The organism is Methylobacterium gregans, from assembly GCF_022179245.1.
Lineage (GTDB): Bacteria > Pseudomonadota > Alphaproteobacteria > Rhizobiales > Beijerinckiaceae > Methylobacterium > Methylobacterium gregans.
Map to the genome: position 1 here is coordinate 1 of NZ_BPQM01000047.1, position 57,097 is coordinate 57,097.

The 57,097-nt window shown below is 69.3% G+C and carries 46 protein-coding genes and 2 pseudogenes (1 of these 48 cut by a window edge); 27 read left to right on the forward strand and 21 right to left on the reverse strand.

The window, feature by feature from the left end:
- Positions 1-670: 670 nt before the first annotated feature.
- Complete coding sequence (locus MFF54_RS10625; protein WP_238302724.1) at positions 671-3,136, reverse strand: PAS domain-containing protein; 2,466 nt, start codon at positions 3,134-3,136, stop codon at positions 671-673.
- A 351-nt stretch (positions 3,137-3,487) separates the two neighbouring features.
- Here MFF54_RS10625 and MFF54_RS10630 point away from each other — a divergent pair, with 351 nt between their 5' ends.
- Together MFF54_RS10630 and MFF54_RS27720 are read left to right on the forward strand one after the other, a co-directional pair.
- Positions 3,488-4,663, forward strand: coding sequence for a YihY/virulence factor BrkB family protein (locus MFF54_RS10630; RefSeq protein ID WP_192284130.1), 1,176 nt, complete (start codon positions 3,488-3,490; stop codon positions 4,661-4,663).
- Between the two features lie 287 nt (positions 4,664-4,950).
- On the forward strand, positions 4,951-8,892 hold the full coding sequence (locus MFF54_RS27720; RefSeq protein WP_306423955.1) for a PAS domain S-box protein: 3,942 nt from the start codon (positions 4,951-4,953) through the stop codon (positions 8,890-8,892).
- Between the two features lie 145 nt (positions 8,893-9,037).
- Here the strand turns inward: MFF54_RS27720 and MFF54_RS10645 are convergent, their stop codons facing one another.
- Entirely contained in the window at positions 9,038-11,779 is a 2,742-nt protein-coding gene (locus MFF54_RS10645; RefSeq protein ID WP_238302725.1) for a PAS domain-containing hybrid sensor histidine kinase/response regulator family protein, read from the reverse strand.
- Positions 11,780-12,415: 636 nt separating this feature from the next.
- On the opposite strand from MFF54_RS10645, the gene MFF54_RS10650 reads away from it, so the two are divergent.
- Positions 12,416-15,808, forward strand: a complete 3,393-nt coding sequence (locus MFF54_RS10650) for a bifunctional diguanylate cyclase/phosphodiesterase (RefSeq protein ID WP_192284128.1) — start codon at positions 12,416-12,418, stop codon at positions 15,806-15,808.
- Here MFF54_RS10650 and gntA read toward each other — a convergent pair.
- Together gntA and MFF54_RS10660 are read right to left on the reverse strand one after the other, a co-directional pair.
- On the reverse strand, positions 15,794-16,501 hold the full coding sequence (gene gntA / locus MFF54_RS10655; RefSeq protein ID WP_192284127.1) for a guanitoxin biosynthesis heme-dependent pre-guanitoxin N-hydroxylase GntA: 708 nt from the start codon (positions 16,499-16,501) through the stop codon (positions 15,794-15,796). The genes MFF54_RS10650 and gntA overlap by 15 nt on opposite strands.
- Before the next feature lie 155 nt (positions 16,502-16,656).
- A complete protein-coding gene (locus tag MFF54_RS10660) occupies positions 16,657-16,794 on the reverse strand; it encodes a hypothetical protein (RefSeq protein ID WP_192284126.1) in 138 nt (45 codons plus the stop codon).
- Positions 16,795-17,032: 238 nt separating this feature from the next.
- Between MFF54_RS10660 and MFF54_RS10665 the strand changes: the two genes are divergently transcribed.
- On the forward strand, positions 17,033-18,034 hold the full coding sequence (locus MFF54_RS10665) for an HWE histidine kinase domain-containing protein (RefSeq protein ID WP_238302726.1): 1,002 nt from the start codon (positions 17,033-17,035) through the stop codon (positions 18,032-18,034).
- Between the two features lie 27 nt (positions 18,035-18,061).
- Here MFF54_RS10665 and MFF54_RS10670 read toward each other — a convergent pair whose 3' ends face one another.
- From MFF54_RS10670 to MFF54_RS10680, 3 genes are all read right to left on the reverse strand, one after another.
- Positions 18,062-18,307, reverse strand: coding sequence for a hypothetical protein (locus MFF54_RS10670; protein WP_192284124.1), 246 nt, complete (start codon positions 18,305-18,307; stop codon positions 18,062-18,064).
- 137 nt (positions 18,308-18,444) lie between these two features.
- Positions 18,445-18,918, reverse strand: coding sequence for a DUF3597 domain-containing protein (locus MFF54_RS10675; protein ID WP_009866544.1), 474 nt, complete (start codon positions 18,916-18,918; stop codon positions 18,445-18,447).
- 146 nt (positions 18,919-19,064) lie between these two features.
- Complete coding sequence (locus tag MFF54_RS10680; protein WP_192284123.1) at positions 19,065-19,559, reverse strand: YciE/YciF ferroxidase family protein; 495 nt, start codon at positions 19,557-19,559, stop codon at positions 19,065-19,067.
- A gap of 197 nt (positions 19,560-19,756) precedes the next feature.
- Between MFF54_RS10680 and MFF54_RS10685 the strand changes: the two genes are divergently transcribed.
- Positions 19,757-19,933 carry a hypothetical protein gene (locus tag MFF54_RS10685; RefSeq protein ID WP_009866542.1) on the forward strand — a complete coding sequence of 59 codons (177 nt, stop codon included), beginning with the start codon at positions 19,757-19,759 and terminating at the stop codon, positions 19,931-19,933.
- Positions 19,934-19,976: 43 nt separating this feature from the next.
- Here the strand turns inward: MFF54_RS10685 and MFF54_RS10690 are convergent, their stop codons facing one another.
- The 3 genes from MFF54_RS10690 to MFF54_RS10700 all read right to left on the reverse strand — a co-directional run bounded on the left by MFF54_RS10690 (position 19,977) and on the right by MFF54_RS10700 (position 25,839).
- The gene (locus tag MFF54_RS10690) at positions 19,977-22,202 is read right to left on the reverse strand and encodes a CHASE3 domain-containing protein (RefSeq protein ID WP_238302727.1); all 2,226 of its coding nucleotides are present in this window, start codon (positions 22,200-22,202) and stop codon (positions 19,977-19,979) included.
- Positions 22,203-22,338: 136 nt separating this feature from the next.
- Positions 22,339-24,996 (reverse strand): PAS domain-containing protein, encoded by a 2,658-nt coding sequence (locus MFF54_RS10695; protein ID WP_238302728.1) that lies wholly within the window; start codon positions 24,994-24,996, stop codon positions 22,339-22,341.
- Positions 24,997-25,047: 51 nt separating this feature from the next.
- Positions 25,048-25,839 (reverse strand): Crp/Fnr family transcriptional regulator, encoded by a 792-nt coding sequence (locus MFF54_RS10700; RefSeq protein ID WP_238302729.1) that lies wholly within the window; start codon positions 25,837-25,839, stop codon positions 25,048-25,050.
- Between the two features lie 217 nt (positions 25,840-26,056).
- Between MFF54_RS10700 and MFF54_RS10705 the strand changes: the two genes are divergently transcribed.
- The gene (locus MFF54_RS10705) at positions 26,057-26,308 is read left to right on the forward strand and encodes a DUF6894 family protein (protein WP_009862553.1); all 252 of its coding nucleotides are present in this window, start codon (positions 26,057-26,059) and stop codon (positions 26,306-26,308) included.
- Between the two features lie 31 nt (positions 26,309-26,339).
- Here the strand turns inward: MFF54_RS10705 and MFF54_RS10710 are convergent, their stop codons facing one another.
- From MFF54_RS10710 to MFF54_RS10720, 3 genes are all read right to left on the reverse strand, one after another.
- Positions 26,340-27,860, reverse strand: a complete 1,521-nt coding sequence (locus tag MFF54_RS10710; protein ID WP_238302730.1) for a sensor domain-containing diguanylate cyclase — start codon at positions 27,858-27,860, stop codon at positions 26,340-26,342.
- Positions 27,861-28,076: 216 nt separating this feature from the next.
- On the reverse strand, positions 28,077-28,493 hold the full coding sequence (locus tag MFF54_RS10715; protein WP_238302731.1) for a response regulator: 417 nt from the start codon (positions 28,491-28,493) through the stop codon (positions 28,077-28,079).
- Positions 28,493-28,684 carry a hypothetical protein gene (locus MFF54_RS10720; protein ID WP_192284118.1) on the reverse strand — a complete coding sequence of 64 codons (192 nt, stop codon included), beginning with the start codon at positions 28,682-28,684 and terminating at the stop codon, positions 28,493-28,495. The genes MFF54_RS10715 and MFF54_RS10720 overlap by 1 nt, the downstream gene beginning before the upstream one ends.
- Positions 28,685-28,945: 261 nt before the next feature.
- Here MFF54_RS10720 and MFF54_RS10725 point away from each other — a divergent pair, with 261 nt between their 5' ends.
- Entirely contained in the window at positions 28,946-29,191 is a 246-nt protein-coding gene (locus MFF54_RS10725) for a hypothetical protein (protein WP_192284117.1), read from the forward strand.
- A 279-nt stretch (positions 29,192-29,470) separates the two neighbouring features.
- Here MFF54_RS10725 and MFF54_RS10730 read toward each other — a convergent pair whose 3' ends face one another.
- The gene (locus tag MFF54_RS10730; RefSeq protein WP_192284116.1) at positions 29,471-29,707 is read right to left on the reverse strand and encodes a DUF6894 family protein; all 237 of its coding nucleotides are present in this window, start codon (positions 29,705-29,707) and stop codon (positions 29,471-29,473) included.
- Between the two features lie 263 nt (positions 29,708-29,970).
- Here MFF54_RS10730 and MFF54_RS10735 point away from each other — a divergent pair, with 263 nt between their 5' ends.
- The 6 genes and pseudogenes from MFF54_RS10735 to MFF54_RS10760 all read left to right on the forward strand — a co-directional run.
- The gene (locus MFF54_RS10735; protein ID WP_192284115.1) at positions 29,971-30,288 is read left to right on the forward strand and encodes a hypothetical protein; all 318 of its coding nucleotides are present in this window, start codon (positions 29,971-29,973) and stop codon (positions 30,286-30,288) included.
- A gap of 163 nt (positions 30,289-30,451) precedes the next feature.
- Positions 30,452-31,003, forward strand: a complete 552-nt coding sequence (locus MFF54_RS10740) for an inorganic diphosphatase (RefSeq protein ID WP_192284114.1) — start codon at positions 30,452-30,454, stop codon at positions 31,001-31,003.
- Positions 31,004-31,444: 441 nt separating this feature from the next.
- The gene (locus MFF54_RS10745) at positions 31,445-32,746 is read left to right on the forward strand and encodes a cation:proton antiporter (protein ID WP_238302732.1); all 1,302 of its coding nucleotides are present in this window, start codon (positions 31,445-31,447) and stop codon (positions 32,744-32,746) included.
- Between the two features lie 536 nt (positions 32,747-33,282).
- Positions 33,283-33,681 (forward strand): BA14K family protein, encoded by a 399-nt coding sequence (locus MFF54_RS10750; protein ID WP_238302733.1) that lies wholly within the window; start codon positions 33,283-33,285, stop codon positions 33,679-33,681.
- 87 nt (positions 33,682-33,768) lie between these two features.
- Positions 33,769-33,960, forward strand: coding sequence for a hypothetical protein (locus MFF54_RS10755; RefSeq protein WP_238302734.1), 192 nt, complete (start codon positions 33,769-33,771; stop codon positions 33,958-33,960).
- A 572-nt stretch (positions 33,961-34,532) separates the two neighbouring features.
- Positions 34,533-35,086: pseudogene (locus MFF54_RS10760) on the forward strand (IS630 family transposase); the annotation flags it as partial.
- Between the two features lie 233 nt (positions 35,087-35,319).
- On the opposite strand, the gene MFF54_RS10765 reads toward MFF54_RS10760, so the two are convergent.
- Positions 35,320-36,345 carry an IS110 family RNA-guided transposase gene (locus MFF54_RS10765; RefSeq protein WP_238302735.1) on the reverse strand — a complete coding sequence of 342 codons (1,026 nt, stop codon included), beginning with the start codon at positions 36,343-36,345 and terminating at the stop codon, positions 35,320-35,322.
- Between the two features lie 45 nt (positions 36,346-36,390).
- Between MFF54_RS10765 and MFF54_RS10770 the strand changes: the two are divergent.
- The 9 genes and pseudogenes from MFF54_RS10770 to MFF54_RS10810 all read left to right on the forward strand — a co-directional run.
- Positions 36,391-36,837, forward strand: a pseudogene (locus MFF54_RS10770) (IS630 family transposase); the annotation flags it as partial.
- A 685-nt stretch (positions 36,838-37,522) separates the two neighbouring features.
- Complete coding sequence (locus MFF54_RS10775) at positions 37,523-37,981, forward strand: hypothetical protein (RefSeq protein WP_238302736.1); 459 nt, start codon at positions 37,523-37,525, stop codon at positions 37,979-37,981.
- 181 nt (positions 37,982-38,162) lie between these two features.
- Positions 38,163-38,684, forward strand: coding sequence for a PRC-barrel domain-containing protein (locus tag MFF54_RS10780; RefSeq protein WP_238302737.1), 522 nt, complete (start codon positions 38,163-38,165; stop codon positions 38,682-38,684).
- Positions 38,685-38,932: 248 nt separating this feature from the next.
- Positions 38,933-39,163: a ribosome modulation factor gene (locus tag MFF54_RS10785; RefSeq protein WP_306423956.1), complete on the forward strand. Its 231-nt coding sequence runs from the start codon at positions 38,933-38,935 to the stop codon at positions 39,161-39,163.
- A gap of 121 nt (positions 39,164-39,284) precedes the next feature.
- Complete coding sequence (locus tag MFF54_RS10790; protein ID WP_238302739.1) at positions 39,285-39,515, forward strand: hypothetical protein; 231 nt, start codon at positions 39,285-39,287, stop codon at positions 39,513-39,515.
- Positions 39,516-39,655: 140 nt separating this feature from the next.
- A complete protein-coding gene (locus MFF54_RS10795) occupies positions 39,656-41,728 on the forward strand; it encodes a sensor histidine kinase (protein ID WP_238302740.1) in 2,073 nt (690 codons plus the stop codon).
- Between the two features lie 20 nt (positions 41,729-41,748).
- Positions 41,749-42,411: a response regulator transcription factor gene (locus tag MFF54_RS10800; RefSeq protein WP_238302741.1), complete on the forward strand. Its 663-nt coding sequence runs from the start codon at positions 41,749-41,751 to the stop codon at positions 42,409-42,411.
- Between the two features lie 162 nt (positions 42,412-42,573).
- Positions 42,574-42,753 carry a hypothetical protein gene (locus tag MFF54_RS10805; protein ID WP_238302742.1) on the forward strand — a complete coding sequence of 60 codons (180 nt, stop codon included), beginning with the start codon at positions 42,574-42,576 and terminating at the stop codon, positions 42,751-42,753.
- A 170-nt stretch (positions 42,754-42,923) separates the two neighbouring features.
- Positions 42,924-43,681 (forward strand): IS5 family transposase gene (locus tag MFF54_RS10810; RefSeq protein WP_238302743.1). Its coding sequence is split into 2 segments (ribosomal slippage): positions 42,924-43,254 and positions 43,254-43,681, totalling 759 coding nucleotides; the frame shifts between segments, so codons are not numbered across the junction.
- Between the two features lie 288 nt (positions 43,682-43,969).
- Here the strand turns inward: MFF54_RS10810 and MFF54_RS10815 are convergent.
- The 4 genes from MFF54_RS10815 to nhaA form a co-directional block, all read right to left on the reverse strand.
- Positions 43,970-45,277, reverse strand: coding sequence for a DUF2254 domain-containing protein (locus tag MFF54_RS10815; RefSeq protein ID WP_238302744.1), 1,308 nt, complete (start codon positions 45,275-45,277; stop codon positions 43,970-43,972).
- 394 nt (positions 45,278-45,671) lie between these two features.
- Entirely contained in the window at positions 45,672-46,196 is a 525-nt protein-coding gene (locus tag MFF54_RS10820; protein WP_238302745.1) for a DUF421 domain-containing protein, read from the reverse strand.
- A 107-nt stretch (positions 46,197-46,303) separates the two neighbouring features.
- Positions 46,304-46,504, reverse strand: coding sequence for a hypothetical protein (locus tag MFF54_RS10825; RefSeq protein WP_238302746.1), 201 nt, complete (start codon positions 46,502-46,504; stop codon positions 46,304-46,306).
- Between the two features lie 54 nt (positions 46,505-46,558).
- Complete coding sequence (gene nhaA / locus MFF54_RS10830; RefSeq protein ID WP_238302747.1) at positions 46,559-47,773, reverse strand: Na+/H+ antiporter NhaA; 1,215 nt, start codon at positions 47,771-47,773, stop codon at positions 46,559-46,561.
- Between the two features lie 225 nt (positions 47,774-47,998).
- Between nhaA and MFF54_RS10835 the strand changes: the two genes are divergently transcribed.
- The 3 genes from MFF54_RS10835 (at position 47,999) to MFF54_RS10845 (ending at position 51,738) form a co-directional block, all read left to right on the forward strand.
- Positions 47,999-48,775, forward strand: a complete 777-nt coding sequence (locus MFF54_RS10835) for a potassium channel family protein (RefSeq protein ID WP_238302748.1) — start codon at positions 47,999-48,001, stop codon at positions 48,773-48,775.
- A 317-nt stretch (positions 48,776-49,092) separates the two neighbouring features.
- Complete coding sequence (locus MFF54_RS10840) at positions 49,093-50,373, forward strand: cation:proton antiporter (RefSeq protein WP_238302749.1); 1,281 nt, start codon at positions 49,093-49,095, stop codon at positions 50,371-50,373.
- Positions 50,374-50,931: 558 nt separating this feature from the next.
- Positions 50,932-51,738 carry a Crp/Fnr family transcriptional regulator gene (locus tag MFF54_RS10845; protein ID WP_238302750.1) on the forward strand — a complete coding sequence of 269 codons (807 nt, stop codon included), beginning with the start codon at positions 50,932-50,934 and terminating at the stop codon, positions 51,736-51,738.
- Between the two features lie 10 nt (positions 51,739-51,748).
- Here MFF54_RS10845 and MFF54_RS10850 read toward each other — a convergent pair whose 3' ends face one another.
- The gene (locus tag MFF54_RS10850; RefSeq protein WP_238302751.1) at positions 51,749-53,800 is read right to left on the reverse strand and encodes an ATP-binding protein; all 2,052 of its coding nucleotides are present in this window, start codon (positions 53,798-53,800) and stop codon (positions 51,749-51,751) included.
- Complete coding sequence (locus tag MFF54_RS10855) at positions 53,797-55,308, reverse strand: ATPase domain-containing protein (RefSeq protein WP_111474358.1); 1,512 nt, start codon at positions 55,306-55,308, stop codon at positions 53,797-53,799. The genes MFF54_RS10850 and MFF54_RS10855 overlap by 4 nt, the downstream gene beginning before the upstream one ends.
- 106 nt (positions 55,309-55,414) lie before the next feature.
- Here MFF54_RS10855 and MFF54_RS10860 point away from each other — a divergent pair, with 106 nt between their 5' ends.
- Both MFF54_RS10860 and MFF54_RS10865 read left to right on the forward strand, forming a co-directional pair.
- Positions 55,415-55,615, forward strand: a complete 201-nt coding sequence (locus MFF54_RS10860) for a hypothetical protein (protein WP_238302752.1) — start codon at positions 55,415-55,417, stop codon at positions 55,613-55,615.
- Between the two features lie 348 nt (positions 55,616-55,963).
- On the forward strand, positions 55,964-57,097 hold the beginning of the coding sequence (locus MFF54_RS10865) for a bifunctional diguanylate cyclase/phosphodiesterase (RefSeq protein ID WP_238302753.1). It continues 1,254 nt past the right edge of the window; only the first 1,134 of its 2,388 coding nucleotides appear in the window; its start codon is at positions 55,964-55,966; its stop codon lies off the right edge, out of view.

Consider the following 57,097-nt stretch of genomic DNA (forward strand, 5'->3'; position numbering starts at 1 on the left):
CGCGCGCGCGCGAAGGCGCAGAAATCCTTCGAGGGGATCTCCTACGACCTCGCGCGTGTCCTCGGGCAGGCCATGGAAGAACTCGTCGAGCGCCGCGGCGTGAAGTTGCCCCAGGCCAAGAAGGCGCTTATGGCCCGCCTCGGGCTGACCCGGCAGTCCTGAAAGGCCGCTAGCGCGGCCTGGGCGAGCACCAGCCACCCGGGGTGGCATGTATTGGCCGATGCACAGGGCTTTCTGTTGGTCGAGGGCGGCATCCACCAGGGCCGCGCCCCAGTTTGAGGTCACTTCCGTCGCAGAAAGGCGCATAATCCTAGGTCTCTTTACGCCGTAGGCAACTGTTGGCTCATCCCGAAGGTCCTGCCGTGGCGTCAGTCCGAATTGGCAAAACGCTTACATCTGGCGCCCATCCGAACGGAAGGCCTGCGAACTCTTGACCCCTTGCAGACTTTCGAGCCTGCCGGTCCAGATGTCCGCTCCATAGGCTGAAGTGGACCTGTAGGCGGCCACGAACCCAGAAAGTACGGCCACGGTGGCGACCACATGCAATGGAGGCTGCCGGGAGGAAGCGACGTCCATCCATGCCGATCAATCCCTGTGATCAAGCTTGCTCATGGCCCCGCCGGCTATCTTAGGACCGAGGGTGTGCTTGAAGGCGACGGCGCCGGGTAGCTTACGCCCGCGCGGACGCTCTGCCCCTCCCGGCGACGACCGTCCTTAACGCGCGCGCCACCTCCTCGGCCGAGTAGGGCTTGCGCACGAGCTCGAACCCGTGGGCGTCGTCGCGGGCCAGCACGTCGCTGTAGCCGGTCGTCAGGACCACCGGCAGCTTCGGGTGGTCCGTCCGGAGCCGGCGAGCGAGTTCGACGCCCCCGATGCCGGGCATGACCACGTCCGAGAACACCGCGTCGAAGCGGAACGGCACCCGCTCCATCTCCGCGAGCGCAGCCTCCGCGTTGTGCGCCCAGATCGTGGAGTGGCCGAGATCCTCAAGGAGCTGGGTGCAGAAGCGCCCGACGTCGAGGTTGTCCTCCACGACCAGCACGCACAGGGCGCGGTCCGCGTCCTGCATGGCGGGCTCCTCCTCGCCGGTCTCCGCGCTGTCCGGGGGCGGGTCGACGTGGGGCAGGTACAGCGAGAAAGTCGTGCCGCGCCCCACCTCGCTCGCCACGTCCACGTCGCCGCCCGACTGCTTGGCGAAGCCGACGACCTGACTCAAGCCCAACCCGGTGCCCTTGCCGATTTCCTTCGTCGTGAAGAACGGCTCGAAGACCTTCGCGAGCAGGTCTGGCGCGATGCCGACGCCCTCGTCGGAGACCGACACCACCGCGAAGGGCCCGGGCGCGCCGGCATGCCCGCGGATCGTGGGCAGCGCCTCGCCGCAGGTGAGCCGGAGCGTCAGCGTGCCCTCCCCGTCCATGGCGTCGCGGGCGTTCACGGCGAGGTTCACCAGCGCCGTCTCGAACTGGCTCGTATCGGCCCGCACGTGGCAGGGCCCGTCCGTCACCTCGGTCTTGATGCGGATGCGCGCGCCGGTCACCGCGTTGAGCATCTCCGAGGTGCCCCGCACGCGGTCCCGCAGGTCGAACACCTCGGGCTTGAGCGCCTGCCGCCGCGCGAAGGACAGGAGCTGGCTCGTCAGCTTAGCGGCCCGGTCGACCGTGTCCGCCACCGCCTCAAGGTAGCGGGTACGACGCTCCTCCGGCAGGTTCGGCCGGCGCAGGAACTCGACAGATGAGCGGATGATGGTGAGCAGGTTGTTGAAGTCATGCGCCACGCCGCCGGTGAGCTGGCCGACCGCCTCCATCTTCTGCGCGTGGCGCAAGGCCTCCTCGGCCCGGGCGAGCTGCTCCTGGCCGCGCAGCCGCTCGGTTGCGTCGGTGCCGTACTGGAAGGCACCGATCCTCCCGCCCGCGCCGTCCCGCAGCGTGGTGAACCTCAGCTCGTAGCAGCGCCGCCTGCGGGCCGGGTCGCCGAACTCGCCGACGAGCGTGAACTCCTCCCCTGACAGGGCGCGCGCCCATACCTCGCGGGACGCGGCCTGGTGCTCGGGCTTGTCCGCAAGCAGGTCGATCAGGTTGTCGCCCGCTCGTGGCCGGACCCCGTAGATCGCCTCGAACTCGTCCGCGCAGGCGCGATTGATGGCCAGCACCCGGAAGTCTGGGTCGAGGGCGTTAACCAGGGCGTCGGTCGTCTCGAACACGTCCGCCCAGAGCTTGCGCTGGGCGAGCGCCTCGGTGACGCGTTGCTCCAGCGTCTCGTTCACCTCGCGCAAGCGCTCCTCTGCGAGCCTGCGGTCGTGGATGTCCTCGACGACGCCGTACCAACGGACGATGCCGCCGCCCTCGTTCCGGCGCGGACGCGCGCGGGCACGCATCCAGCGGTACTCGCCGGTGGCCGCCACGCGGATGCGGTAGTCGACGTCCACCGGATCGCCGGACGTCAGAGCCGCCGAGAAGGCCGTCATGGTCCAAGGCACGTCGTCGGGGTGCAGCGCCTTGGCCCAGCCGGAGCCGTCCGGCTCACCCGGAGCCTGCCCCGTCAGTTCGAGCCAGCGGTTCGAGTAAGAGGTGATGTTGCCGTCGGGGTCGCAGGTCCAGGGCACCTGCGGGTTGAGCTCGACCGCGTGGCGGAAATGGTCCTCGCTCTCGCGGAGGCGCGCCTCGCCAAGCACCCGCGACGTGGTCTCCGCGGTGACGCAGAACAGCCCGTTGACGGCGCCGGCATCGTCCAGCACAGGCGAGTAGGAGAAGGACCACCAGCTCCGCTCCGGCACTCCCTGTCGCGAGAGGTCCAGCATGACGTCGGTGAGCGCCTGGCTCTCGCCCGACAGAGTGGCGTCGACCAGCGGGCCGATCTCGTCCCAGATGCTGGCCCAGACCTCGCGGAAGGGACGAGCCAGCGCGGTGTCCAGCCGGTAGCCGAGAATCGGGCGGTAGGCGTCGTTGTAGAAGCAAAGCAGGTCAGGCCCCCAGGCCAGGAACATCGCCGTGGGGCAGGACAGCATCAAGGACAGGGCATTGCGCAGGGCCGGCGGCCATTCCTCGGGCGGGCCGAGCGAGGTTTCCGACCAGTCGCGGGCGCGGATCTCCGAACCCGTCGTACCCCCGGACGGCAGGAACGAGAAGGCGTCAACCATGCCGTGCGCGGTCCCGCATCCCATCGGGCGCCCGCCGGCCGCCCGGTCGGCGCGAGCGCGCATCGCTCGGGGCATGCGAACGGCCCGAAGCCGCCGACGGCGTCACGCAACGGGAAGTCTCGCCGGGCATCGCGGTTGCATCCCCCTAGGTACGGTGCGGGCAGACGCCTCACCCTGCCACGCTTGATCGGTCCTGGCCCTAGATAGTGCGGGAGCGTGCAAACGACCGCTCCGCGGCGAGGGGTCGCGCGGTCGATCCGTGGCATCAACGGCTCGACGGCACCAAAGCGTGTCCATTGCCGTTGTGACAGTGCCCCAGGGCTAAGCGTGAGCCCTGCGTTCCGGTGAGCCATGACGGACCAGCCTACCCCACCGCCTCCCTCCACCGCCCCCGCACAGGCCGCCTCGACCCTATGGACGGCTTTCCTGGGCGTGGCTCTCGTCGGCCTGGTCGCCCTGCCAAGGCGGCGCGCAGGTCCCTCGCCCGTCGCGAGCGGTTCCGGGAAGGACGAACGGAAGCTCGGGACCGAGGATGGTCCCGCCTCGCATGAGGGCGCCGCGGCCGCGCACCTTGCCGAAGCCGAACCGGAGCGGGGGCGCCAGGCGGACACGCCGTCCGAGATCTCGGCCAAGGGCTGGAAGGACATCGCGCTCCGCCTCTACCAGGAGTTCGGCAACGACCGCATCCTGCTGGTCGCGGCCGGCGTCACCTTCTACGCCATCCTGGCGCTGTTCCCGGCCGTGGCGGCGCTCGTCTCCATCTACGGCGCGGTCGCGGACCCGAGCACGATCAACACGCACCTCAACGAGTTGCGCGGCATCCTGCCGGACGGCGCCATCGACATCGTCGGCGGGCAGGTGCAGCGGTTGACCGCGACCGGCGACACCGCCCTCGGCCTCACCGCCATCTTCAGCATCCTGCTCTCGCTCTGGAGCGCCAACGGCGGGATGAAGGCCATCTTCGACGCCCTCAACATCGCTTACGAGGAGGAGGAGAAGCGCTCCTTCGTCATGCTCAACCTGCAGTCGCTCGCCTTCACGGCAGGTGCGCTGCTGTTCGTGGTGCTAGCGCTGACCGGCATCGTGGTGGTGCCGGCTGCGCTGCAGGTGCTCGGGCTCGACCAGAAGGCCTGGTACATCGCGCTCCTGCGCTTCCCGGCCCTGCTGGTCCTCGTCATCGGCACCCTGGCGGTGCTGTACCGCTACGGTCCGAGCCGCAGGAAGCCGAAGTGGCGCTGGGTGACCTGGGGAAGCGCGGTGGCCGGCACCCTGTGGCTCGTCGCGTCGGGACTGTTCTCCTGGTACGTGGCCAACTTCGGCAGCTACAACGAGACCTACGGCTCGCTGGGCGCCGCCATCGGCTTCATGACCTGGATCTGGCTGTCCACGACGGTGGTGCTGCTCGGGGCCGAGCTCAACGCCGAGATGGAGCATCAGACCGCGCGCGACACAACGGTCGGGGGCGGCAAGCCGCTCGGCGCCCGCCAGGCCCGCATGGCCGATACGGTGGCGGCTTCCTCAACCTGACAGGCCACTCGCACGAGCGGCTCGCGTGCGGGCGATTGCGTAGCCACATGCCTCGGCCTACGCCTGGCCTGCCTCATCGGACACGAGCGGTTATCCTCGCACGTGTCCGACCTGACCCCGATTCGCCTACTCCCGGCGCCGAAGCATCCCTACCGACGCATGCCCGAGATCCAATTGGCCGCTTCCCGAACCGCCCGGCTGCGGGTGCCTCCGATGCCGAACCGTGATGGCGGAGGAGCGCGGTGAACGGCATCGGGAGCGGGTGCCCGCAGGATCGGTCACGCCTGATGGACCCGGTGCCCTACCAGGCGATCTTCGAGAGCGCCGTCGACTTTGCCATCGTCACCACCGACCATGAGGGGCGCGTCACCGCCTGGAACCCGGGCGCGGAGCGCATCCTGGGGTGGTCCGCCGAGGAGATGGTCGGGCATTCGGCGGAGAACTTCTTCACCCCCGAGGACCGAGCCGCGGGGCGGCCAGAGACGGAGATGCGGTGCGCCGCCGAGACGGGACGTGCGGCCGACGAGCGCTGGCACCTGCGCAAGGACGGCTCTCGGTTCTGGGCCAGCGGCGAGATGATGCCCTTGCGCTCGCCCGCGGGCGCCGACCTGGGCTTTCTCAAGATCCTGCGCGACCGCACCGAGGCGACGGCGAGCGAGGGCGAGACCCGCCGCAGCCGGGACGAACTCCAGGTCGTCACCGATGCGCTGCCGGTCCTCATCAGCTTCATCGACAAGGACCACGTCTACCGCTTCGCGAACCGGCATTACGAGACCTGGTTCGGCCGGCCCGCGAGTGAGATCCTGGACCGACACGTGCGCGAGGTCGTCGGCGAGGAAGTCTACCAGGAACGGCTCCCCTTCATGGCGCGGGCGCTCGCCGGCAAGGACATCACCTTCGACGCGCTGATGCCGTACCGTGACGGCGCGTCTCGGCAATCGGAGATCCGCTACATCCCCCGCCGGACGGAGGGCGGTGTCGTCGACGGCATCTTCGTCATGGTCACCGACATCGCCGAGCGCCATCGCGCCAGGGCCGACCTGCAGGAGGCCGAGGACCGCCTCAGGCTGGCCCTGGAGGGTGCCGGCACCGGCATCTACGACTACGACCTCGTCACCGGCGCGCTCACCTGGGACGCTCGCACCCGTGCCCTATTCGGGCTCTCCGACGACGACCCGGTCTCATACGAGGAAGCCTTCCTGCCCGGCGTGCACCCGGACGACCGCGAGCGGGCGGACCGCACCGTCCAAGCCGCCATCGGCTCGCGCGAGGGCTTTGGCATCGAGTACCGCGTCATAGGCCGACGCGATGCGGTCGAACGCACGCTCGCCGCCAAGGGCAACACCGTGTTCCGGGACGGAAGGCCCGTACGCTTCGTGGGTACGGTCCGCGACATCACGGAGGCCCGGGCAGCCGAGGCGCAGGCGCAACGGCTGGCGGCGCTCGTCGAGCAGTCGAGCGACTTCATCGGCGTCGCGGACCTCGACGGCAACGCCGAGTTCGTCAACGAGGGCGGTCGCCGGCTGGTCGGGCTCGCGAGCCTGGAGGAAGCTCGCCGTTACGACGTGGTGGACTTCTTCGAGCCCGGCGATAGGGCGACGGTGTTGGACGTGGCGCTTCCGGCGGCGCGCGAGCGTGGCTTCTGGGAAGGCGACCTCGCGTTCCGCAACTTCTCGACCGGCGCCGCCGTCCCGGTCCACTATACCCTCTTCCCGGTCCGCGACGCGCACGGCGCCGTCACCGGCTACGGCACCGTCACCCGCGACCTCACCGAGCGCCGGCGTCAGGAATCCTTCAGGGACGCGCTGATCGCGTTCGGCGACAGGCTCCAGGCGTGCCGCGACACCGCCGAGATGGCGGCCGTCGGGGCCGAGATCATGGCGCGCACGCTGGGCCTGGACCGGGCAGGCTACGGCACGGTCGACGAGGCGCTGGAACTCATCGAGATTGAGCGGGACTGGACCGCGCCGGGCGTGCCGAGCATCGCCGGCCGCCACCGCTTCGACGAGTACGGCGATGTCCGGGCGGGCCTGGCGCAAGGACGCGAGGTCGTGATCCAGGACGTGACGACCGACCCGCGGACCGCGGGCAACCCGGGCCCGCTCCTGGCCATCGGCGTCCGCGCCCTGATCAACGTGCCGGTGGTGGAGCAGGACCGGCTCGTGGCCCTGTTCTTCCTGCACGACCGGCAGGTTCGCGACTGGCGGACCGACAAGCTCGCCTTCGTCCGAGACATCGCCGAGCGCACCCGGGCGGCCATCGAGCGCTTCCGCGCCGAGGCGAGCCGGCGCGAGAGCGAGGAGCAGTTCCGGGTCTTCGCCCAGGCCATACCGAACCAGGTCTGGGCCGCGCGTCCGGACGGCGCGCTGTACTGGTTCAACGACCAGTTCTACGCCTATTGCGGCGAGCCGCCGGGGAGCCTGCTCGGTCCCGATGCCTGGGCCCGTATCGTCCACCCGGATGACGTCGGTCCGGTCGCAACGGCATGGGACCGAGCCCGCGGAACCGGGGGCGTCTACGAGGCCGAGTACCGGCTGCGGCGCGCGGACGGTGCGTACCGCTGGTTCCTGGTCCGGGGCGAAGCGGTTCGGGATGCCGCTGGCCGCATCACGCGCTGGGTCGGCACCACCACCGACATCGACGACCAGAAGCGGGCGGCGGCCGAGCTGAGCCGCCTCGCCGGCAGCCTGGAGCGGCAAGTCGAGGAGCGAACGCGCGACCGCGACCGCATGTGGCTGCTCTCGACCGACGTGATGCTCGTCGCCGACTTCAAGGCCCGCATCGAGGCCGTGAACCCGGCGTGGACCACGCTGTTTGGCTGGAGCGAGGCCGAGCTGCTCGGGGGCGACTTCATGAGCCTCGTCCATCCGGACGACGTGACGGCGACGCTCGCCGAGGTCGGCAAGCTGGCGCAGGGCGTCAGGACACTACGCTTCGAGAACCGCTACCGGCACAAGGATGGCAGCTATCGCTGGCTGTCCTGGACGGCGGTACCGGACGAGGCGTTCATCCATGCTGTCGGACGCGACGTCTCGGCCGAGAGGGAGGCGGCCGAGGCGCTTACGCGGACCGAGGAGGCGCTCCGGCAGTCGCAGAAGATGGAGGCGGTCGGCCAGCTGACGGGTGGCCTCGCCCATGACTTCAACAACCTGCTCACGGGGATCTCGGGCAGCCTGGAACTCCTGCAGACCCGGATGAGCCAGGGCCGGCTGACTGACCTCGACCGCTACATCAATGCCGCGCAGGGCGCCTCGAAGCGGGCGGCGGCCCTGACCCACCGTCTGCTCGCGTTCTCGCGCCGGCAGACGCTCGACCCGAAGCCGACCGACGTGAACGCGCTCATCCACGGCATGGAGGAACTCATCCGCCGGACGGTGGGCCCGGCCACCCACATCGAGGTGGTCGGCGCCGCCGGTCTCTGGCCGGCGCTCGTCGACCCGCCGCAGCTTGAGAACGCGCTTCTGAACCTGTGCATCAACGCGCGGGACGCCATGCCGGACGGGGGCCGCATCACCATCGAGACGGCCAACAAGTGGCTCGACGACCGAACGGCGAGGGAGCGCGAACTGCCGCCCGGGCAGTACCTGTCCCTGTGCGTGACCGACACCGGCACGGGCATGACGCTGGACGTCATCGCCCGCGCATTCGACCCGTTCTTCACGACGAAGCCGACCGGCCAAGGGACTGGCCTCGGCCTGTCGATGATCTACGGCTTTGCCAGGCAGTCCGGCGGACAGGTGCGCATCTACTCGGAGGTGGGACAGGGCACGACCATGTGCATCTACCTGCCGCGCCACTACGGCGACGCGGAGGGCGCCGAGAGCCTGCCGGACCTGGCTTCGGCCCCGCGCGCCGAGCAGGGCGAGACGGTGCTCATCGTCGACGACGAGCCGAGCATCCGCATGCTGGTCACCGAGGTGCTGGAGGATCTCGGCTACACGGCCATCGAGGCGGCCGACGCGGCCTCCGGGCTGAAGGTGCTACAGTCGGACGTGCGCATCGACCTGCTCGTCACGGACGTCGGCCTGCCGGGCGGGATGAACGGGCGCCAGATGGCGGATGCCGGCCGCGTGAACCGCCAGGGCCTGAAGGTGCTGTTCATCACGGGCTACGCCGAGAACGCGGCGGTCGGCAACGGCCACTTGGAGCCTGGCATGGCGGTGCTGACGAAGCCCTTCGTGATGGAGGTGCTCGCCTCCCGCATCAAGGAGCTCATCGCGGCGCCCTGAAGGATCGTGCCGGCGCGCCCGCGGATTCCTCGTCATCTCGGCGGCCCGCACGGGCGCAAGCTGCGCGCCCATTTCGCGCCATTGGGGCCGGACCCATGCGTTGCCCGACCTCCGTGCGGCAGTCTGGGTGCCGGTCCGGTGGGGGTCAAGCCTGCCGCGGGGGCAGACGCCGGAGGATGCGAGAGAGTTGCCCGGCCGAGTAGGGCTTGTGCAGGAGTTCGAAACCGTGGTCTCCCTCCTGCGCCAGCACGTGGCTGTAGCCGGATGTCAGGACCACCGGTAGGCTCGGGAAGCGGCGCCGGATCTCGCGCGCGAGCTCGACCCCGTTCATGCCCGGCATCACCACGTCCGAGAACACCGCGTCGAACCCCGCGCAGTCCGGGCCGAGCAGCGCCAGCGCCTCCCCCGCGTTCGCGGCCCACGTCGTCTCGTAACCGAGGTCCTCCAGGATCTGGGTTGCGAAACGCCCCACCTCCACGTTGTCCTCGACGACAAGCACGCGCTGGCCCGCGCCGCCGTCCGCGGCGTCCCGCTCCACGGTCCGCGTCTCCTCGCCCCCGGCGGGCTCGACCTGCGGCAGGTAGAGGGTGAAGGTCGAGCCGCGCCCGGGCGCGCTTATGACGTCGACGTCGCCGCCCGACTGCTTGGCGAAGCCGAACACCTGGCTGAGGCCAAGGCCGGTTCCCTTGCCGATCTCCTTCGTGGTGAAGAACGGCTCGAAGATGCGCCCGACCACGTCGGCCGGGATGCCGGAGCCGGTGTCGGCGAGGGATACGGCAGCGAAGGGGCCCGGTGCCGCTGCGTGCCCGCGGATGGCGGGCTTGGCCAAGCCGCAGGCCAGACGCAGGGTCAGCGTGCCCTCGCCGTCCATCGCGTCGCGGGCGTTCACCGCCATGTTGACGAGCGCGGTCTCGAACTGGCTGCGGTCGGCCCGCACGAAGCAGGGCGCATCCGGCAGTTCGGTGACGACCCGGATGCGCGCGCCCGTGACCGTGTCGAGCATCTCCGCCACGCCGTTTAGGGCGGCGACGAGGTCGAACGCCTCCGCCTTCAGCGCCTGCCGCCGCGCGAAGGCAAGGAGTTGCCCCGTCAGCTTGGCGGCCCGGTCCACCGTCTCCGAGACTGCATCGAGGTAGCGGGCCTTGCGCGCCTCGGCCAGGTCCGGCCGGCGCAAGAAGTCGACGGAGGAGCGGATGATGGTCAGCAGGTTGTTGAAGTCGTGCGCCACGCCCCCGGTCAATTGCCCGATGGCCTCCAGCTTCTGCGACTGGCGCAGCGCCTCCTCCGCCTCGTGCAGGGCGACCGCGCGCTCCTTCTCGGCGGTGACGTCGCGTCCGTAGGCGTAGACGATGTCGCCCTCGGTCGCCGTGTGCCAGGAGATCCAGCGCGGCGTGCCGTCCCTGTGGCGGTATCGGTTCTCGAAGGCGGTCAGGTCCTCGTCTAAAGCCGCGTAGGACAGCGCCGTGCGCGTGACGACGCGGTCCTCGGGCCAGATGAACTCCAGGAAGCTCCGACCCACCACTTCCGCAGGGTCGTGGCCGAGGATAGCCTTCCAGGCCGGGTTCACGGCCCGGAAGACTCCGTCGACGCCGACCACGACAAGCAGGTCGCGCGAGTTGCGCCAGACCCAGTCGTGCTCGGCCGTGCGCTCGGCGATGCGCCGCTCCAACGCCTCGTTGAAGCGGACGAGGTCGGCCATGACGCATTTGCGGTCGTCGATGTCGGTGCAGGTCCCGACCCACCGCGTGAGGGCGCCGTCTCGGCTGCGCACCGGCTTGCCGCGCGTCAGGAACCAGCGGTAGGCGCCGTCCGCGCGGCGGATGCGAAACTCGGCCTCGTAGTCCTCGCCCGTTGCGAGCGACAACCGCCATGCCTTGTCGACCCCGCTCCGGTCGTCCGGATGGACGATGCCGGTCCAGGCGGAGCCGTCGAGCGTCCCGGCGGCCGCGCCGCTGTAGGCGTAGACCTGCTCGTTGAACCAGTAGAGTTGGCCATTGGGGCGTGCCGCCCAGACGTGGCTCGGCATGGCCTGGGCGAAGACGCGGAACTGCTCCTCGCTCGCGCGGAGCGCCTCCTCCCGGACGTGCTCGGCGGTGACGTCCTGCGCGACGCCACCGATGCGCCGGAGGCGGCCCTCGCCGTCGCGGATCGGGAAGCCGGTGTCCCGGATGTGCCGGACGCCCCCGTCCGGGCGCACGATGCGGTACTCGACCGTGAGCGTCTCGCCTGCGAGGAGGCGCGGCATGGCGGCGTAGGCGCGCTCGCGGTCCTCCGGGTGCACCAGCGCGGCCCACCGCCCGAGGTCGTCCAAGACGAGTTCGCGCCGGTCGCCCCAGACGCGCTCGTAGGCCGGGCTCAGGTACTCCAGGCGGTTGCCCGCAGGGTCGGCGATCCAGAGAACGTCGGCGGAGTTCTCGGCGAAGCTCCTGAAGCGCTCCTCGCTGGCGGCCAGCCCCGCCGCGGCGCGGAACCGGGCGGTCGTCTCCTGCGCCACGTTGAAGACGCCGGCGACGGTGCCGTCCGGGGCGAGTACCGGGTTGAGGCTGTAGGTGAAGAAGACCTCCTCGGGCGTGCCGGCCCGGTCGAGAAGCAGGCGCTGGTCCTGCACCTCGACGGCGCCCTCGCCGGAGAGCACCCGGGCGAACATGGGCCCGAGCTCGTCCCAAGCCTCGGGGAACACCTCGCGTGCCGGGCGCCCCATGGCACCCGGATGCTTGCCGCCGACCAGCGCCCCCCAGGCATCGTTGTAGAGGATGGCGAGATCCGTTCCCCAGTACACCGCTATCGGAGTGGCGGCCTGGAGCACGATCCCCGTCGCGAGGATGAGCGTGTCCGGCCAAGATTCCGGAGGCCCCAGCGCAGTCGCCGACCAGTCGAACGCCCGCATGCGGCCGCCCATTTCGCCGCCGCCAGGGAATACGTTCGAGGATGTCGTGATCGCGCCTACCATCCCGCAACTGGGTCCGATTTATCAGGACCTTCCTTGTGGCTGAAACGCCACAATCGATTCAAGCCCGCTCTCGGCTTGTCGGACAGAGGGGCGGCGCCGCGGCGAACTAGCGCGACGCGTCCGGAGTGCACCTTCAAGCGGCGCGGACACGGCGGCGGCATTTGGAACCCCGTGGTCGGAATCCGACGCTCGGTCCTCACCATTGAACGTCCGAGAAGGCGGGGAAGCAGCGGTTCAGCCGACGGGTATTGAACATTAGGAGCGCGCCGTCTGCCCATCGCTACCCTCGCGCGGTTGCGGGTTCGCAGTGGATGCGTGAGCAGGCCCGGACGCGACGGCGCGGCTTCCATGGGTTCGAGCTCACGGATCGGCGCTGGTCCGGCGGCGGGTTTAGCGACTTGGAGGAAGCCACTTGTCGGTTCCGCTCGGCTCGGGTCGAGGCAGTGTCAGCATGTGGAGGAGGCGGCCAAGGTGTACCCCGGCCAAGGCCTTGCCGGCAGTAACAAAAGAGTGCCGCGTAACGAAGCCTTAGCGCGCACCTGCTGATGCTGACATCCATCAGAAACGGATGTCATGTTCAGCCCGACCATGCCCAGTGTCATCGAAGAGGAGCGCATCGCTTCGATTAAGGAGCTTGGCGCCGACGCGATGGGGCCGTCCCCCTCTCTCGACCGCATCTGCGACCTGGCTCGGCACATCTTCGCCGTTCCCATCGCGTACGTGTCCGTCCTCGACGGCGAGACGCAGTGGCTGAAAGCGCAATGCGGCGTGTCGCTGGGTGACATGCCGCGGGGGCAGGCGCTCTGCGACCATACCATTGGCGCCGACGACGTGTTGGTCGTTCCCGACACCTTGGAGGATGAGCGCTTCGCGACGAATGCCCTCGTTACCGCTGGGCCTGGCATCCGGTTCTACGCGGGCGCGCCTCTGCTGCTGGAGCCGGGCATACGGCTGGGTGCGCTCTGCGTCGCCGACACCGCGCCGCGCGTGTTCCGTTCGGACCAAGCCGTGATCCTCGCCAAGCTCGCCGAGGTGGCGATGGCGGAGTTGATCCGCCATCGCGCCGACGTCAAGGCGGTGGCGGACCGCGACGAACTGGCTCGGGTTGCGCAACAGAAGGCCGAGCGGGACGAGGAAGTGCTGAAGCAGCGTACTCTCCTCTCGCAGGCCGAGAGCGTCAGCGCCTCGGGAAGCTGGGAGGTCGACCTCACGACGGGAGAGCTGACCTGGTCGGACGGGCTCTACCGCCTCCTCGGCGTCGAACCCGATGCCGGGCACGATGCGGCGAGCTTGTTCCGACGGAGCGTCCATCCCGAAGATCTCCATCTCCTGGATGAAGCGATCCGAGCGGTCGAGGGGGCCCGATCCTTCGCCATCGAGATCCGCATCGTCGACGCCGCAGGTAGGACGCGCCACCTGTCGAGCCGCGGTGGCCCCATGGAAGCCATCGCCGGGAGGCCGCCGCGCATGGTCGGCATCCTGTGCGACGTCTCCGAGGCCAAGGCCGTGGAGGCAAGGCTCCGCGAGAGCGAGGATCACCATCGCCATGCCGTGGAATTGAGTCCACAGATTCCCTGGACGGCGGACGCGCACGGAGGCATCACCGAGGCGGGTCCACGCTGGCTTGAACTCACCGGGATGACCGCGGCCCAGACCCTGGGCCACGGCTGGACCTCGGCCGTTCATCCCGACGACCTTCCGCCGACGACCGCGAAGTGGGCCTACGCCCTGGACCAGCGCTGTCCACTCGACACCGAGTACCGGGTCATGCTGCGCTCGGGTACGTACCGCTGGTTCCGCGCCTATGCGGCTCCGCGCCTCGCGTCCGATGGGTCGGTGCTGCGCTGGTACGGCACGCTCGAAGACATCCACGACCGCAAGCTCGCGGAAGCGGGGCTCCGCCAGAGCGTGGCCTTCGCGCGTAGCATCCTCGATGGCAGCCCCGACTTCGTCACGGTTCTCGACCTCGATGGGCGCGTGCGCTCGCTTGGTCGAAAGGCAATGGAGCGACTAAGCCAGGACGTGGCGAACCGGATCGTCGGACGTTCATGGGCAGACACCTGGCCAAAGGCGCACCGTGCTGCCGTCAAGCAAGCCGTGGCTCACGCCCGCGCTGGTACCGGACACCGCTTCTCCTGCATCTGCCCGGACAGGGTGGGCGCGGATACGTCGTGGGATATCACGGTCGACCCCGTCAGGGACGCCGACGGCACCATCACGCACATCCTCGTCATCTCCCGCGACGTGTCGGAGCAGGAGCGGATGCGGCGGGAGGTCAATGCCGCGCGCGCCCAGGTGGCCGAGGTGCTGGAGAGCACCACGGATTGCGTCATCGTCGTCGACCGTGACTCCCGCGTCACCTACATGAATCCGCACGCCAGGACCTTTGTCGGCAGAACCAGCGCACTCAAGGTCGGGGAGGTCTTCTGGGATGCCTACCCCGAGTACCTCACGACTGACCTGAAGCGGCGTTTCGAGCCCGTTCATGCCCGTGGCGAGGCGGTCAAGTTCGAGATGTTCGCCCAGAGAGCTGACATCTGGCTTGAGATCCATGCCTTCCCGAACGGGAGCGATGGCATGTCCATATTCTTTCGAGACGTGACGGAAGCGCGCCGCGCCCGCGAGGAGATCGTCCACCTTGCCCACCACGATCCGCTGACGGGCCTCTTGAACCGAACGAGCTTCAACAAGGTACTGGAGGAAGCGCTTGAACGCGGCGGCGAGGAAGTCGCCGTTCTCCTGCTCGATCTCGACCTGTTCAAGGAGGTGAACGACACCATGGGCCATCCGGTCGGCGACGCCTTGCTCCGCGCGGTCGCGCGCCGGCTTCGCGAGACGGTAGGGGATGGAAGCCGAATGGCCCGCCTCGGCGGCGACGAGTTCGCCGTGGTCCACATCGGGGATGTGGGCTCTGCGTCGGCGTTCGCCGGGAGGATGACCGCTTGCCTGCGGCCGCCGTTCGAGATCGACGGCAACGTCATCCATCTCGGAGCAAGCGTAGGCCTGGCCCGGGTCGCGGACGGTCGCAGGTCCACGGACGAACTCTTTAAGGCCGCCGACATCGCACTCTACCGCGCAAAGGCGGACGGAGGCGGCACCGTACGGCTGTTCGAGGACGGTATGCTGGAGCGTATCCGCGTCCGCCAGTTCATGAAGCAGGAACTCGGCGGTGCGTTGGAACGCGAGGAGCTGCACCTCGCCTACCAGCCGCTGCTGGACCTCCGTTCCGGCACGGTCCGAGCCGTCGAGGCCTTGCTCCGCTGGGACCACCCGACGAAAGGCTCCGTCTCCCCGGCGGAGTTCATCCCGCTCGCCGAGGAGACGGGCCTCATCGTGCCCATCGGCGACTGGGTGCTGCAGACGGCGTGTCGACAAGCTACCGAATGGCCGGAAGACGTCTCCGTTGCGGTCAACGTCTCGGCGGTCCAGTTCCGCTGCAACAGCCTGCCCCTGAAGGTGGCGGCGGCACTCGCGCGCTCCGGTCTGGCCCCAGCCCGTCTTGAGTTGGAGATTACGGAGTCTGTCCTTCTCCATGAGAGCGAGCACAACATGCGCATCCTGCACGCCCTGAAGGGGCTCGGCGTGCGCATCGCACTCGACGACTTCGGAACCGGGTTCTCGTCGCTCTCGTACCTACGCCTCTTCCCCTTCGACAAGCTTAAGCTCGACCGCTGCTTTGTCAGCGACATTGGACGTTCGTCCCAATCCGAAGCGATCATCCGAGCGGCGGGAGAGATGGGCAGGGCGCTCTCGATGGTCACGACGGCAGAGGGTGTCGAGACAGCAGACCAGCTTGCTTGGCTGAAGGCTAACGGCTGGTCACAGGCGCAGGGTTACTTTGTTGGGCGACCGTCCCGACTTCCATTTGATTTGGCTTACCGGAAAGGAGGCCAAACCGAGCTCCCGAGCGGGAGCGACGCCCGAGGGAAGGAGCAGAAGACGGCGCCGATCCTAGGGCAGGCTTGAGCCTTTGCCAGCGCCTTCGCCGCGCGGCCGGAACGGGCAACGCCACTCCTCGCCCACGACACGGCCGCTGTACTGACGCGCCTCTGACGCCTCGCCGTGGCGCGCCAGCATCGGGTTCGCCGAGCCGGCCAGCGCCTCGTCCCGCTGCAGGATGGAGGCGCGCAGCTTCTCGTAGCGCCCTGCCTCGCGCAGCTGCTCGAACTGAGCGTGCAGGTTGAACACCAGCGCGGGCGAGGAGAACCGCCGCGCCGGCCGGCTTGCGTTCGGGTGCAGGCCGACCACGAAAAACGCCTCGCCGGCGAAGCTCAGCGAGAAGTGCGGACTGTCCGGCTCCTGGGCGACGCGTCCGTCCCAGGGATGCCCGAGCCAGGCATCCTTGTCGGCGAGCGACTGCACCCGGTCCCAGAGGTGCCGCTCGAAACCCTCCTCATCGAGGTTGCCGGGACCCTCGAACACCACCGCGAAGCTCTGGAACAGGTCCGGCCGCCTCCGATAGCGCGCCGCGAAGGCCATCAGCGCCGGGTAGATGCGCATGTCGTCCCAGGCCGAGGTGATGTCGCGGGCGACCAAGACGCGCATCTGCCCCTTGGTCAGGGCCGACTTGGCGCCGACGCACGGGAAGCCGGCGTCGCGGATGAAGGCACGGAAGGCTTCCGCCTGCGGATGGTTGGTATCGTCTCTAGGCAGCTGCATCGGAACTCGGTACGCACGTCGCACGAATGACCAAGAAACCGCGCGAGGTGGCGCGGCCTCGGGCAACGACGCCGCCTTCGCCGCGTTCCGCGTCGCGGCCGACCGGCGCGGTTTACCCACAGCCTACGGGCCGCCGCGACGGGCGCGGCCTGCACTCACTTGCTCTTGCCGCCCTTCTTGCCCAGTTCGGCCTGGGCCGACGACGAGGTGCGCGGGTTCGACTTGCCCTCGTCGCTCGCCTTGGCGTTCGCCTTCTTGGCCGTCGCGCTGCCGTGGCCCTTCTTCTCGGTCATGCTCGCCTCCTGTGGTTCGAACGGCAAGCCAGCGAAGGCCTCTGCGTTCCGACCCGCCCGCGCGACCGCACGCGGATTCGCTCCCGAACGGGGCCTGCCTGGGACGATGCGGCGCAGCCCTGGCCGCCGTCCACGGCAACCCGGCACACCGTCGTAGGTTAAGCAGCGTACGCCCGGCCGCAGTTGGGCATACGGGCCGGGCGGACGTCGGCCGTGGGTGGAGGGTGTGTTGCCGGGCTTGGACGAGACGAGGGTCGGGCGGGTTGACCTCAGGCTGCTGCGCGCCGCGGTCGAGGCGTCCGGCGAGGCCATCCTGATCACCTCCGCCGAGCTCGACGAGCCGGGCCCGCGCATCGAGTACGCAAACCCTGCCTTCACCCGCATGACCGGCTACGAGTTCGACGAGGTCGTCGGGCGCTCGCCGCGCATCCTGCAGGGGCCGGAAACGGACCGCGCGACCCTCGACCGGGTGCGCGCGGCCCTGGAGGCCGGCAAGGCCGTGCGCGACGAGGCGCTCAACTACCGCAAGGACGGCTCGACCTACCGCATCGAGTGGGTGATCACTCCGGTGTGCGACGGGGAGGGACGCATCGCGCACTGGGTCTCGACCCAGCGCGACGTCACAGAGCGGCGCGCCTACGAGGACCGGCAGGCGCTGATGGTGCGCGAGCTGCACCACCGGGTGAAGAACACGCTCGCCACCGTCCAGGCCGTGCTGAACGCGACCGTGCGGTCCTCGCTCACCATCCCGGAGTTCACCCGCGCCTTATCGGGCCGCATCGCCTCGCTAGCGCGCACGCATGCGCTGATCACCGAGGACGTCGCCCAAGCCGCCTCGTTCGACGGGCTGCTGCGGGCCGAGCTGAGCCCCTACGACGAGCGCGGGCGCCTGAGCTTGGAAGGGCCTCGGGTCACGCTGCCATCGGAGACCGCGGTGCCGGTAGGCATGGCCCTACACGAGCTGACCACGAACGCGCTGCGGCACGGGTCGCTCGCCGACCCGAACGGGCGGCTGCAGGTGACCTGGTGGGTCGAGGAGGGCCCGGCCGGCCGCGCTCTGCGGTGGGACTGGGCGGAGCACGACGGGCCGCCCGCCCCGTACCCCACGCGCGAAGGCTTCGGCCACCGCCTCCTGAACAAGGTCTTGGCCACGCAGACGGGCGCCGAGGTGGACGTGGACTTCGCCTCGGACGGCCTGCGGGTGTCCGTCCGCATGCCCCTCCCGCCGCCACGCCCCTGAAGGGCGCTGAACACGCAAGCGCGAGGCTCAGCCCTTCCTACCGCCCTTCCCGTTCCGATCGATCTCCGTTCGGCAGGCCGGCGCGAGGTTCGCCATGTTCTTGCGGAAGCAGGCTTGGACCTCGTCGCCGTCCGGCGGAAGGTCGCCGCAATACGTGGCGTAATCGCCGCTGCAGCGGGCCTTCAGCGCCTCCCGGTCCATGGCAGGTGCGGCCTGCGCCACGACGAGGCCGGAGGTCGCGAACGCGAAGGCTACGAGGGTCCTGTAGGGCATAGGCTTGCGGTCCTGCTGGTGCGTGTCGTGCCCGGCTTCACGGCGGCCCCGGGGAGGACCCGGGCGCCCCCGACGTGTGGCCCAAGCGGCATACTGGCTTGTCGGGGCGCCGGAGCGAGTACCAGCGCCCTACGTTGTCACGCGTGCCTGAGGTCGTCGGGAACCTTGCCGCCGTTCTCGGCGAGCTTCTGCACCACTTGGCTGTGCAGCCAGACGTTCATGGAGGCCGAATCCTCCTTGTCGCCCGTGTAGTGCAGCTCGTCGGCAAGCTGCTTGCGGGCCTGCAGGCTGCTGTCGAGGTCGAGCAGCTTCATGAGGTCGACGATGGAGCGCTTGTAGTCGAGGGTCTGGCCCTTCTTCGAGGCGAGGTCGGCGAGCACTTGCCCGACGTCGACGTTCGCCTGCCCGGCTCCCGATGGAGCGTCGGCGACGGGGGACGGCGCCCCGCTCATCGAGGGCGCGGCCGCGCTGCTGGCCGAGCCGGTCGGACCGCCCGAACCCTGCGCCGCGGCCGACACGCTCGGCGTCTCCGAGGCGTGCGGAGCTGCCGCCTGGGCGCTCGCGCTGCCGCCGCCGAAGATCTTCGACATGATCGACCCGAAGATGCTCATTCAGTCCTCCAAGATCCTGGCCCCGACCGGGGCCGAGCGGACGATAACGGAACGCCGGCGACCGACGTTCCGCGACCTGGACCGAAGCGGACGGGCAATGTCGTATCCGCTTACGGTGCCCTCCGCCTCGCCGCGGTCCTGACGCCTCAGGCCGCGACTTGCTCCAGGCTCTCGGCGAGCTGGCTCGCGATCTCGTCGCCCTTGTAGATCTCCGCCACCGCCTGCTTCAGCTTCTGCTCGTCCTCGGAGCGGCCGAGGGCCTTGGCGTAGGCCGCCGCCGAGCCGAAGCCGGCCAGCCCGTAGTGTGACATGCGCTGGTACTGCGCGATGATCTCCACGTCGCGCAGCTTGCCGTCGCTCGGCGCCTCCTGGATGCCGTGCTTCTTCGCCTCGGTCACGAGACCCTCCATGCCCTTGCAGTGCTCCGGCTCGGCCTCGCCGCCGTTCTGCTGGATCAGGTCCTTGAGGATGTCGGTGTGCTTCTGGATGCCGCCGACCGAGTGCTCAAGCATCTGCTTGAGCTTCGGGTCGGAGACATGGCCGCCCAACTCCTTGACTGTCCTTATCATCTGGTCGTTCGCCGACCAAAGGTCCTTCATCTCGTCAAGATAGACTTCCTTGAGGCTGCTCGGTGCTGACATCGATGGCTCCTGTCGGTCGCCTCCTGGCAACACGACCTAGGACGCGATGTTCCTGGGCCGTTTGCGCGCCGGGCCCGTACCGATGGGCCATTCGCATCGACTGTTGCCCGATGCGCTCGGTAGCGCCATCCGTCCCTGATGCGTGTAGGCTGGCCAGGTGAAGACAGGGGAAACCGAACTCGAAATGGTCAGGCGGCATGTCCGGCAGGGTTGCCGGGCACGTGGCCAAGCAGCGCGCGCTCGTGGCCCGGCTCCGCGCGTCCGGCCTGCCGGTCGTGGAGGCCGAGGCGCTCCTCGACACCTTCGAGGACCTCCAACGCCAGCACGAGGCGCATCTCGCCAAGGCCGAGGAGAAGGCAGGGTACTCGGGTTAGGTGGTTGCGGCCCGGGTGCCGACGCCCGGCGTCGACACCTCCGTCAGGCGTCGCGCCTCGGCCTGAGCTCCACCACCTTGCCGGGCTCCCTTGGCTCGGACGCGGACACCCCGAGCACCTCGGCGACCTTGCGGGCGAGCTGCTCGCGCTTGAACGGCTTGCCGATGAGCTGCACGCCGTCGTCGAGCCGGCCGTGGTGCACGATGGAGTTCTCGGTGTAGCCGGACATGAACAGCACCTTCACCTCAGGCCGGACCGCCCGCACGCGCTCGGAGAGCTCTCGGCCCCGGACCTTGCCCGGCAGCACGACGTCGGTCAGCAGCAGGTCGATGGCGGTCGTGTTCTGCCCGAACACCCGCAGCGCCTCCTCGCCGTCCGCCGCCTCAAGGACGCGGTAACCGAGGTCGGAGAGTATGGCGCAGGCGATCTCGCGCACCGCCGCCTCGTCTTCCACAACCAGCACCGTGCCTGTGCCTCGCGGGAGCTCGATGGGCGCGCCTGTCCGTTGCGACGGTGTGGCCGCCCCGACCGCGCGCGGCAGGTAGAGCTTCACCGTGGTGCCCTCGCCGGGTTCCGAGTAGATCTTCACGTGCCCGCCCGACTGCTTGACGAAGCCGAACACCATGGCGAGGCCAAGCCCCGTGCCCTTGCCGTCGGGCTTGGTCGTGAAGAAGGGCTCGAACACGCGCGCGACCACCTCCGGCGTCATGCCATGTCCGGTGTCGGAGACCGCCACCATGGCGTAGTCCCCGGGCGCGACCTCGGCATGGTGCCGCGCGTACTCCTCGTCGAGCACCTTGTTGCCGAGCTCGATGGTGAGGCGTCCGCCGCCTGGCATCGCGTCGCGGGCGTTCAGGGCGAGGTTGAGGACCGCGCTCTCAAGCTGAGCCGGATCGGCCATGGCGTGCCACAGCCCGGCGGTCTCGACGTAGCGCACCTCGATGTGCTCCCCAAGCGTCCGCCGCAGAAGCGGCACCAGGTCCGGCATGTTCGCCGCGAGGTCGATGGCCGCCGGTGCGAGCGGCTGCTTGCGGGCGAAGGCCAGGAGCTGCCCTGTCAGCGTCGCCCCGCGCTGGGCCGCCCAGGCCGCGCGCTCGACCCGCTGCTGCAGCTTGGCGTCGCCGTCGAGCTTGGCCCGGACGAACTCCAGGTTCCCGAGGATGACCTGCAGCAGGTTGTTGAAGTCGTGCGCGATGCCGCCGGTCAGCTGCCCGATGGCCTGCATCTTCTGGGCCTCGCGCAGCACGCCCTCGGCCTGGGCGCGCTTGGTCATGTCGGAGATGGTCAGCACGAAGCCGCCGTCCGGCATCGGGGTCCGGCGGATCTCCAAGTGGTGCCCGTCGGCGCGCTCGCGCTCGTAGGTGACCGCCTCGCGCGGGTTGCGGCTGCCGTGCCGGATCTGGTCCTCGGTCTCCAGGGCTGGGCGGCCCGGCTCGCCCGTGTGCTCGACGAAGGCGGTGTAGGTGGTGCTTGGCCGGAGCATCGCCTTCGGCAGGTCGAGCAGGACTTGGAAGCACTCGTTCCAGCTCGCGAGCTTGCGGTCCGGACCGAACACGGCGACACCTTGGCTGAGGCTGTCGAGGGTCGTGCGGAGACGCAGGGCGAGATCGCGCTGCTCGGCCTCGGTGCGGTAGGAGCGCGACCAAGCCTGGTTCAGGAGGCGGGCCGCCCAGAGCAAGGTCAGAACCGCGAGCGCCGAACTGCCGATGACGAGCCAGCGCACCCACCGGGCGCGGGCGTCGTTCTGGGCGAGGCGCGCGTCGAGCAGCCGCTGCTCGTCGGCGAGCATGGCGGCGAGCACGTTCTCCGCCTCGCGCATGTCGTTGCGCCCGGTGTCGGTGTTGACGATGCGCAGGGCCGTTTCCAGCCCGGAATCCCGACGAGCCTGCACGGTTTGGGCGAGCTCCTCCAGCTTGTGCTGAAGGAGCGGCGCCAGCGCACGCAGGCGCTCCTGCTGGGCGCCGTTGTCGGCGGTCAGCTTCAGGAGCTCGCCCTGGAGTAGGCCAATGCGGTCGCGCGCGGCGTTGTAGGGTCCGAGGTACTCGTCGCGGCCGGTGAGCAGGTAGCCGCGCTGGCCGCGCTCCGCATCGCGCAGAGCGATGGCGAGATCCTTCGTGGTTCCGAGCACCCGGTAGCTGTGCTGCGACCACTCGCGGGCGGCACGCGACGCGTTCAGTCGCTCCCAGGTGACCGCGCCGACCAGGGCAAGGATGACCACGAGCACGCCGAAGACCAGCAGGTTGGCGCGCGTGACGAGGTAGCGTGTCATCGTATCCCGGGCATCGAGTGGCGGTGTCCGGTCGCTCGGATGCCGGGAACGAAGGTCCCATGCGCGCCTGCGTCCCGCCGGACGCGGCATGGCACGCGATTGCGGGATTGTTGAGGCTGCCCGCGCGTCCGGACCATTATGCAGCGGCCTCGTCGCGCCGCTCCTGCATGGAGGCGAGCGGCGCCTCCAGGCGGCAGACGAGGCCGGTCGGAGCGTAGGTGAGCCGGACCTCGCCACCGACCTCGGCCGCGAAGCTGCGCTCGATCAGGCGTGAGCCGAAGCCGCGGCGCGCGGGCTGGGAAAGGATCGGTGGCCCCCCCTGCTCGGACCAAGTCAGGCAGAAGCGGGGCGCCTCGCCCGCGTGCACCACGTGCCAGCGCAGGTCGACGACGCCGCCCTCGTTCGAGAGGGCCCCGTACTTGGCGGCGTTCGTGGCGAGCTCGTGCAGGGCCAGCGCCAGCGAGAGCGCGGCCTTGGCGGACAGGAGTACGTTGGGTCCGCTGATCCGGATGCGAGAGGCATCGGCCTGGCGGTGCACGCATAGCGCGCCCTCCGCCACCTCGCCGATGGGCGCCTCCGTCCAGCTCGCCTGGGTCAGGATGTCATGGGCGCGCCCGAGCGAGATCAGGCGCGCAGCGAACGCTTCCCGCATCTCGGCGACGCCGCTCGCCCCGCGCAGGGTCTGGCTCGCGATGGCCTGCACCAGGGCCAAGGTGTTCTTGACCCGATGCTGTAGCTCGCCCGTGAGCAGGCGCTGGTGCTCCTCGGCCCGCTTGCGCTGGGTGATGTCCAGCATGGCGCCGATCATCCGGGTCGCACGACCGTTCTCGTCCCGGATGACGTAGCCGCGGTCGAGGATGTCGGCGTAAGAGCCGTCGGCGCGCAGGAAGCGGTACTCGTCGGTCCAGACCGTGCCGGTGCCGTCGATGACCGCGTGGATGGAGGCGTCGATGCGGGCGCGGTCGTCCGGGTGGATGTGGGCGATCCACCAGTCGCCGGTCGGCTCGACCGCGTCCGGCGCGTGGCCGTGGGCGACCTGCAGCGCCTCGTTCCACCGGACATGGTTCGTGGCGAAATGCCAGTCCCAGATCGCGTCGTTAGTTGCGCGTGAGGCCAGCCGGTAGCGCTCCTCTGTCTCGCGCAGGACCTGCTCGGCGCGCCAGCTCTCGGTGACGTCGCGCGCGAAGCCGATGAGCCGCACCGGCCGCCCGTCCGCGAACAGGGTCTGGCCCTTGGCGGACACCCAGCGCTCGGTCCCGTCCTCCGGTGCCACCGTGCGGTACGTGACATCGTAGACCCCGTCGCTGGCGGGATCGACTGCGGCGCGCACCGCCTCGTCCGCCCGCGCCCGGTCGTCCGGGTGCACGCGGGCCAGGTGCACGGCCAGGTCGACGGGAGCGTCCGGCGGCAGGCCGTAAAGGGAGAGGATGCGGGCATCCCACTTCAGCTCGTCCGAGACGAGGTCGTAGTCGAACACGCCGGTGCCGGTCGCCTCGACGGCGAGCCGCAGCTGCTCGCGGGCCTGGCGGAGGTCGTCCTCGGCCTGGCGCCGGTCGTGGATGTCGATGGCGATGCCGATCCAGCTCTCGACCGGGCCGGCCTCGCCGCGCACGGGTTTGCCGCGCGCCAGGAACCAGCGGTACTGTCCGTCCGAGGCCCGGCGGAACGGGATCTCGACCTCGTAGGGGCCCTCGGTCGCGACCGCATGCCTCCAGACGCCGAGCACCCGCTCTCGGTGGTCGGGATGGATCACGCTCGCCCAGCCGTTGCCATCGGTGTCACCCGGGGTGAGCCCGGTGTACGCGTACCAGGTCGGGTTGCAGTAGGTGATGTTGCCGGCCGCGTCGCCGAACCAGACCACCTGCGGGCTGACCTCGACGAGCGAGCGGAAGCGCATCTCGCTCGCGTTGCGCTCCGCGGCGTCCGCGCGCTGGCGGGTGCGGTCGCGCAGGATCTTGACGAAGCCTTGGACCGTGCCGTCCGCGGCCTTCAGCGGCATGAGCTCGCCGTTGGCCCAGAACCGCTCGCCGCCCTTGCGCAGGTGCCAGCGCTCGTCGGGCGCGAAACCCTGCTCCAGCGCCAGCTCCATCTCGGCCTCGGGCCGGCCCTCCTCGCGGTCCTCGGGCGTGAAGAACACATGGGCGGGGTCGCCCAGCATCTCCTCCTCGCGCCAGCCGAGGACGCGCTCGGCCCCGGCGCTCCAGCGGGTGACGCGGCCGCCCCGGTCCATCGCGATGATGGCGTAATCCGTCGCGCTGTCCAGGATGCGTTCCTGTAACTCCTTCTGGATCTGCTGGACGCGGGCGCTGCGGCGCGCTTCCAGCAGCGCCATGGTCTGCCTGGCAAGTCGCAGCAGGCCAGCTTGCTGCCCCTGCGTGAGTGCGCGCGGCCACGTATCGAGCACGCAGACCGTGCCCACCGGGTACCCGTCCTGGGTCCTGAGAAGCGCGCCCGCGTAGAAGCGCAGGCCCGGTTTGCCGGTCACGAGCGGATTGCAGGCGAAGCGAGGGTCCCGGGCCGCGTCGGGCACGTGGAGGAAGTCGCTCTGCAGGATGGCCTGGCGGCAGAACGAGGTCTCCAGCGGGGTCTCGCGCACTCCGAGGCCCACCTCGGCCTTGAAGAACTGCCGCCCGTCGCCGATGAAGTTCACGACCGCGATGGGCGTGCCGCAGATCTCGGCCGCCAACTCGGCGACGTCGTCGAACTCCCGCTCGCGCGGCGTGTCGAGGATGTCGTAGCCGGCAAGCGCCCGCAGGCGCGCGAATTCGTCGGTCGTTTGGCTGGGCCGCCCCATGGCAGGGTCACGCCCAGGAACCGCTTTCCGTTCCATCTGCGCGGCGCCCTCTCAGACGGCCTGGCACATCTGCTTGTCGCCTGCCGGCGTAGGTCGCAGGGACACCAGCGTGCCGGACGAGTTATACACCGCGCCCAGCACGGTCTCGAAGTGGCGCTTGACCGCGCCGTGGCACTCACAGGCCGCCGCCTCCACCGCGGAGCGGCTCTGGATGATGATGCGCCCGCGCCGGACCTGGATCAGGCCCTGCTGCTGCAGAGTCCGCAGCGTGCGCGTCAGGTAGGAGCGCTGCACGCCCAGGAGCTCGGCCAGCACCTCGTGGGTGACCGGCAGGACGTCGCTGCCGAGACGGTCCTGCAGGCCGAGCAGCCAGCGGGCGCAGCGCGCCTCGATGGTGTGGCTGGCGTTGCAGGCCACCGACTGCAGCACCTGCGCGAGCAGGCAGTCCGAGTAGCGGGTCATCATGTTGCGCAGGCCCGGCGAGGTCTGCTTGATCTGCTGCAGCACTGCCGCCTCGATGCGCAGCACCGAGCCGGGGATCTGCACCACGGCCCGACTGAAGGCCGGCAGGGACCCCTGGCTCACCACGCCGCCGACCGCCCCTTCGCGCCCGACCGTGGCCGTCTCCACGGCGCGTCCGTCCTGAAGCCCGATGAGGAGGGCCGCCACGCACTGGCCGAGCGGGAAGGTGATGTGGCCGACGTCCTCGCCGGCGTCGAACAGCACGTCTCCGCGCCGGTACTCCCTCAGCTCCAAGTGCGGCTTGAGCAGCGCCTGGTCGGGCAGGCGCAGAGCGCCGAGGAGCAGGTTGCCGCTGAGTAGGTCGTCAAAGTCGGAGGGCATGGGTCAGCGGCAGCGTGTCGTATCAGGTTGGCCTGGGCTTACCCTTACTGCGACGCTCGATTCGCTGTCAGTTCATTAGTGCACAAAAGCCCGGAAGACCGGCGATTTCCATCGGCTTGGCGTGGCGCGGCGGATACGCCCGTTAACCCATGCAACCTTCAGCGGCCGATGGATTTCTAGGTTCGTACCGACCGGCCCCTCAAGCTCCCGCGACCCGATGCCCCGCTACTTCCTCGACTTCCAGGACGGTGAGATGTGGCTGAGGGACGAGGAGGGCCAGGAATACGACAGCCTGCAGGCCGCGCGCGACGCGGCGATTGCGGCCTTGCCCGACATCGGCCGGGAGGCGCCGCCCGCGGATGGGCGCCGGGCGTTCGTGGCCTACGTCCGCGACGAGGGCGGTGCACGGCTTTGCACCGTGCGGCTGGACCTGGCCGCCGAATGCGACCCCGACGGCTCTCATCCCTGAAGCGTCCGGTCGTCGGCACCTGCATGGACGGTTAAGCGGCTACCCTTGCCCGCCGCGTCCGGTTCGCCGGGGCCGACGCGCATTGCGTCCTGTTCCGCCCGGAAGCCTTGGCCTCGTAGAGCGCTGCGTCCGCCCGGCGATAAAGGTCGCCCAGCTCGCCTTCGCCCGCAGCATCGACAGCGAGGCCGACGCTGACCGTGACTGCGCCGACGCCCAGGCCAGACGCTGGTACCGCAAGCGTCGCCACGGCACGATGGATGGCCTGGGCGACGCGCGTCGCCCCGTTCTCGTCGGTTTCCGGCAGCAACACCGCGAATTCCTCGCCGCCGATGCGGGCGACGAGGTCGTCGGGCTGGTGCACGCTCGCCCCCAGACAGCGGGCGAGGCCCTTCAGCACCTCGTCCCCGACCGCGTGGCCGTAGCGGTCGTTGCAGCGCTTGAAGTGGTCGGCGTCGACGATGAGCAGCGACAGCGGCCTGGCGGTGCGCCCGGCGCCCGTCCGGGCGCGCTCGAACTCCTCCTCGAACTGGCGCCGGTTGGCCAGCCCGGTCAGGGCATCGGTCCGCGAGAGCCGGGCGAGGTCGGCCTGTAGCGCGGAACGCCTGCGCAGGTCGCGCCCGTACAACAACGACAGGAATACGGTCAGGCCGCACAGCAGGAGCACGACCATGCCGATGACAAACGCCTTGGCGCGCCAGCCGGCCTCGATGTCGGCGGTCGAGAGGGCGACGTTGAGCACCAGCGGCAGGTCGCCGACCTTGGTGAAGGCGTAGTGGCGCTCGACCCCGTCGCGCACCGAGGTGCCGACGAAGGTGCCGGAACGCGCGCCCACGAACCGCCGGAAGGTCGGTGCGCCGGCGATGTTCACGCCGATGTCCGCCTCCTCGTAGGGGTGGCGCATGATGCGCGTGCCGTCGCGCAGGTAGAGGTTTATGGCGCCCTCGGGTCCGAGGCCGAGTTGGTCGAAGAGGCGACTGAAGTAGTCGAGCTTGAGGCTCGCGAGGGCGACTCCGCCGAAGGAGCCGTCCGGCTTGTCGATGCGGCGGCTCAGCACCACGATGCGTGTGCCCAGGAGGCGGGAGAACAGCGGCTTGCTGATGTGCAGGCCCAGGTTCGGGTCGGCCTTGTGGGCCTGGAAGTAGTCGCGGTCGGCGTTGTTCAGCCTGCGCGCCGGGACCGCCCCGGCATCCAGGACGCTGTCGCCGTGCTCGTCGAGGACGAGCATCACGCCGAGGTCGCGGGCGGTCCCGGCACAGTCGAACAGTACGAGCTGGCGCATCTCCGGGCTGAGCGCGTCGAGGCCCGGGACCCGGAGGTTGTCGACGACCGCCTGCAGAGAGAGGTCGATGATCTCGACGTTGCGGGCGATGTCGCGCTCGATGACCTGGAGCAGGTTTTTCGATGTCTGCTCCGCCTTGTCCCACGCGTCCTGCCGCAGGTCGAGCAGCATCAGCCCGGATACGACGAGCATGCCGAGGGGAGCCAGCACGCCGAGCGCGATCCAGGTGCGGGCGGAGCGGAGGCGTCGCGCGAGCGGGCGCGGCAGGGCCATCGGCGAGCTCTCCCAAGCGTTGTCGTAGCTTGGTCACTAACGCCCGAACCCCTTACCGGCGCCTTCGGCCGATGTCGTACGAGCCCCTTAACCGCATCGTGCCTAACGGAAGGTTTGCCGGTTCCGTAGGATTGCGGCGCTCGCCGCACCCGACCCGCGCATGCCGACCGCAGCGGGGAGCCAAGCTCCGAATATCCGGTCCTCGCGGCTCAGGCCTCAGATGGGCCTGGATCTCGGATCTCCGGGCCACGGCGACCTGAGCAGGGCGGCATGGTCCTGGACGAGGACGTCGAGCGGCAGCCAGGGGTGGCGGGTACACACGGCCTCGTCAGGCAGCCGTGCACGGCACGTCTCCGGCGTGCCGGTGCTTAGGACGACCCGAACGCCCGGCCGGAGCTTGCAGGCGGCCGTCGCCAGCCGGTGCCCGTCCACCCCGCCCTTCAGCGTCGCCTTGGTCAACAGCAGGACGACGTCCCCGCCGCGGCTCCGGAGCACCTCGACGGCGGCCTCGCCGCTCGCGCAGGTGACAACGTCGAGCTCGGTCTCCCCCAGCAGCGCCTCGGCGCGGTCCCTTGCTGCGGCGTCCTCGTCGACCACGAGGGCCAGGTGGGACGTGTGGGTGGCGTCCGGCATCAGCTCTCCTTCATGTCCTCGATGTCGTCGAGGCGGTCGGCGAGGGTGGCGGCCAAACGCTCCCAATCCTCGGGCAGGGTCTCCCGCAGGAGGTCGGCGTAGGCGTCCTCCAGCCCGTGTCCCACCCCGTGCAGGCAGGGGTCCTGGGTGGCGGAGGAGCGGCTCGGATGCCGCTGGTGGCACTGGCGCATGGCATCCCGTCCCGGGCCGGCGCCTTTCCGCCTACCCTGGCCTCGCGTTAACGTGGGTCAAAGTCGTTCACACTAATGAGCCGGGATGCCGTTGGTTTCAGCGTGGCCGTTCATCAAGATCCGGCGGATGGAGGAGCTGAGGCGTATGGCGGTGCTCGGAGAAGCGGGCGGCGTACTTGAGGAGCCGGGTGCGTAGCCGTTCGCCGGCAACAGGGTGGTGCCGGCTGCGTTATAGGACGCGTAGACCGCGCCGGAGTCCTCATGTTCAACCCCTTCTGTGCCGCGTTCCTCCTCGCCGTCGAGGCGCAGCGGGTCATCGAGTTGCGGTTGGTGCGGCTCGCCTGGGGCGGCGCGGAGGCCCAGGCGGAGATGGTATCGATGGTCGGCGAGAAGGTCGTCGCCGCCATGGAGGCTGCCAACACGATCATGACGGGCGGCTCGCACGACCAAGTCATCGCCCGTTACCGGGAACTGGTCGCGGACAACACGCGCCGCCTGACGGCTTGAGGAGACTGGCGGAGGCAGGTCATGGCCAAGCCGGTCAGGAGCCGCATCGTCGACATGCCAGACGGGCGCTTCGCCGTCATGGCGGTGCTCGCCTCCGGCAAGGTCTTCCGCCGCAAGGGTCTTTCGACCTTGGCCGAGGCCGAGGAAGCCGTGGATTGCCTGCGCGCCGTCATGGCCGCGTGCGGGGCACTCGTGGTCGTGGAGACCTCGGCGCGGCTCGGCGTACGGGTGGGGTTCCGGATCGGCCAAGCTGCCGGGGAGCGGCGGGCTCTAGTCGCCTCAAGGCCTGCCCAGTACCTCGTGGAACGGGATCTCGAACAGGACTCGTCCCGCCTCGTCGGCCACGACGAAAGCATACCCGCGCGGGTGGTCCCCAACGCGCAGGAGCTCGGCCGTCAGCCCCGGGATGGCGGCGCACGCCTCAAGGTAGGCAGCCTCGGCGCTCGCGAGTTCGAGCCCGGCCTCGTCGGCCTCCAGGCGCCCGCGGGCGCACACGTCGAAGAAGAAGACCGGCATGGGGCACTCGCCTTCGCGGCTCCCCGAGAGGCAAACCTCATCCGCGAGCGTCGGGTCCCACCGCTGCGCGACCCGACGCTCCCGGATGGGGCGGCCACCTGGGCGCCAGCAGGCAAGGCCTGCCGGCGCGGGGTCCCCGAACCGTACCGCGTCGCCTCCCGGGGCGCCTTGTTCGCCCTGGCTCGCGCGAACGTTCCCGACGTCTCGCCCGTTCTAGGCCCTGAGGCCTGGCGGCCTCAATTCGTGGACGGAGGAAGCCGTAGATGCCAGCACCTGCCACGACCGGGTTCCCGAAGGTGTCGAATAGAAGGCAATCCGGACCGCCGCTGCGTTTCACCGGATACGTCGACCTCACCGGCGAAATGGCGGACGCGATGGACCGGCGCGACGCGGCCTGTGTGGATGCACGCAACACGGTCGAGCATCGCACCATCGCCGAGGTCATGCGCTCGAACGGTGCTTCGGAAGAGCGCATCGTCAGCTTCTTCGGGTATTCCCCTCTCGCGCTCGACGCTGAAACGGGGGCGCCGGAGGTCGGGCCGGACCTGCGGAACCGCCGACGCGACGTGACCGGCGGATGAGCATCGGTGGTAGGGGGGACCCGCTACCCGCCGTCGTCCTTCCGTTATGCGGCCCCCACGGAGTTGGCCCCGGCCGCCGCCTGAGCGCTCCTGCGGACCCCGAGGTCTCCTCCCGAGTTCACCAGGGTGCGGCGCCGCCCAGGCGCCGAGACGGAGCCCGCCCTTGCCGCAGACCGCCCCGCCTCTGAGCCGTCTGCCGACCTTCGGCGAGGACGGCCACGTCCACGTCGTCGTCGAGACGCCGAAGGGCAGCCCGAACAAGTACGCCTACTCCGAGGCGTTCGGCGCCTTCCAGTTCAAGACGGTCCTGCCGGAGGGCACGAGCTTCCCCTACGACTTCGGCATGATCCCCTCGACCAAGGGCGACGACGGCGACCCGCTCGACGTCCTGCTGCTGCTCGACGCGCCCGCCTTCCCTGGCTGCGTGCTGGAGGCGCATCTGGTCGGCGTGATCGAGGCCGAGCAGCGCGAGCGCGACGGGGAGTGGGAGCGCAACGACCGGCTGATCGGCGTGGCCGTGAAGGCCCGCACGCACGCGCACATCCACGCGCTCGACGACCTGCGCCCGGGCATGCTGGACGAGGTCGAGGCGTTCTTCGGCCACTACAACGAGCTCACCGGCAGGGAATTCCGGGTGCTCCGGCGCGGCGACGCGGAGGCCGCCAACGCCCTCGTGCGGCAAGGCGCCGAGGCGTTCGGAAAGGAGGGCGACTGACAGTCTCCCGCTCTCCACAGCGATCAAGCGGCATGTAAACTTCTGACCCCTTGCAGACCTTCATGCCTGCCGGCCCAAAAGTCCGCTGGGTAGGAACAAGCGGACCTATATGCGGCGGCCAGACATCAACAGGTTTCGGCACATTAGAGTCCTCGACCTTATGGCAGGCCCCATGCGGGGGGTAGGGCGGAGGGCGTCGAGGGCGCTTATGCGGGATAAGCCGTATCTATGGATCGGCTGATTGCCTCTCGGCCGGAGGCCTATGGGATTCCTCCCACGGGCCGTGATCCGCGATGCGCCGGAGGAGTTCGTCTATCAGGAGCCGTTCGACGGGTGAGTGGAACGGCAACTAACCGGGACCGTCTCTCAATCGACGGGGTTTGATTTCGGACCGGCTGGCATCAGCCAGGAACGAGCCGGACGCGGGACGGTTCGCCCTCGATGGATACCTACGTCATCGTCCTTGGCGGCTTCGGAGCGCTTGTCCTTCTCACCGCTTGGCTGCCGATGGTGCTGCGGCAATTGCCACTCTCCCTTCCCATCGTCTGCGTCGGCATCGGCGCCGCTTTGACGACGATCCCGGCGGTCTCCGACATCGCCTTCCACCCACACGAGCACATCCACCTCGTCGAGCGCCTAAGCGAGTTCGTGGTCATCGTCTCGCTCATGGGTGCCGGGCTCAAGCTCGACCGCGCCGTCGGCTGGCGCCGCTGGATCGTCACCTGGCGCCTGCTCGGCATAGCCATGCCGCTGACCATCCTCGCCCTGGCGGCACTCGCCTGCGTGCTCCTTGGACTCGGTGCGGCCTCGGCTATCCTCCTCGCGGCGGCGCTTGCCCCGACCGACCCGGTGCTCGCCTCGGACGTGCAGGTCGGTCCCCCGCTACAGGGACAAGAGGATGAGATGCGCTTTGCCCTCACCTCCGAGGCTGGCCTGAACGACGGGCTGGCCTTCCCATTCGTGCACCTCGCCATCGCACTGGCCACGGCGGAGGCGTTCGGCATCCGGGAATTCGCCGAGTGGCTGACGATCTCGGTGGCGTGGAAGATTGCAGTCGGCATTGCATTGGGTGCGCTGATCGGCCGAGGGATTGGCTGGGTCACCTTCCACCTGCCCAACCCCGCAAGGCTGTCTCGCACCGGCGACGGCTTGGTCGCGCTCGGCATCACCTGCCTGACCTACGCGGCCGTCGAGATGGCCCATGGCTACGGTTTCGTTGGCGTCTTCGTGACGGCCCTGGCCTTCCGCTCCGCCCATCGTGGGCATGACTATCACCACAAGATGCACGACTACGCCGAAGAGCTGGAGCGCTTGCTGATGATGGTGCTGCTCGTCGGCCTCGGAGCCGCCCTGGTCGGTGGCGGCCTTCTCGCCGGGCTGACCTGGGACGCTGTGGTGTTCGCGGCCTTGGCCCTGTTCGTGGTGCGGCCGGTTTGCGGCTGGCTCAGCCTCATCGGGTCGGGACGGCCAGCGAGCGAGCGGGCGGTCATCAGCTTCTTCGGCATCCGCGGGCTCGGCACGATCTACTACCTGGCCTATGGCCTGAGCCACGCCGGGTTCGAGCAGGCCGAGGTACTTTGGAGCGCAGCCGCTCTCACCATTCTCGTCTCCGTCGTCCTGCACGGCGTGACCGTCACGCCGGTGCTGCGCTTCCTCGACCGCCGCAGCGGCCGCGACACCGAGAGTGCGCAGCTCGGCCTACCCCTGCCGTCGCTCGTCACCTCGAACTCTCGTCGGAGCTAGAGCGAGGCTGACTTGGGTAGAGCTCGCCGAGGAAGGCTCGCAGTTCGATGCGGCGGAGCTCGCCCTCGACGGTCTCAACGGCCTCATCACCGATCTGCCCGGCACGCCGGAGTGCGGCGAGCCGGGCGCGGGCCGCTGCAAGCGCGCGACGCCGCAGTTCGTCCTTGGTCGGTCGCGGCCGAGAGCCATCCATGCCGGATGAATGCGCCATCTGTTCGTTCATTCCATCCGGAGTTTACGCCGCACAAGTTCGCATTTCGTCGTCCGTCCGGACCTGGGTCCTTCCAACGACGCGTGGGGCACAGCGTGTCGGGGCCGTCCCGACAGGGTGTGCGGGTTTCTCCGACTGCCTGCCCGCCGAGATGGATGACATTCCGGTAGGCTGTGCAGCGGCGGGGATCTGGCTCGGGCCGGGGCAGCCTCATGGAGCGTCTTCCGATCATCTCCCCCGCATACGCCGGACGGTGCCGGAGCTTCACCGGTTCCGTGAGACCATCGGTTCGCTCAGACCACGTAACGGAAGGTACCTGTCCAGCATGAAGTTCTCGCTCATCCTCGCCGTCGCCATTCCATGCCTTCTCCTTGCCCATCCGGCCGCCGCCGGTCCGCCCGCCGGTCCCGTCGAGGCCCTATCCTCCGGCGACCTGACGACGAGTTACGTCCAGTACCGCCGCTTCGGGCACCGGCCCCATCGCTTCCGCCGGGGGTATGGCTATCGACGCGGACCAGGTGTGGGCGCGGCCATCGGCGCGGGCGCGGCGGGTCTCGCCGCAGGTGCGATCATCGGGGGTGCCATCGCCAACTCGCAGGCGCAGGCAGCCCAAGGTGCCGCGGATGCCGAAGTAGTCGCGGCATGCGCCCGCCGCTTCCGCTCCTATGACGCCGCGAGCGGCACTTACCTAGGCAACGACGGCGCCCGCCACCCTTGTCCGTGACACGGGGCGGGCACGCAGGTGCCTGACCGGCCTCGCGCGCGAGGTGAATGTCCCTTAACAGCCCAGGAAGAAAATCGGAGAGCCCCCATGCGCATGCGCACCCTGCTGCCGCTCGTCGGCTTGATCGCGCTCACCGCTTGCAAGGATGAGAAGAAGGCGGAAGCCCCGCCGGCCAACCCGCCCGCGTCGAGCGCCGCAACCGCCCCGGCTAACCCGGTTCCGCCCGCCGCGCCGGCGGGCACCGACACGGCTCCCGCCAGCAAGCCCGCGGGACAGTGAGCGGGGCCTCGCCCGGAACAAACAACGAGCCTCGGCGGTCGTACGCCGCCGAGGTGACCTGGAGCCGCCGGAGGCGGTCGTCAGCCTGTGGCCCCCGGCATGCCCTGGAGTAGCCCGGCTGCCATCAGGAGACAGTAGCTGGCAAGTAACGCCGCGGCGACGATCCCGAGGACGAGATCCGAGGTTCGGGGGGCGCGGTCAGCGCCCCCGAATGCGAGTTGCCTCACGTGGCGGGATCGGCTCAGCGGGCGCGGCAAGGCCAGCCTCCTGTCGTCTCGTTCGTGTGCTGGGCAGTTGGGGTGAAGTCCCATTCCCGGCGAACCTCGAACGGGTCAGGGCACGAGCATGGTCAGGAGAGCGATTACGCTGAAGGCGCCCACCAGTGCACCGCCCGCGGCCATGAGCGCCCAGGTGATTGCCCCTCCGCCGTTGTCGTTCGCCGGTCGAGGCAGTTCGCTGGGCCAACGCCGCCACTAGAGCTGTTGCCGACCGCTGTGAGTCGGTTGGGGTTCCTTGGCGCGACGTGATCTGATTCCCTGTGATCCTCGACAGGAGGATCACAGGGGTCACCATTGTCATCGGATCTGCGTGAGCGGGTCGTGAAGGCCGTGTCCGAGGGCGCCTCGCGCCGTCAGGCGGCCGAGCGGTTCGGGGTCAGTCCCGCCAGCGCCATTCGCTGGCAGGAGAGCTTCGAGCGGGAGGGCCGGGTGGCGGCCAAGCCGCAGGGCGGCGACCGGCGCTCGCAGCACGTGGAAGCCCATGCCGACCTGATCCTGCGCCTGCGCGCGGAGCAGCCGACCCTGATCCTCTCGGCGTTGCGCGCCCTGCTGGCCGAGCGCGGCATCGCCACCAGCGAGAGCGGCCTGTCGCGCTTCTTCAAGCGCCACCGCATCACGCACAAAAAAACACGCTCCACGCCGCCGAGCAGCAGCGGCCGGACGTGAGGGCCGAGCGCGAGGACTGGTTCGAGGCTTAGGACGAACTCGATCCCGACACCCTCGTCTTCCTCGACGAGACGGCGACCACCACCCACATGGTGCGCCGCTACGGCTGGGCTGCGCGCGGCGAGCGCTGCCGCGTCGCGGTTCCGCATGGGCATGTGTGGACGCCCCTTCGGGTGCAAGCAAAATCTCTGGACAGGCGCTGCGCGTGATCGGGTGCTGCCATGTGTCCGGCCTTTGATGCGGCTGTTCATGCGCCGCGGGCCCGTATGGGAGTGCGAGGGTCGGGACCACATCATTGGAACGTGCTCGAAGCACTGCCCATGCGCCTGGTTCTCCCAACCCCGCCTCACCGACGTTGCGCCATACTTGTCCTTCGACCTCCTCACGCCCTCCGACAGCCTCGCGTCCGCCCCGCCTACGCGGTAGCGGCCGGAGCTCGGTAGATCCCGCCCTTCGTCAGAAGGGCCCACGCGATGCGCGCGTTCTTGTTCGCCACGGCCACGATAACCAGCATCGGCGGTTTGCGCGTCAGCATCCGGCCTAGCCACGACTCGGCCGGCACGCCCTTGCGTTTGGCCCAACGTACGACCGCGCTGGCCGCGATGATGAGCAGGCGTCGCAGCGTCCGCTCGCCCATGCGCGAGGTGCGACCGAGCCGCTCCTTACCACCGGTCGAGCGCTGCACGGGCGTCAGCCCGACCCAAGCAGCAAAGTCACGACCCGAACGGAATGTCTCGGTCGGCGGGGCCAAGGCCTCGATGGCCGTGGCGATCAGCGGGCCGATACCGGGCACGCTCATCAGCCGCCGCGCCGTCTCGTCGTCCTTGGCGCGCTTGGCAATCTCGGCGTCGAGCGCTGCGGTCTGTTCCTGCAGATGGCGGAGTGCGCTGACGAGCACGGCGAGGCAGGCACGGGCAGCGACAGGAATATCCGAGTCGGGATCCTCGATCTGCGCGATCAGTCGCTCGACATGGAAGGGGCCCTGCGGCGCAATCAGACCGTACTCGGCGAGATGGCCACGGATCGCGTTGATCAGTTGGGTGCGCTGGCCGACCAGCACGTCGCGGGTCCGGAAGATCACTGCGGAGGCCTGCTTGGCCTCGCTCTTCACGGCGACGAAGCGCATCGTCGGACGCTGCGCGGCCTCGCAGATCGCCTCGGCATCGGCAGCATCGTTCTTCTGCCGTTTGACGAAAGGCTTCACGTAGGCTGGCGCGATCAGCTTCACCGTGTGGCCGAGCTTGCTGATCACCCGACCCCAGTGATGCGCGCCGGGGCAGGCCTCCATGGCGACAAGGCAAGAGGGTTGGGCCGCGAAGAAAGCCAGAACCTGATCGCGTCGCAGCTTCTTGCGAAACACGGGCGCACCGGTGGCATTCGCGCCATGCACCTGGAAAACGTTCTTAGCCAGATCCAGGCCGATGGTGCTCACCTCTGTCACGGACGCCTCCCTCCGGTGGTTCTCAACACCACCACCTTGGCACGTCGATGCCGTCGGGGGCGTCCACCCCATCATTGGAAGACGACCACCGTCACCGCCGCCTTGCGCACGAGCGGAGTGACGGCCACGGCCCTGTTCGATGGGGCCACCAATGGCGGGCGCTTCCGGGCCTACGTCACCGACACCCTGGTGCCCGTGCTGAAGCGAGGTGACACGGTGATCATGGACAACCTTGGCGCTCACAAGGTGGCCGGCGTGCGCGAAGCGATCCAGGCAGTGGGCGCCAAGCTGCTCTACCTTCCGCCCTACTCGCCCGACTTCAACCCGATCGAGCAGGTCTTCGCCAAACTCAAAGCTGACCTGCGCAAAGCCGCCGCGCGGACGCTTCCCGATCTGAAAGCGGCCATCCGATCGGCCTTCCACAGCCTCACTCCAAACGCCTGCCGAAACTGCCTCACAGCGGCAGGATACGACGCATACGATCCAACATGATCGGCAACAGCTCTAGCGGCAACCCGAGGGTGCCTCCCCGGGAAGGCATTCCGGCGGAGCGTCAAGCTGATGGCGGCATGACATGGGCCGAGTATCGCGCTCGGACGCCGTCCCACGCAAACGGGGCGAAGCGGTGGTGTTCGGCAAGATCGGACGTGGTCAGGCCACCGCCGAACCGGGCCCAGTCCTCGATGGTTCGTTCCCGCGGCAGGGACGGACGAGGTCCGGTTATCCCGGCGGCCCGTGGCGTCTGTGAACCACCGAGCCGTCGTTGCCACGTCCGCGCCGTCCGAGCGAATGCCATCCTCATGCAGTCCCCCCTTATGGTGCGACCTCGCCGCCTCGCCTCCGCGGCCCCGCGCGCTCGGGGTCCGAACCGCCAAGCTAACCTGGACGGACTGTTGCGGCATGTCGGGGCGACCCCGACACGGCTGCCGGTTTCTCCGACTGCTGGTCGGCCCTCCTCGCCACAGATGACGGTCAGGACGGAAGGGAGGACAGGCGCCCTCACATGGGCACTTACCGAAACATCCGTTCCGACTGGGACAGCCAAGCCCACTCCCGGTCTCGACCGCCGCGCCCGGGCAGCCTTGGCACCGCGGTCCGAACCATCGCCGCCGTGCGGCCGGGCCAGTCATCGACCCGCGCCGCATGATCCCACTACGGCCACCATGGAGTTGAGCTCATGAGACGTCTTGCAATCGCCCTCGCGGCGATGTCGAGCCTTGTCCTTTTTGCGCCGTCGAGCGAGGCACGGCCCCATGGCAGGGGCCATGGTTTCCACCACGGCAATCATCACGTCACGCACGGCGCCCTGAGGGGCGCACGACACGGCGTTCGCCGTTACAGGGCGACAGGCTTCCGCCCGCACTATCGCCGGTCTCGCGGCTATTACCGCGGCGTCGGCTTCCGGTCCTCGCGCTACGGCTACCGGCATCACCATCGCCATTACGGCTACCGGCGCGGCTATCCCGGCCTTGGCTTGGCGACCGGCGTTGGGCTGGGCCTAGCCGCAGCCGCAGTCCGGCCAGCCTATTACGGGCCGACATACGGCCGATCCTACGGGTACGGCTACCGCTACGCTCCGGTCGGATATGGCGTCGGCTACGGGGTTCGTCGGCCCTACTACGGCTGCGGCTTCTAAGAGCTCGGTCAAGACCGAGAAGCACGTCGAGCCAATGCTCGCCTGGCTTCAACGGCACCCAGCACCCAACACCCGGATGCGGATCCGGCACGTCCGGCCCGCATCCATCGATTACGCGATCAACCCCGGCATTCGGTGGTCGATGCCGGCTCGGAATTGCAAGTATCGGAAGGACGATCCCATGCAATACGTTATCGCCAGCACCCTGCTCGCGGGCGCGCTCCTCGCGCCCCCCGCCCTCGCACAGGACAAGAGCGCGGCGCAGCCCGCCGACGCTCAGGCGAAGCCAATGGCGGCACCGCCCGCCGGAACGGCAATGCCGGCGAGCCCGAACAATGCGGGCGCAACCACCGCCGGCGCGGGCGGCATGACGATGGCCGACACCGCGACCGCCAAGATCAAGTTCGTCTCCGCCAAGCCGGCCGAAGTGACCTCGTCCAAGCTTGTCGGCAAGAACCTCTACAACAAGCAGAACGAGACGGTCGGACAAGTCGAGGATCTCGTCATCGAGAACGGCAAGACGGTGACCGGCGTCGTCGTCAGCGTCGGCGGCTTCCTCGGCATGGGCGAGCGCTATGTCCTGGTCGACCCCTCTTCGATCTTCCTGCATCGTGCGAATGGGGAGCTGAAGGCAATGGTCGACGCCGACAAGGACGCGCTGAAGAATGCGCCCGAGTTCAAGTACAACAAAAAGAACACCTGACCTCCAGCGGGCAGGGGCCGGCATCCTCGGCCCTTGCCGTCAAGCGGCTGGCTCCGGAAACAGGGTGCGACCCATAACGGCATAACGGACAATCCTCATCGACCCCAGCGCGTGTCGGGATAAACCTGACACGCGTCGGTGAGAACGGCATACAGGGCCGAAACCGCTTGCCGGGTGACTTGAGTTGAACGCTACTTACCTTGGCTGGACAAAGATTCGAGCTAACGGAAAGATTAGCGCGCATGCTCATGGACATCATCAAGCAAGGCTCCCGCGCTCGGGCAATCGGTCGCCCGAGAGATGCTTGCCCTTATCCCGGCGACTCCCGCGAACGCAGGGCATGGTTCGAAGGCTACGACGGCTCGTCCTGGGAGTTCGTGGCCAGAATGCCCCATCCGGCGCGGATAGCGCCCGGGGCGAGGGAGCTCGACGCCGTGAACGGCATGGTGGACCCTTCCGCGTCGCTGGCGACCGCCTGACGGCGAGGCGTCGCCATGGCGGCAGGCCGCCGGATGTTCGAGCGAAAAGACTTGGAGCGCACGCATGGAGCGCAGGTCCTCGAAGGCACCGTCGGCTCTCCCACTCGGACGACCCGAAAGGGTGACCACGCTCCTGGTCCAGGCTCATCTGGCCGACCGTACGGCGACGCCGCCGAACCTGATTGCGCGGCTGCGCGACATGGAGCAGGTCGTGCGCGAGGCACGCGGCGACCGACAGACGCTCCAGGTCATCGCCTCCGGCAGACGCCTCTTGGGCGATGCCGAGGATTTCGCCACACTGGAGCCCGCCTTCGAGCCCGACCTTCCCGCTCCCGCGTCGGAGACTGGCTAGCCGGCGGTGCCGGCACTAGGGTCTCGGACCACCCGGCCGCGCCGCGGTCGGGAGACAATCATAGGCGGGCTTGGCCGTCGGAGGCGTTCCCGCGAGCCGGTCCCGCAACGCCGACGGCATGCCCGTCCGAGCACGCGCGCATGACCGAACGGCGATCCGACGCCACGCAAGCCCCCGAGAACCAGTTGAGCCGCGGCAGTCGTCGCACCTTCGTCGCGCTGGCGTTCGCGGCGGCCATCCCCGTGCTGCTGCTCAGTGGCTGGGTCGCCACCCTGATGGCGCAGCAGCAGCGCGACCTCGCCCGCAACGCCGCCGTGGCCAGCGCCACCCGCGTGGCCGAGCGCGTCGCCTCCGACATCGCCGCGCAGGTCGCGGTTCTCGAAGCCGAGGCCGCCTCGGCCACCCTCGACCGGCCGGACCTCGCCGCGTTCTACGCCGAGGCCGAGCGGCTCCGTCAGGCGCATCCCCTTTGGGCGACCGTCGAACTCGCCGGGCCCGATGGCGCACAGGTCGTCAACCTGCTTCGCTCCCTCGACGAGGAACTCGGCCCGACCGCCGACCGCAGGAGCTTCGATGAGGTCGTCCGGACGCGGCGCCCGGTGATCGGCGGCATCGGCCCGGCCGGCCCGGTCTCGGGCAAGCGTCTCGTCGCCCTGCGGGTGCCCGTCATCCGGGACGGGCAGCTTCGCTACGTGCTCTCGGTCCGGCTCGCCACCAACGCGGTGAGCTCGATCCTGCGCGACGCCGGCGCGCCGGAGGGCTGGGTCGGGACCATCGTGGATGCGGACGGGAACACCATCGCGCGTACCCGCGCCGAGGTGGAGGAACTCGGCCACCCGGCGAACCCCGCGCTCCAGGCCGCCATCCGTCGGGCGCCGCAGGGCTTCTACACAGGACCGACCTTGGAAGGGTCGAACGTCGAGGTCGTCTATCGGACCCTGAAGGATACGGGCGGCTGGTCGGTCCATTTCGGCATGCCCGTCGCCACCCTGAACGCGCCGGTCTCGCGCTCCTACGCCGTGCTCGCTGGCGGCAGCATCCTCAGTATCGGCCTCGCGCTGGCGCTGGTCGGTCTGGTGGGCCGCGATATGGCGCAGCGCCGGGCGGGCGAGCAGGCGCGCTTCGCCCTGGCCCTCCGGTCGAGCGAGGAGCAGGGCGCGGTGGCGGCCGAGGCAGCGGAGCTCGGCACCCTGCGCTGGGATACGGTTCGTGAACGGGTGACCGCGTCCGCACGCGCGGCCCGGCTGCTGGGATGGGGGACGGACGTCGCCGAGGGGCGCGAGACCGAGGCGGACGTGCACGAGGTCCTGGAGGCGGTCGACGCCGACGACCGCGAGCGTCTCGCCGAGGCGCTCCGGCGGAGCCTGGCGGACGGGGCGCCGATGGACGTGGAATTCCGCGTCGTCGAGGCCGGCCCCCGCGTGCGCTGGGTCCGCCTCGCGGGGCGTGCACCCAAGCTGCACAACGAGAAGCCTCCCGGGCTGATCTACGGCGTCGTCTCGGACATCGAGCCGCGCAAGCGCGCCGAAGCGGAGCGGCTCGAACTGCTCAGGCGTCTCGGCGAGGCGCAGGAGAACGAGCAGCGCCGGATCGCGCGCGAGCTTCACGACCAAGTTGGCCAGACGGTCACCGGCCTATCGCTCGGCCTGAAGAGCCTGGAGCGCCTCCTCGCGGGCGGCGAAGCGGACGAGGCCGGCCGCCAGGTGCAGTGGCTCCAGGCGCTCGCGGGCGAGATCGGGCGGGACATCCACCGCGCCGCCGTCGATTTGCGCCCGACCGCCCTCGACGACCTCGGCCTGCGCGAGGCGCTCGCGACCCTGCTGCGCGGTTGGAGCCGGCGCCACGACATTCGGGCCGACCTCGAATTCCTGGGCGAGGCCGCACGAGTCCCGGCGGCGGTCGAGACCGCCGTCTACCGAATCGTGCAGGAGGCGCTCACCAACGTCCTCAAGCACGCCCGTGCCGCGACCGTCAGTGTCTCGGTCGAGCATCGTGCCGACGTGATGCGGGTCATCATCGAGGACGACGGCGTTGGCTTCGACGTCGAGGAGGCGGCCCGGGTGCCCACGAACGACGCGCCGGCCAAGCCGCGGCTGGGCCTGTCCGGCATCCGCGAGCGCTTGTCACTCCTTGGCGGCACGCTCACTCTGGAGGCGTCCCCGGACGTCGGCACCACGTTGTTCGTCAACATCCCCGTTCCGCAGCCGACATGAGGCTTCGAGGAGACCACCCCATGGACCGCATCCGCGTCGCCCTCGCCGACGACCACCCCATCGTGCTGGCGGGCATCCGGACGCTGCTGAACGCCGACCCGGAGATCGAGCTCGTCGGCGAGGCCACCAGCGGCAGCGACGCCCTACCCATGATCCATTCCGCGGGTCCCGATGTGGCGGTCGTCGATGTCTCCATGCCCGGGCTCAACGGGCTCGAACTGGCGGAGCGGGTGGCGGGCGAATGCCCGGGGACGCGGGTGCTCGTGCTGACGGTTCACGAGGATGCGGCCTACGTCCAGCCGCTCCTCAGGGCGGGCGCGCGCGGCTATCTCCTGAAGCGCTCGGCGGCCGATGACCTGCTGCGAGCGGTCCGCGCCGTCGCCTCCGGCGGCATCTACCTCGACCCGTCCATCGCGGGCCACGCCTTGGCGGACCCCTCCTCGGTCGGCGGCCCAGGCCCAGGCGAGGCCGGGGAGGCGCTGAGCCCGCGCGAGATGGAGGTGCTGCGGCTGATCGCGCAGGGTTTCAGCAACAAGGAGATCGCGCGCCGCATCGACCTGAGCGTGAAATCCGTCGAGACCTACAAGGCTCGGGCAGCCGAGAAGCTCGGCCTAAGGACGCGGGCCGAGATCATCCGCTACGCCGCCGCCCAGGGCTGGCTCGACGCGCTCGCGCTGCGCTAAGGTAGGAGCGTGGGCACGAAGGCCCGGCACCTAGCGGGACAGCCGGCGGCGCATGGTTCGGACCAGTCGGCGGGTTCCCGTGCGCGCCCGGGCAACCGGCCCAGGCCGAACATCGCCAAGTGTGCTGTCAGGAGCCTGCACTAGCCATCCGAGCGCGAAGGGATGCTGGCGGTGAGCCGTTCAACCTTGGCCATGGGGCTCGGGGTCTTTCTGATCTCCGCCTGCGCGGTGGTCCTGCTGAGCCAGGCCGGCTATCGGCACGCTCAGTACATCGTCCTCATTTCCGGGTTCGTGGCGGGTGCCGTGCTTCCTCTTGCACGTGGCTGGACCGACCGGCCATGAGGGGCGGACCGATTCTTGAACAGGGAGACGTGCCCCCCTTCCGGGATGTCCATTATTCTGCGCAGAGTCGATGACGTATAAGCCTGTTGCTAGGGTCAAAACCGCATCAAGGTGTTGCGTGGGCTGTAGTTTTGTGATTCGAGGCCGCCGTTTGCAGCGCGGAGGCGGCGGTGGCGGATCTGTTCTGGCTCTCGGATGAGCAGTGGGCGGCGATCGAGCCGTTCCTGCCCCGCAATCAGCCCGGACCCGAGCGCAAGGACGACCGGCGGATCATCTCCGGCATCCTGCACGTGATCAGCGCAGGCTGCCGCTCGTGCGACTGCCCGGATACCTACGGCCCGTCCACCACGGTCTACAACCGCTTCAACAGGTGGTCCCGCCGCGGCTTCTGGCGCGCGATGCTGGCCGCCCTGGCCAAGGCTGGATGGGCTGGGGACGCGGCCGCCCTCGACAGCACCTATGTCCGGGCCCACCGCTCCGCCCACGGTGGCAAAGGGGGGCTCGCACGCAGGCCATCGGCCCGTCGCGCGGCGGCCAGACGACCAAGGTCCACGCGCTCACCGACGTCCTCGGCCGCCCCGGCGTCCTTCTGCTGACGCCAGGCAACGCCAGCGACGTGACGACCGCGCCCGCCGTGCTGGCCGAGGCGCCCGGCCGCATCCGCCGTCTGGCCGCCGACAAAGGCTACGACGCCGACTGGCTGCGCACCGATCTGCGGGAAGCAGGCATCACGCCCGTCATCCCAGGCAAGCGCGGCCGAAAGCGGAAGATCCGCCACGACACGCGCCGCTACCGCGAGTGCTGGCGCATCGAGGCGACCTTCAACCGCCTCAAGGACTTCCGCCGCATCGCAACCCGTTACGACAAGCTCGCCCGCAACTACGATTCCGCCCTCGCGCTCGCAGCCGTCATCGCCTTCTGGTGCTGATCGAGTCTCGACCCTAGGGCCGTTGCTCCTGGCTGTCGGTATCGGGCTTGTCCTGTTTGCTGCGCCCACTGAAGAGCGAAACACATTTGGACTTCTTTAGAGACGATAAGGCGCAACTCTATTATCCCGCAAACTGTTTGGTTATCATCGCTTTCGGCGCAGCACTTGCCACCTCAATTCTGTCATCGTAATCTCACAGCATCCCGCCACAGCCGGCGAGACGGTCTACCGCCTTCGTCGAAAGGACTGATGCGGCGCGTCATACGGGTAGCGACGCTGGCCGGTGTACTAAGGGCCGACGAAACCATCCCGGGTTTGCGCTTTGACGAACCTGGCATGACGTTCCACCAGATCGGCCAAGTCATGCGGATCGGAGACGTCTCGCTGCGCTGCGGCCGCGACGAGGTCGGCGTGGCGGCGCAGCACGGCGAGCCGGTCGGTCAGACGCTCCACCTCGGCAACCCGGGCGAGCACGTCGAGCATGCGTGCGAGGACGTGCACCGAGCCGGAGGCGTTCTGGCGGATGAGGAGGAACATCGCGTCGCACAACCCGGCGTAGTCGGTTACGGGCTGGATGAGCACGACGCGGCCATCGCGCGCGACCGTACCGGTGGGTAGGTGACGCGGCGCGATGCGGCAGAGGGCGTCGCCCAGGTGGTCGAGCACGCTTCCCGCGGTCATCGGATCGTTGATCCCGGGCGAGAGGGCCCGAACCGCAATCTCCACGAGTTGCCGCACGGAGTATTCGAGGTCCTGCAGGGCTGCTGGGCGCCGTCCGAATGTCAGCGCCCGAGAGACCGCGTCGGTAACGCCCTCGACGCCTGCGGAAAGGAACGCGACCGGAAAGCCTGTCGGCACGTAATCGCCCGGCCGCGCGCGCAGCGAGACCATGACGCCGTTCTCCCTCGCCCAATCCGCCAGGCTCCCGACATCGACGGCCTGCAGGTAGCCGCCCTCCGCCTTGGCCGCCGTAGCGCCACACTCCGGTGTTTCGAGGGGGCGTCGCAGGTCCGCCGCATCGAGGGTGCGCCGCCGGACCGCCTCGCATAGGTCGTGGTGCACGGCGTCCACCACGGTCTCGACGTTGATGCTCGTCGCGATGTGGTGGACGAACCAGATCAGCGTCCCCAGGCAGGCCAAAGCGAGGACGACGGCGCCCGACACGGCGAGGTGGGGGACGAAGGGTTGCTCCTCGACGGTGCGGACCGTTCGCAGCACCATAAGAGCGTAGGCGAAGGTGCCGAGAAAGATCCCGAGCACAACCTGGTTTCGGGCGTCACGCACGAAGTTGCGCAGGAGCCGGGGCCCCATCTGGTTCGAGGCGAGCGACAGCGCCGCGATGGTGATGGAGAAGGTGGTGCCCGCCACCCCGATGGTGGAGGAGGCAACGGCGCTGAGCAGCGCCCGCGCACCCTCGGCACCTCCCGCCCATCCCCAGTCCGCGTCGGGCGAGGAGGCGTCGTAGCCCGCGATGCGCGCCGTCTCCAGCCAGACGGCAAACTGCGCCAGGCCGATGCAGCCAAGTACGACCAGGGCCGGCCGGAGCCAGAATTGGTCGCCGAGGAACTCGACCCATGCCTTGACGCGCGCCCTCATCGCCGATGCCCGGCGCATTGCCCGAGCCACGAGACCGTCAGCCGAAGCCCCGGGACCCTGGCCGCATCGCCTGATGTCTCCTGACGTTGAACCCTGCTCATCCCGGTGAAGCTGTTGGCTGCCGTCACGCTCACTACGCTGCCTCGCTATCCGGCTATTTCTGGCCCAACGAGGAGCGGCCCCCCTGCGCCCCCAAACATCTACGCTTGCACCGTCTTCAAGGTCACCGTCCGCTGCGGGTTTGTGGCGGGATGCCTTTCGCCTCCGAGGAGCCGGACGGTAACGGCACCTCCCGAGACCGAAGGCTCGAAAGACCGCCTGCTCCGCGTGTTGCATCGGCTGCGTGACATGTTCAGGACGCGTTGATGCAAGCCCAGTTGGGTCGTGCGACGCATCACCCGGGCGGGGCGCCAACGACGTTGCGCAGTGTCCCACTCTCGACGGATGTGTCGGTTTTTTCGGTCATGACGCTCAGGGAGCCGTCCGTCTCCAGCACGACCGCATCAACTGACGCCACGTCGACGGCACCTTGCGATCTCAAGGCCGCAAGCACCTCCTCGCGGGTCACACGCTGATCCCTCAGCGCACGGTCGAGGAACTGCCCCCGATGAAGAAGCAGGGTCGGCTCGCCCTTGACCAAGTGCCCTACCGTCGAGGAGCGGACGGAGAGCCAGGTGATGGCGAACTGAAGGAACACGAGCAGGGCGAACGCCAGGACGCCTTCCGCGAGGGCGACCGACTTGCTGAGCAGGGTCGTCGCCAGCGTCGAGCCGAGCGCCACGGTGACGATGAGGTCGAAGGCGTTGAGCTTCGTGAGCGTACGCTTGCCGGAAACTCGCAGGATCACAACGAGCGAGAGATAGGCCAACGGGCCCACGACGAGCACGCGCCCGAGCCCCGTCCAGTCATCGAAGAGCATCGGCCTACCTCCTTCGTCATCCCTCCGGGGGCGAGTTCAGCACGGTGTTCGTCGCGCGGCGGTTCCGTTGCGACCTTCCGGAACAAGCCCGACCGCATGCATAACGTTCAGCCGAGTGCGGGCGCCGATACGCTGGCCAGACTGTGGGCGTCGCCGATCAGGCTTGCGAGCAGCAGCAGGCAGAAGCCGGCGAGGAGGGCAACGCCAGCGACCGCCAGCACGACGTCAGACGTGCGCATGTTCGAGCGTACCTGACGCTCGATGGCATTCATGCGGGTACGGCGGGTCATCCTGTCCAAGTGGGTCATGGGCCTTCTCCTGCGATGCCGCGTGATCCTGCTGGAACGGCGGAGGCAGTGCATTCATTCTGCCGTATGGTCGCGGTTCCGCTCCGCCGCGGGCGCGACCAGCAGCACGAACGCACCAGCCAGCATGCAGGCGATGGAGCCGGTGAGCACGCCGACCTTGACCTCGGCTTCCAGCGCGGGCGCGTTCGCGAAGGCGAGCAGGCCTATGAACAGGCTCATGGTGAAGCCGACGCCACACAGGAGCGAGACGCCATAAACCTGCCCCCAACCTGCATGGGCCGGCCGCTGCGCCAGCCCGAGCTTCACCGCGGCGAGCACGAAGCCGAACACGCCGATCTGCTTGCCGACGAGCAGCCCCAGCGCCACGCCGAGCGTCACCGGGTCGAGCAGCATGCGGGGGTTGAAGCCGGCGAGCGACACGCCGGCGTTAGCGAATCCGAAGACCGGCAGGATCAGGTAGGCCGACCAGGGATGGATCGCGTGTTCGAGGATGTGCAGCGGCGAGGTCGGGTCGTCCGGCCTGCCGACGCTCAGCCGGAGCGGGATGGTCATGGCCAGTAGCACGCCCGCCACCGTGGCGTGCACGCCCGACTTCAGCACAAAGAACCAGAGGACGATGCCGAGCACGAGGTAGGGCCATAGCCGAGCCACGCCAGCCTTGTTCAGCCCGTAGAGCACCGCGAGCGTGGCGGCCGCCCCGCCCAGCATCGGCAGCGACAGGTCGGCGGTGTAGAACAGGGCGATAATGAGCACCGCGCCGAGGTCGTCGATGATGGCGAGCGCCGTCAGGAACACCTTGAGCGAGACCGGCACGCGCGATCCCAGCAGCGCCAGCACGCCGAGCGCGAAGGCGATGTCGGTGGCGGCCGGGATCGCCCAGCCGCGTAGGGTCTCGGGCGAGTGCCAGTTCACGGCAGCGTAGACTAGGGCTGGCGCCGCCATGCCGCCCAGCGCCGCGAGCCCAGGCAGCGCGCGGTCGGGCCAGGTGCGCAACTGCCCGTCCAGCATCTCGCGCTTGATCTCCAGCCCGACGAGCAGGAAGAACACCACCATCAGGGCGTCGTTGATCCAGTGCAGCACCGAGAGTGGCCCGAGATAGGCCTTCAGCGCGGCGAAGTAGGTGCCGGCGAAAGGCGAGTTCGCTACCACCAGCGCAAGCGCCGCGCTCGCCATCAGGACGAGACCGCCGCCCGCCTCGCCGGTCAGCAAGGTGCGCAGAGCCGACACGGGGCGGACACGCGAGGAAACGACGCGGGACTGCAACGACACGGGCACAGGTCTCCAGCGCTGGCGGCCCGACCAACGCTTGACCTGCCGATCCTATTGCCGGACCGCACACCCTCCCGGGTCTATCGCACCGGAGCCCGGCAGGCACAACCCGCGCATTCCTGGATCTCAGGGAAGCGGGACAGGCCTCATTCGCATCGTGTTGCGGGAACCGTATCGGATGTAGGAATTCGACGTCCGATCCCGCGAGTGACCATCCCTTTGCGCATGACGCACCTGACCGAGAGGCTTCGCGACCTGTACGAGGGCGACAACGACCGCGCGCATCGGTTCCGCTACCTCTTGCTCGTCTTTGACCTCACGACGCTTCTGTTCATCGTCCTGTCCTCGTTCATGCCCCAGCAGCCGCTGGTCGAGGGGCTCGACGTGGTGATCGGCGTGGCGGTGGCCGCTGACTTCGCCTCGCGCCTGGCCATCTCGCCGCGGCGATGGCGCGAGTTCCTGCGACCCACGACCTGGGCGGACGTAGCCGCCATCGCCTCCTTCCTCGCCCCCCTAGTCGGTGCGGGGACGGGCGCGGGCTTCCTGCGCATCATGCGCACGCTGCGCCTGTTGCGGACCTATCAATTGCTCGACCGTCTGCGCGCCGACTTCCCGGTCTTCCGCCGCAACGAGGAGGTGATCATCGCGCTGGTCAACCTCGTGGTGTTCATCTTCGTGATGACCGGCATCGTCTACGCGACGCAGCACCGGACGAACCCGGCTATCGGCAACTACGTCGACGCGCTCTACTTCACGGTGACATCGCTGACCACGACGGGCTACGGCGACATCACTCTGCAGGGCACGGGCGGGCGGCTGATCTCGGTCGTGGTGATGATCTGCGGCGTGACGCTGTTCCTGCGCCTCGCCCAGGTTCTGTTCCGGCCCTACAAGGTGCGATTCCCCTGCCCGACCTGCGGCCTGCAGCGGCACGAGCCGGACGCCGTTCATTGCAAGGCCTGCGGCACCACGCTGAACATCCCCGATGAAGGCGTCTATTGAGCGCCTAGGCCCCTGCGGAACACTCGAGCTTGGCGCCCGGTTGCCCCTGCATGAGGCTCCTGACGACGCTCCTGACCGCCACTGCCGTATGCGCGGCCATGCTGGCCGCAGCCGCTTACCGGGTCGGCGACACACCAGCGGTCCAGCCCTGGACCGGTCTGACCGCGCGGACGGTCCTGGCGACGGACGGCCTGGCATCGAGCGACCGCAGCGTTTCCGCCTCCCATGTCGACCGGCGGACGCCCGGAGATCTCGTGGATAAAGTTCCCGGACGGGACGGCTCGCGGAGCTGACCCTCCACCCGCGCGAAGGCCGTCATGATCTCGATCTTCGACCTCGCCGCCCTGCTTCTGACGCTCTCGGCCCTGTTCGGCTGGCTCAACCGTCGCTTCCTGCCCCTGCCGCACGCCATCGGCCTGCTGGTTATGGGCTTGCTGGCCTCGCTGGCGCTGGTCGCGCTCGACCTCGCCTTCCCGCAGCAGCACCTCTACGAGGCGCTCACGACAGTGCTCCGGCAGATCGACTTCACCGAGGTGGTGATGAACGGCATGCTGGCCTTCTTGCTGTTCGCCGGCGCGCTCAACCTCAACCTCCAGGCCCTGCGAGAGCGCGCTTGGCCGGTGGCGACCCTGGCGCTCGTTGGCACGGCGGTCTCGACCGCGGTGGTGGGGCTTGCCGTCTGGGGCATGAGCCAGGCGCTCGGACACGCGCTGCCGCTCTCCTGGGCCCTCGTCTTCGGAGCTCTGATCAGCCCGACCGACCCCGTCGCGGTGCTCGCCACGCTCAAGAACGTGCAGGTGCCGCAGGCGCTTGAAGTCGAGATGCAGGGCGAGGCGCTGTTCAACGACGGCGTCGGCGTGGTGCTGTTCACCGTACTCCTGGGGTTTGCTGCTGGCGGTGGCGGCGAGCGAGGCGCGCTCGGCATCGCCGAGTTGCTGCTGGTGGAGGCGGGCGGTGGTATCCTGCTTGGCCTCGTCACCGGCTACGTCGCCTACCGGGCCATGCGCGCCATCGACGACTTTTCCGTGGAGGTGCTGATCACGCTGGCGCTCGTGACCGGCACCTACGCACTGGCGCAGAAGCTCGGCACTAGCGGTCCCCTCGCCGTTGTTGCGGCCGGGCTGCTGGTCGGAGAGCGGGGGCCCCGCTACGCCATGAGCGAGCGCACGCAGGGCTACGTTTCCGCGCTCTGGACCCTCGTCGACGAGGTGCTCAACTCGGTGCTGTTCCTGCTGATCGGCCTGGAGGTGCTCGTCCTGCGGTTCGACGCCTCGGCGCTGTGGCTGGCGGCTGCTTCCGTACCGCTCGTCATCCTGGGGCGCGGCGTGGCAGTCTCCGTGCCCCTGCTCCTGTTCCGGTGGAGCGACCGCCTCTCGGCGCGCAACGTGCCGTTCCTGACCTGGGCGGGCGTGCGCGGCGGCATCTCGGTCGCGCTGGCGCTCTCAATCCCGGAAACCGAGCCCAAGTCGGCGCTGCTCGCGGCGACCTACGCCGTCGTCCTATTCTCCATCATCGTCCAGGGCTCGACCCTCGGCTTCGTCGCCCGCCGCACCGTCGATACTCCCGGCAAACGCGGCGATGCATCAGCGCCGCTATGACCGGCAAGCTTCCAGTCCACGACGTCGAAAGCCCGCTCTAGTGTCGGCAGCGGACCTTTGGTTCTTCGACCTTGAAGGTCTGCAACTGGCGCACAGCAGAACAATCGGAGCGCGAACTCCTGACCCCTTGCAGACCCTCAAGCCTGCTGGCCGAGACGTCCGCTTGGTAGGAAGAAGCGGATCTTTGAGCTGCGGTCACGACCTCAGCAGGTTGAAGCACATTAGCGACCGCGCATCTGCCTATGCCGACGGCCCACGTCCCGCCTTTGGCGTCAAGGCTCAGCGTCATTGGGCCTTGCGTAACCCCCCGCCAGACATCAGGCGGTTCATCTGTGCGGGTCGCATGCCCTGAACGCCTCGTGACCACCGCTCCACGTGCGTAGGGCCCTGACAGCCCAATCGTCTTGACCGACCACACTGATTGGGAGACGGCCTCCGGAGCGGGCCGGGGCGACGCCGGCCACCGTCGCGACGCCGCGGGACGCACGTGCCGATGCCAAAGGCCCTCGTCCGCTCTAGCTCACCTACGGGGCACACGTCCCACGGGGCGCCGAACCGATGCCAGACCACCCGTTGCTGAGGAAGCTCGCCGCCCTGTCGCCGTTGTCGGACGAGGACCGACGCCTCCTGGCGCAGGTCGCCGCCCACCCCGTCGCGATCCCCGGTAGGACGGACCTCATCCGCGAGGGCGACACGCCCCGGGGCGTGTTCCTCGTCCTCGACGGCATGGCCTGCCGCTACAAGATCCTGCCCGACGGGGCCCGGCAGGTGCTCGCCTTCCTCGTCCCGGGCGACTTCAGCGACCTCGACGTCGCCCTGCTCGGCGCGATGGACCACGCCATCGGCACCCTGTCTTCCTGTCGCGTGGCGCACATCCCGGCCCGAACCGTGGCGGACCTCTTCGACAACCACCCTGCCATCGCCCGTGCGCTCCGCCTGGCCGCGCTGGTGGAGGCCGCCACGGTGCGGCAATGGCTGGCGAACATCGGTCGGCGCCCCTGCGAGCGGCGCCTCGCCCACATCCTGTGCGAGTTGCTGGTGCGGCTCCGGTCCGTGGGGCTGGTCTCCGACGCCGGGTTCGACCTCCCCCTCACACAGGTCGACCTCGCCGACGCGACCGGTATGACGTCCGTCCACGTCAACAGGTCCCTGCGGTCGCTGCGGAGGCGCGGGCTGATCGAGATCCGGGGTCGCCGCGTCGTCATCCCGGACCTAGTCGCCCTAAAGGCGGCGGCCGGTTTCGACCCGGGATACCTGCGCCATGCGGCGGCCGATCCCCGACCGGACCCCGGGCCGTGCCTCCGCAGCGCCCCCCCGGGAGACATCGTATTCCGGAAGGCGGCACTGCCCGAGGCAGGGGCCTAGCCGTCCGGCGTCAGCGCTCGCCTCCCCCGAGCACCAGCCGCAGGGAGCGGGCGAGTTCGTCGCGGCGGTACGGTTTATTGAGCACCGGGAGCTCGCCGCGCCCGATCATCTGCCCCTCGTCGAGGTTGGCGACGTAGCCCGAGGTCAGCAGGACCTTGATGCCCGGGCGGAGCCGCTGCGCCTCGACCGCGAGCTGCGACCCGTTCATGCCGCCCGGCATGACCACGTCGGAAAACAGGATGTCGATGCGCTCCACCCCCGTGAGGTGCCCCAGCGCCTCGGCGGCGTTGCGGGCGACGACTACCCGGTAGCGCAGTTCCTCCAGGCTCTCGGTCGCCATGGCGAGCACCTGCTCGTCGTCCTCGACCAGCAGAACCGTCTCGCCCTCGCCGGCGCGGCGCAGCGGGATGGACGCGGCCGGACCCGTGCCGACCTCTTCGCCGGCGGGGTCGGTCGAGCGCGGGAAGAACAGGTTCACCGTCGTGCCCTGGCCGACCTCGGAATCGATCCTCGCGAAGCCGCCGGCGCTGCGCGTGAAGCCGTAGACCTGGCTCAACCCGAGCCCCGTGCCCTTGCCCACCTCCTTGGTGGTGAAGAACGGCTCGAACACGCGCTGGAGCTTGTCCGCTGGGATGCCTGAGCCGGTGTCGGACACGGAAACCACCACGTAGGGCCCCGGCGCCACGCCCCAGTCGGCGACCGCACCCGTGCCGAGATGGACGTTGCGGCTCGTCACCGCGATATGAGCGTGGCCGTCCCGCCCCTCCATCGCGTCGCGCGCATTCACGACCAGGTTCAGCACCGCCGCCTCGAACTGGGCCGGGTCGATGCGGATCGGGTCAAGCGCCGGGTCGAGGTCGAAAGCGAGCTCGACGGCGCCCCCCGCTGCGCGCTCGGCCAGCGGCTTGAAGGCCAGCAGCAGGCGGTTCGGATTGAGCGTCTGCGGCCGCAGCATCTGCCGGCGCGAGAAGGCCAAGAGCTGCTGGGTCAATTGCTCGCCGCGCCGGGCCGCGCCCATGGCCGCCTCGGCTAGGCGCTTGACGCGGTCGACCTGCTCGGGCCGCCGCAGCATCATGTCGAGGCCGCCCACGATAACGGTGAGCAGGTTATTGAAATCATGCGCCACGCCGCCGGTCAGCTGGCCGATGGCCTCCATCTTCTGGGCCTGCCGCAGCGCCTCCTCGGTGAGCCGCTGGTCGGTACGGTCCATCAGGATGCCGGCGATGCGCGCGGCGGCGCCGTCCTCGTGCTTGATCTGCCCCCTGAGCGCGATCCAACGCACCTGTCCGTCGGCACGCCGAATGCGGCATTCCAAGTCGAGCGCGCCGGTGTCCACGGTCGTCGCGAACGCCCGTTCGGCAGCTGCGCGGTCCTCCTCGACAATGTGGGCGAGGAGCGTCTCCCGGTCCCAACGGGGGCCTTTCCCTTCGTGGCCGAAGATCGCGTCGAAGCGGGACGAGCGGCGCGAGGCGCCGGTGCGGTAATCGAGGTCCCACGACGCCATGCCGGCGGCGTCGAGCGCAAAGGCCAGGGTCTCGTGCGCGGCCTCGACCTCGCGGGTGCGCTCGGCCACCCGCCGCTCCAGGTCCTCGTTGGCGAGGCGGAGATCCTCCTGCGCCCGCTCTCGCTCCAGCAGGTGCCCGCGGGCCTGGTACTGGCGCCTCCGCGCCCTCAGTGCCGAGGCCGCCGCGCTGGCGAGCGTCTCGGCGTTCACCGGCCGCTCCAGCAGGACGACGTTGCCGAGCCGGGCGAGCAGGCGCGCGGCGCGCTCGGACCGGCGCCCGGCCTGGCGGGTGGCCAGCACGATGAACGGAAAGTCGGACCATGGCGGCTGGGTATCGAGCCAGGCGAACAGGTCGGCGAGGTCGCCCTCCAGCGCCTCCTCGGTGACGAGCGCCGCGCCCGCCCCGGCCGCAAGGCCATCCAGCAGGCAGGTCAGGTCCGGGCACGCCTCGGCGCACGCGCCGGCCTGGACGAGCACCTGCCCGGTCACCGCGGCGTCGCGCCCGCGCGGCGCCAGGACCAGGATGCGTTCCTCGTGGGCCGCGGGCGACGCCGTCACCGGACCTCGCCCTGGCCCGCGAGCATCGCGACCTTGCCGCGATAGGCCGGCAGGCCGGACAGGACGCCCTCGAAGTCGCCAAGCGCCTCGCCGACCCGGAGCCCGCCCGGCCCGAACTTCAGTTCGCGGATGCTGCGCTCGTGCGCGTTGACCCTGCTCTTCACGACCGAAAGCGCGGCGCGCACCTCGCCCTTTGCCTCAAAGAACCGGAACAGCAGGATGCAGTCGCTAAGATAACTCAGGTCGACGTCGGTGCGGACCTCGCCGACGACCCCGTGCTGGCCGAGAACCAGGAGCGTGGTGACGCCCTGCTGGTTCAGGTAGCTCAGCAACTCGTGCATCTGCAGGATCAGGAACTCCTCGCCCGGCATCGCATGCAGGTAGGCATTCAGGCTGTCGATGCTCACGAAGGTTGCGCCGCGTTCCTCGACCGCCTCCCGGACCATCGTAGCGAACTCGCCCGGCGAGACCTCCGCAGGGTCGAGTTGCGTGATGACGAGGCGCCCGGCCTCGATGTGCGGGGCGAGGTCCATGCCGAGCGTGGCCGACCGGGCGAGGAGTGTCCCCAGCCCCTCGTCGAACAGGTAGTAGGTGGCGCTCTCCCCGCGCTCCAGGGCGGCCAACATGCAGCGGATGGCCGTCGTCGTCTTGCCGATGCCAGAAGGCCCGAGAAGGAGCGTGTTGGTCCCCGGCACCAGACCCCCGCCAAGCAGCAGGTCGAGCTCGCCCGAGCCCGTGGACTTGCCCTTAGGGTCGAAGCTCGCGTGGTGCTCGGCGGCGATCAGGCGTGGGAAGACTCGGATGCCGCCGGTCTCCAACAGTAAGTCGTGGAAGCCGCCGCGGAACTTGATGCCGCGCATCTTGACGATGCGTAGGCGACGCCGCTCCGAGCCGTACTCGCGGGGCATCTGGTCCAACGACAACACCCCGTGCGCGATGCTGTGCAGTTGCACGTCGCCGGTCTCGGAGGTCTTGTCATCGAGCATCATCACGGTGCAGGCGCGCTTGGCGAAGAACCGCTTGAGCGCCAGGATCTGGCGCCGGTAGCGCAGCGGGTTCTGTGCGAGCAGGCGCAGCTCGGAGAGGCTGTCGAACACGAGCCGGTCGGGCTTCGATTCCTCGACGCGGGCGATGACCTCATGGACGGTCTCGCCGAGCTCGATCTCGGAGGGGTGCAGGATCGACTGCTCGCTATCGGGGTCGAGGCCCATCTCGTCGACGAGCTCGTAGACGTCGATGCCGTCGAGCGTCCAGCCATGGGTCGCCGCCGCTGCCCGGAGCTCGTCGCTGGTCTCGGACAGCGTGACGTAGAGGGTGCGCTCGCCGCGCGCGGTCCCCTCGCGCAGGAACTGCAGGGCCAAGGTCGTCTTGCCGGTCCCGGGGGTACCCTCCAACAGGTAGAGCCGGCTCGGGGTCAGCCCGCCGCAAAGGACGTCATCCAAGCCAGGTACGCCGGTCGAGATCCGGGAATCCCCGCCGGGCGGTGGGCTTTTCGCATGTTCCGTCATCGTCACGGTCGAGGCTCCGTAGCGTGGGGCTCGCCACGACATGCGCACAAGTTAGCGCCGCGCCAAACCCTTGTCAGCGCTCGCGACAACGCATGGTGGGGATTCGTTGGCGGGCGAACCCGACACCAACGAGAAGGCTCGACGGCCGGTCATCGCCGAGCTGGCCGGCAAGTCCGAACAAGCCTCAGCCTTCCGGACCGCCACCGATGAGGAGACGAAGGGCGCCGAGGAGACCACGGCCCTGATCGAGCCGGTCAGCAGGACTTACCTCGACCTCACGCTGAGCGGTTCGAGGGCCGATAGCTGACGGACCGAAGCCATGAATGATCCCGCCTCGGTTGCCCTCACCGTCGAGGCATGCGGCGAGAGCGACGGCCAGTCCTGCCGTCACCTGACCGACACGAAAGGCGTGTCCGTGAGGGTGTCGGCCGGGTCGCACGGAACCGCGGAGGACGCGGGCGCCGCCGGGTAGGCGGCCCTGCGAGCGTTCGGGTCGGTCGCCTTAGGTCCGATCAGCAAGAGCAGACTTGCGACCGCGGGCCGCACCAAAGGTTCAAGGCGTTGCCTTTGGATCCTTATTTTGGTTGCGCGCCCTTAAATCGATCTACACGGACGTGGCTCACCATGGGGATTCAAAGGTCCCCAGGGTCGCCCCATGCTTACCGTCGTCGGTTGTCTCGTCGAGGCTCATGATTTCCGGCTTGTCGCCTTGGCGGCTGGCATCTGCGCCCTCTCGGCCTTGACGACGATCTGCCTCGTCAGCCACGCCCGCTGGGCTGCCGGCTGGCCGCAAGCCGGGTGGCTCGCCGTGGCGGCGACGGCCGGCGGCTCTGGCATCTGGGCGACCCATTTCATCGCCATGCTCGCTTTCGTGCCGGGCGTGCCGAGCGGCTACGACGTCGCGCTCACCGGCCTCTCGCTCGTCATTGCCGTCCTGCTGGCCGGCTCCGGCCTCTCGCTGGCCGTCATCGTCGGCGGCCGCGCATCGGCCTGGGCAGGCGGCGCCATCCTCGGGTTCGGCATCGCGGCGATGCACTACACCGGCATGGCCGCCTACGACGTCGCCGGCCACAAGGCGTGGGATCCCGCGACCGTCGGCGTCTCGCTCGCGCTGGGCGGCATCCTCGGCGGCGCCGCCCTAGCGGCCCAGCTCGGCGCCCGCGGCCTCGTTCGCCAGGTGCCGGCGGCGCTCCTGCTGCTGCTTGCCATCTGCAGCCACCACTTCACCGCCATGGGCGCCGTCACCGTTACGCCCGACCCGACACGCGCCGTCTCGGAGGCCGCGATCCCGAACGCCTGGCTCGCGGTGGCCGTGGCCCTTGCGAGCTTCGCCATCCTGCTGCTGGCCGGGGCCGCACTCGCGCTCGATGTGCGCGACCGCCGTCACGCCAAGGTGGAGGCCGACCGCCTGCACAGCCTCGCCAACGCCGCGGTCGAGGGTCTCGTGGTCTGCACCGGCGACGCGATCGTCAGCGCCAACCGCAGCTTCGCCAAGCTGATCGGTCTGCCGTCCGGTGCGCTCGCGGGCACGGCCCTGTCTGCGTACCTGCCGGGCAACGCCGCCCGGCTCGCGCTCGCCGGCCAGCCCGAGCGCCCGGTCGAGGCCGAGCTGCGCCGGGCCGACGGGACGCTCGTGCCGGTCGAGATCATCATGCAGCCGGTCGATCACGCCGGTCGGCCGCACTACGCCGTCGCCGTGCGCGACCTGCGGGCGCGGCGCCAGGCCGAGCGCCAGATCCAGTTCCTCGCCCACCACGACGCCCTCACCGGACTGGCCAACCGGGCCAGC

What these genes read in the sequence shown, in the direction of transcription:
- MFF54_RS10625 (WP_238302724.1), bottom strand. Translation starts at nt 3,136, where the DNA reads ATGGTTGACGCCTTCTCGTTCCTGCCGTCCGGGGGTACGACGGGTTCG.
- MFF54_RS10775 (WP_238302736.1), top strand. Translation starts at nt 37,523, where the DNA reads ATGAGACGTCTTGCAATCGCCCTCGCGGCGATGTCGAGCCTTGTCCTT.
- MFF54_RS10780 (WP_238302737.1), top strand. Translation starts at nt 38,163, where the DNA reads ATGCAATACGTTATCGCCAGCACCCTGCTCGCGGGCGCGCTCCTCGCG.
- MFF54_RS10645 (WP_238302725.1), bottom strand. Translation starts at nt 11,779, where the DNA reads ATGCGGGCGTTCGACTGGTCGGCGACTGCGCTGGGGCCTCCGGAATCT.
- MFF54_RS10840 (WP_238302749.1), top strand. Translation starts at nt 49,093, where the DNA reads ATGATCTCGATCTTCGACCTCGCCGCCCTGCTTCTGACGCTCTCGGCC.
- MFF54_RS10715 (WP_238302731.1), bottom strand. Translation starts at nt 28,493, where the DNA reads ATGCCGGACGCCACCCACACGTCCCACCTGGCCCTCGTGGTCGACGAG.
- MFF54_RS10680 (WP_192284123.1), bottom strand. Translation starts at nt 19,559, where the DNA reads ATGTCAGCACCGAGCAGCCTCAAGGAAGTCTATCTTGACGAGATGAAG.
- MFF54_RS10690 (WP_238302727.1), bottom strand. Translation starts at nt 22,202, where the DNA reads ATGACACGCTACCTCGTCACGCGCGCCAACCTGCTGGTCTTCGGCGTG.
- MFF54_RS10795 (WP_238302740.1), top strand. Translation starts at nt 39,656, where the DNA reads ATGACCGAACGGCGATCCGACGCCACGCAAGCCCCCGAGAACCAGTTG.
- MFF54_RS10785 (WP_306423956.1), top strand. Translation starts at nt 38,933, where the DNA reads ATGGACATCATCAAGCAAGGCTCCCGCGCTCGGGCAATCGGTCGCCCG.
- MFF54_RS10685 (WP_009866542.1), top strand. Translation starts at nt 19,757, where the DNA reads ATGTCCGGCAGGGTTGCCGGGCACGTGGCCAAGCAGCGCGCGCTCGTG.
- MFF54_RS10695 (WP_238302728.1), bottom strand. Translation starts at nt 24,996, where the DNA reads ATGGGGCGGCCCAGCCAAACGACCGACGAATTCGCGCGCCTGCGGGCG.
- MFF54_RS10815 (WP_238302744.1), bottom strand. Translation starts at nt 45,277, where the DNA reads ATGAGGGCGCGCGTCAAGGCATGGGTCGAGTTCCTCGGCGACCAATTC.
- MFF54_RS10745 (WP_238302732.1), top strand. Translation starts at nt 31,445, where the DNA reads ATGGATACCTACGTCATCGTCCTTGGCGGCTTCGGAGCGCTTGTCCTT.
- MFF54_RS10825 (WP_238302746.1), bottom strand. Translation starts at nt 46,504, where the DNA reads ATGACCCACTTGGACAGGATGACCCGCCGTACCCGCATGAATGCCATC.
- MFF54_RS10730 (WP_192284116.1), bottom strand. Translation starts at nt 29,707, where the DNA reads ATGCCGGTCTTCTTCTTCGACGTGTGCGCCCGCGGGCGCCTGGAGGCC.
- MFF54_RS10755 (WP_238302734.1), top strand. Translation starts at nt 33,769, where the DNA reads ATGCGCATGCGCACCCTGCTGCCGCTCGTCGGCTTGATCGCGCTCACC.
- MFF54_RS10700 (WP_238302729.1), bottom strand. Translation starts at nt 25,839, where the DNA reads ATGCCCTCCGACTTTGACGACCTACTCAGCGGCAACCTGCTCCTCGGC.
- MFF54_RS10630 (WP_192284130.1), top strand. Translation starts at nt 3,488, where the DNA reads ATGACGGACCAGCCTACCCCACCGCCTCCCTCCACCGCCCCCGCACAG.
- MFF54_RS10820 (WP_238302745.1), bottom strand. Translation starts at nt 46,196, where the DNA reads ATGCTCTTCGATGACTGGACGGGGCTCGGGCGCGTGCTCGTCGTGGGC.
- MFF54_RS10705 (WP_009862553.1), top strand. Translation starts at nt 26,057, where the DNA reads ATGCCCCGCTACTTCCTCGACTTCCAGGACGGTGAGATGTGGCTGAGG.
- MFF54_RS10735 (WP_192284115.1), top strand. Translation starts at nt 29,971, where the DNA reads ATGCCAGCACCTGCCACGACCGGGTTCCCGAAGGTGTCGAATAGAAGG.
- MFF54_RS10670 (WP_192284124.1), bottom strand. Translation starts at nt 18,307, where the DNA reads ATGCCCTACAGGACCCTCGTAGCCTTCGCGTTCGCGACCTCCGGCCTC.
- MFF54_RS10805 (WP_238302742.1), top strand. Translation starts at nt 42,574, where the DNA reads ATGCTGGCGGTGAGCCGTTCAACCTTGGCCATGGGGCTCGGGGTCTTT.
- MFF54_RS10650 (WP_192284128.1), top strand. Translation starts at nt 12,416, where the DNA reads ATGTTCAGCCCGACCATGCCCAGTGTCATCGAAGAGGAGCGCATCGCT.
- MFF54_RS10710 (WP_238302730.1), bottom strand. Translation starts at nt 27,860, where the DNA reads ATGGCCCTGCCGCGCCCGCTCGCGCGACGCCTCCGCTCCGCCCGCACC.
- MFF54_RS27720 (WP_306423955.1), top strand. Translation starts at nt 4,951, where the DNA reads ATGGACCCGGTGCCCTACCAGGCGATCTTCGAGAGCGCCGTCGACTTT.
- MFF54_RS10725 (WP_192284117.1), top strand. Translation starts at nt 28,946, where the DNA reads ATGTTCAACCCCTTCTGTGCCGCGTTCCTCCTCGCCGTCGAGGCGCAG.
- MFF54_RS10800 (WP_238302741.1), top strand. Translation starts at nt 41,749, where the DNA reads ATGGACCGCATCCGCGTCGCCCTCGCCGACGACCACCCCATCGTGCTG.
- MFF54_RS10750 (WP_238302733.1), top strand. Translation starts at nt 33,283, where the DNA reads ATGAAGTTCTCGCTCATCCTCGCCGTCGCCATTCCATGCCTTCTCCTT.
- MFF54_RS10835 (WP_238302748.1), top strand. Translation starts at nt 47,999, where the DNA reads ATGACGCACCTGACCGAGAGGCTTCGCGACCTGTACGAGGGCGACAAC.
- MFF54_RS10660 (WP_192284126.1), bottom strand. Translation starts at nt 16,794, where the DNA reads ATGACCGAGAAGAAGGGCCACGGCAGCGCGACGGCCAAGAAGGCGAAC.
- MFF54_RS10845 (WP_238302750.1), top strand. Translation starts at nt 50,932, where the DNA reads ATGCCAGACCACCCGTTGCTGAGGAAGCTCGCCGCCCTGTCGCCGTTG.
- gntA (WP_192284127.1), bottom strand. Translation starts at nt 16,501, where the DNA reads ATGCAGCTGCCTAGAGACGATACCAACCATCCGCAGGCGGAAGCCTTC.
- MFF54_RS10855 (WP_111474358.1), bottom strand. Translation starts at nt 55,308, where the DNA reads ATGACGGAACATGCGAAAAGCCCACCGCCCGGCGGGGATTCCCGGATC.
- MFF54_RS10675 (WP_009866544.1), bottom strand. Translation starts at nt 18,918, where the DNA reads ATGAGCATCTTCGGGTCGATCATGTCGAAGATCTTCGGCGGCGGCAGC.
- MFF54_RS10720 (WP_192284118.1), bottom strand. Translation starts at nt 28,684, where the DNA reads ATGCGCCAGTGCCACCAGCGGCATCCGAGCCGCTCCTCCGCCACCCAG.